At 69.6% G+C, this 54727-nt stretch carries 54 protein-coding genes and 2 tRNA genes (1 of these 56 cut by a window edge); 26 read left to right on the plus strand and 30 right to left on the minus strand.

The features are described 5' to 3' along the window. Positions 1-106: 106 nt before the first annotated feature. Together ACIBU0_RS38385 and ACIBU0_RS38390 are read right to left on the minus strand one after the other, a co-directional pair. On the minus strand, positions 107-838 hold the full coding sequence (locus tag ACIBU0_RS38385) for a decarboxylase (protein ID WP_398828006.1): 732 nt from the start codon (positions 836-838) through the stop codon (positions 107-109). Positions 839-887: 49 nt separating this feature from the next. Continuing rightward, on the minus strand, positions 888-1697 hold the full coding sequence (locus ACIBU0_RS38390; RefSeq protein ID WP_398828355.1) for a decarboxylase: 810 nt from the start codon (positions 1695-1697) through the stop codon (positions 888-890). A gap of 204 nt (positions 1698-1901) precedes the next feature. Between ACIBU0_RS38390 and ACIBU0_RS38395 the strand changes: the two genes are divergently transcribed. Continuing rightward, on the plus strand, positions 1902-2861 hold the full coding sequence (locus ACIBU0_RS38395) for a D-2-hydroxyacid dehydrogenase (RefSeq protein ID WP_398828008.1): 960 nt from the start codon (positions 1902-1904) through the stop codon (positions 2859-2861). A 23-nt stretch (positions 2862-2884) separates the two neighbouring features. Then, complete coding sequence (locus ACIBU0_RS38400; RefSeq protein WP_398828010.1) at positions 2885-4294, plus strand: amidase; 1410 nt, start codon at positions 2885-2887, stop codon at positions 4292-4294. Here ACIBU0_RS38400 and ACIBU0_RS38405 read toward each other — a convergent pair. Continuing rightward, positions 4275-4769, minus strand: a complete 495-nt coding sequence (locus ACIBU0_RS38405; protein ID WP_398828012.1) for a DUF3830 family protein — start codon at positions 4767-4769, stop codon at positions 4275-4277. The two genes, ACIBU0_RS38400 and ACIBU0_RS38405, sit on opposite strands and share 20 nt — an antisense overlap. A gap of 23 nt (positions 4770-4792) precedes the next feature. Between ACIBU0_RS38405 and ehuB the strand changes: the two genes are divergently transcribed. The 6 genes from ehuB (at position 4793) to ACIBU0_RS38435 (ending at position 9032) form a co-directional block, all read left to right on the plus strand. After that, positions 4793-5731, plus strand: a complete 939-nt coding sequence (ehuB, locus tag ACIBU0_RS38410) for an ectoine/hydroxyectoine ABC transporter substrate-binding protein EhuB (protein ID WP_398828014.1) — start codon at positions 4793-4795, stop codon at positions 5729-5731. Continuing rightward, complete coding sequence (gene ehuC, locus ACIBU0_RS38415; RefSeq protein ID WP_398828016.1) at positions 5731-6477, plus strand: ectoine/hydroxyectoine ABC transporter permease subunit EhuC; 747 nt, start codon at positions 5731-5733, stop codon at positions 6475-6477. The genes ehuB and ehuC overlap by 1 nt, the downstream gene beginning before the upstream one ends. Further along, positions 6477-7127 (plus strand): ectoine/hydroxyectoine ABC transporter permease subunit EhuD, encoded by a 651-nt coding sequence (ehuD, locus tag ACIBU0_RS38420; protein ID WP_398828018.1) that lies wholly within the window; start codon positions 6477-6479, stop codon positions 7125-7127. Before ehuC ends, ehuD begins: the two co-directional genes overlap by 1 nt. 10 nt (positions 7128-7137) lie before the next feature. Then, the gene (gene ehuA / locus ACIBU0_RS38425) at positions 7138-7914 is read left to right on the plus strand and encodes an ectoine/hydroxyectoine ABC transporter ATP-binding protein EhuA (RefSeq protein WP_398828020.1); all 777 of its coding nucleotides are present in this window, start codon (positions 7138-7140) and stop codon (positions 7912-7914) included. Positions 7915-8077: 163 nt separating this feature from the next. Beyond that, on the plus strand, positions 8078-8836 hold the full coding sequence (locus tag ACIBU0_RS38430; RefSeq protein ID WP_398828022.1) for an IclR family transcriptional regulator: 759 nt from the start codon (positions 8078-8080) through the stop codon (positions 8834-8836). 122 nt (positions 8837-8958) lie between these two features. Then, a tRNA-Lys gene (locus ACIBU0_RS38435) sits at positions 8959-9032 on the plus strand. A gap of 55 nt (positions 9033-9087) precedes the next feature. Here ACIBU0_RS38435 and ACIBU0_RS38440 read toward each other — a convergent pair. The 5 genes from ACIBU0_RS38440 to ACIBU0_RS38460 all read right to left on the minus strand — a co-directional run bounded on the left by ACIBU0_RS38440 (position 9088) and on the right by ACIBU0_RS38460 (position 14572). After that, a complete protein-coding gene (locus tag ACIBU0_RS38440) occupies positions 9088-10773 on the minus strand; it encodes an AMP-binding protein (protein ID WP_398828025.1) in 1686 nt (561 codons plus the stop codon). A 50-nt stretch (positions 10774-10823) separates the two neighbouring features. Beyond that, positions 10824-11291, minus strand: a complete 468-nt coding sequence (locus ACIBU0_RS38445) for a DUF3592 domain-containing protein (RefSeq protein WP_398828027.1) — start codon at positions 11289-11291, stop codon at positions 10824-10826. Between the two features lie 89 nt (positions 11292-11380). After that, complete coding sequence (locus ACIBU0_RS38450; protein ID WP_398828029.1) at positions 11381-11986, minus strand: lytic polysaccharide monooxygenase; 606 nt, start codon at positions 11984-11986, stop codon at positions 11381-11383. Positions 11987-12116: 130 nt separating this feature from the next. Then, positions 12117-13244 carry an SPFH domain-containing protein gene (locus ACIBU0_RS38455; protein WP_398828031.1) on the minus strand — a complete coding sequence of 376 codons (1128 nt, stop codon included), beginning with the start codon at positions 13242-13244 and terminating at the stop codon, positions 12117-12119. A gap of 35 nt (positions 13245-13279) precedes the next feature. Next, positions 13280-14572 (minus strand): peptidoglycan-binding protein, encoded by a 1293-nt coding sequence (locus tag ACIBU0_RS38460; protein ID WP_398828032.1) that lies wholly within the window; start codon positions 14570-14572, stop codon positions 13280-13282. A gap of 184 nt (positions 14573-14756) precedes the next feature. Here ACIBU0_RS38460 and ACIBU0_RS38465 point away from each other — a divergent pair. The 4 genes from ACIBU0_RS38465 (at position 14757) to ACIBU0_RS38480 (ending at position 19899) form a co-directional block, all read left to right on the plus strand. After that, positions 14757-14830 (plus strand) — tRNA-Lys (locus ACIBU0_RS38465). Between the two features lie 68 nt (positions 14831-14898). Continuing rightward, entirely contained in the window at positions 14899-15618 is a 720-nt protein-coding gene (locus ACIBU0_RS38470) for a FadR/GntR family transcriptional regulator (protein ID WP_398828034.1), read from the plus strand. A 334-nt stretch (positions 15619-15952) separates the two neighbouring features. After that, positions 15953-17965, plus strand: coding sequence for a glycosyltransferase family 2 protein (locus ACIBU0_RS38475; protein ID WP_398828036.1), 2013 nt, complete (start codon positions 15953-15955; stop codon positions 17963-17965). Continuing rightward, on the plus strand, positions 17962-19899 hold the full coding sequence (locus ACIBU0_RS38480; RefSeq protein WP_398828038.1) for a galactose oxidase-like domain-containing protein: 1938 nt from the start codon (positions 17962-17964) through the stop codon (positions 19897-19899). Before ACIBU0_RS38475 ends, ACIBU0_RS38480 begins: the two co-directional genes overlap by 4 nt. 75 nt (positions 19900-19974) lie before the next feature. Here ACIBU0_RS38480 and ACIBU0_RS38485 read toward each other — a convergent pair whose 3' ends face one another. Next, complete coding sequence (locus ACIBU0_RS38485) at positions 19975-21000, minus strand: glycoside hydrolase family 6 protein (RefSeq protein ID WP_398828040.1); 1026 nt, start codon at positions 20998-21000, stop codon at positions 19975-19977. 177 nt (positions 21001-21177) lie between these two features. Between ACIBU0_RS38485 and ACIBU0_RS38490 the strand changes: the two genes are divergently transcribed. Then, positions 21178-21954, plus strand: a complete 777-nt coding sequence (locus ACIBU0_RS38490; protein WP_398828043.1) for an ANTAR domain-containing protein — start codon at positions 21178-21180, stop codon at positions 21952-21954. 602 nt (positions 21955-22556) lie between these two features. Here ACIBU0_RS38490 and ACIBU0_RS38495 read toward each other — a convergent pair. From ACIBU0_RS38495 to ACIBU0_RS38515, 5 genes are all read right to left on the minus strand, one after another. Beyond that, positions 22557-23222: a class F sortase gene (locus ACIBU0_RS38495; protein WP_398828046.1), complete on the minus strand. Its 666-nt coding sequence runs from the start codon at positions 23220-23222 to the stop codon at positions 22557-22559. Between the two features lie 2 nt (positions 23223-23224). After that, positions 23225-23791: a hypothetical protein gene (locus ACIBU0_RS38500; RefSeq protein ID WP_398828049.1), complete on the minus strand. Its 567-nt coding sequence runs from the start codon at positions 23789-23791 to the stop codon at positions 23225-23227. A 103-nt stretch (positions 23792-23894) separates the two neighbouring features. Beyond that, positions 23895-24674, minus strand: coding sequence for an HAD-IIA family hydrolase (locus ACIBU0_RS38505; RefSeq protein WP_398828052.1), 780 nt, complete (start codon positions 24672-24674; stop codon positions 23895-23897). A 90-nt stretch (positions 24675-24764) separates the two neighbouring features. Further along, complete coding sequence (locus ACIBU0_RS38510; RefSeq protein WP_398828055.1) at positions 24765-25610, minus strand: LPXTG cell wall anchor domain-containing protein; 846 nt, start codon at positions 25608-25610, stop codon at positions 24765-24767. A gap of 144 nt (positions 25611-25754) precedes the next feature. Next, positions 25755-26918, minus strand: coding sequence for an ROK family protein (locus ACIBU0_RS38515; RefSeq protein ID WP_398828358.1), 1164 nt, complete (start codon positions 26916-26918; stop codon positions 25755-25757). Between the two features lie 144 nt (positions 26919-27062). On the opposite strand from ACIBU0_RS38515, the gene ACIBU0_RS38520 reads away from it, so the two are divergent. Beyond that, on the plus strand, positions 27063-28136 hold the full coding sequence (locus tag ACIBU0_RS38520) for a Gfo/Idh/MocA family oxidoreductase (RefSeq protein WP_398828057.1): 1074 nt from the start codon (positions 27063-27065) through the stop codon (positions 28134-28136). Then, positions 28133-28660 (plus strand): heme-degrading domain-containing protein, encoded by a 528-nt coding sequence (locus ACIBU0_RS38525; protein ID WP_398828059.1) that lies wholly within the window; start codon positions 28133-28135, stop codon positions 28658-28660. Before ACIBU0_RS38520 ends, ACIBU0_RS38525 begins: the two co-directional genes overlap by 4 nt. Positions 28661-28767: 107 nt before the next feature. Here ACIBU0_RS38525 and ACIBU0_RS38530 read toward each other — a convergent pair whose 3' ends face one another. The 5 genes from ACIBU0_RS38530 to ACIBU0_RS38550 all read right to left on the minus strand — a co-directional run bounded on the left by ACIBU0_RS38530 (position 28768) and on the right by ACIBU0_RS38550 (position 34539). Then, positions 28768-29625: a fumarylacetoacetate hydrolase family protein gene (locus ACIBU0_RS38530; RefSeq protein WP_398828061.1), complete on the minus strand. Its 858-nt coding sequence runs from the start codon at positions 29623-29625 to the stop codon at positions 28768-28770. Between the two features lie 121 nt (positions 29626-29746). Further along, on the minus strand, positions 29747-30469 hold the full coding sequence (locus ACIBU0_RS38535) for a YidC/Oxa1 family membrane protein insertase (protein ID WP_398828064.1): 723 nt from the start codon (positions 30467-30469) through the stop codon (positions 29747-29749). Between the two features lie 114 nt (positions 30470-30583). Then, entirely contained in the window at positions 30584-30895 is a 312-nt protein-coding gene (locus ACIBU0_RS38540; protein WP_398828066.1) for a DUF6412 domain-containing protein, read from the minus strand. A 32-nt stretch (positions 30896-30927) separates the two neighbouring features. After that, positions 30928-33687, minus strand: a complete 2760-nt coding sequence (locus ACIBU0_RS38545; RefSeq protein ID WP_398828069.1) for a P-loop NTPase fold protein — start codon at positions 33685-33687, stop codon at positions 30928-30930. A gap of 57 nt (positions 33688-33744) precedes the next feature. Beyond that, positions 33745-34539 (minus strand): class E sortase, encoded by a 795-nt coding sequence (locus tag ACIBU0_RS38550; RefSeq protein ID WP_398828070.1) that lies wholly within the window; start codon positions 34537-34539, stop codon positions 33745-33747. A 280-nt stretch (positions 34540-34819) separates the two neighbouring features. On the opposite strand from ACIBU0_RS38550, the gene ACIBU0_RS38555 reads away from it, so the two are divergent. From ACIBU0_RS38555 to ACIBU0_RS38565, 3 genes are all read left to right on the plus strand, one after another. Continuing rightward, entirely contained in the window at positions 34820-36292 is a 1473-nt protein-coding gene (locus ACIBU0_RS38555) for a beta-1,6-galactanase (RefSeq protein WP_398828071.1), read from the plus strand. A gap of 36 nt (positions 36293-36328) precedes the next feature. Then, a complete protein-coding gene (locus ACIBU0_RS38560; protein WP_398828074.1) occupies positions 36329-36739 on the plus strand; it encodes a hypothetical protein in 411 nt (136 codons plus the stop codon). Between the two features lie 142 nt (positions 36740-36881). Beyond that, the gene (locus ACIBU0_RS38565; protein WP_398828076.1) at positions 36882-37895 is read left to right on the plus strand and encodes an SEC-C metal-binding domain-containing protein; all 1014 of its coding nucleotides are present in this window, start codon (positions 36882-36884) and stop codon (positions 37893-37895) included. A 62-nt stretch (positions 37896-37957) separates the two neighbouring features. Here ACIBU0_RS38565 and ACIBU0_RS38570 read toward each other — a convergent pair whose 3' ends face one another. Beyond that, positions 37958-38758, minus strand: coding sequence for an SDR family NAD(P)-dependent oxidoreductase (locus tag ACIBU0_RS38570; RefSeq protein ID WP_398828078.1), 801 nt, complete (start codon positions 38756-38758; stop codon positions 37958-37960). Between the two features lie 852 nt (positions 38759-39610). Between ACIBU0_RS38570 and ACIBU0_RS38575 the strand changes: the two genes are divergently transcribed. Then, positions 39611-42757, plus strand: a complete 3147-nt coding sequence (locus ACIBU0_RS38575) for a DUF3427 domain-containing protein (protein ID WP_398828080.1) — start codon at positions 39611-39613, stop codon at positions 42755-42757. A gap of 56 nt (positions 42758-42813) precedes the next feature. On the opposite strand, the gene ACIBU0_RS38580 is transcribed toward ACIBU0_RS38575, so the two are convergent. After that, complete coding sequence (locus ACIBU0_RS38580; protein ID WP_398828360.1) at positions 42814-43464, minus strand: ATP-binding protein; 651 nt, start codon at positions 43462-43464, stop codon at positions 42814-42816. Positions 43465-43682: 218 nt separating this feature from the next. On the opposite strand from ACIBU0_RS38580, the gene ACIBU0_RS38585 reads away from it, so the two are divergent. Both ACIBU0_RS38585 and ACIBU0_RS38590 read left to right on the plus strand, forming a co-directional pair. Continuing rightward, the gene (locus tag ACIBU0_RS38585) at positions 43683-44528 is read left to right on the plus strand and encodes a helix-turn-helix domain-containing protein (protein WP_398828082.1); all 846 of its coding nucleotides are present in this window, start codon (positions 43683-43685) and stop codon (positions 44526-44528) included. Next, a complete protein-coding gene (locus ACIBU0_RS38590; RefSeq protein WP_398828084.1) occupies positions 44528-44731 on the plus strand; it encodes a DUF397 domain-containing protein in 204 nt (67 codons plus the stop codon). Before ACIBU0_RS38585 ends, ACIBU0_RS38590 begins: the two co-directional genes overlap by 1 nt. A gap of 187 nt (positions 44732-44918) precedes the next feature. On the opposite strand, the gene ACIBU0_RS38595 is transcribed toward ACIBU0_RS38590, so the two are convergent. From ACIBU0_RS38595 to ACIBU0_RS38610, 4 genes are read right to left on the minus strand one after another with little or no spacing between them, the layout of a single operon-like run. After that, positions 44919-45278, minus strand: coding sequence for a hypothetical protein (locus ACIBU0_RS38595; RefSeq protein ID WP_398828086.1), 360 nt, complete (start codon positions 45276-45278; stop codon positions 44919-44921). 49 nt (positions 45279-45327) lie between these two features. After that, positions 45328-46179, minus strand: coding sequence for a helix-turn-helix domain-containing protein (locus ACIBU0_RS38600; RefSeq protein ID WP_398828089.1), 852 nt, complete (start codon positions 46177-46179; stop codon positions 45328-45330). Between the two features lie 23 nt (positions 46180-46202). After that, a complete protein-coding gene (locus ACIBU0_RS38605) occupies positions 46203-46736 on the minus strand; it encodes a DUF6879 family protein (RefSeq protein ID WP_398828091.1) in 534 nt (177 codons plus the stop codon). After that, positions 46711-46968 (minus strand): hypothetical protein, encoded by a 258-nt coding sequence (locus tag ACIBU0_RS38610; RefSeq protein ID WP_398828093.1) that lies wholly within the window; start codon positions 46966-46968, stop codon positions 46711-46713. The genes ACIBU0_RS38605 and ACIBU0_RS38610 overlap by 26 nt, the downstream gene beginning before the upstream one ends. Before the next feature lie 440 nt (positions 46969-47408). Here ACIBU0_RS38610 and ACIBU0_RS38615 point away from each other — a divergent pair, with 440 nt between their 5' ends. Further along, the gene (locus ACIBU0_RS38615) at positions 47409-47696 is read left to right on the plus strand and encodes a hypothetical protein (RefSeq protein WP_398828095.1); all 288 of its coding nucleotides are present in this window, start codon (positions 47409-47411) and stop codon (positions 47694-47696) included. A 341-nt stretch (positions 47697-48037) separates the two neighbouring features. On the opposite strand, the gene ACIBU0_RS38620 is transcribed toward ACIBU0_RS38615, so the two are convergent. Beyond that, entirely contained in the window at positions 48038-48499 is a 462-nt protein-coding gene (locus ACIBU0_RS38620) for a hypothetical protein (protein ID WP_398828097.1), read from the minus strand. Next, complete coding sequence (locus ACIBU0_RS38625; RefSeq protein ID WP_398828099.1) at positions 48496-48783, minus strand: hypothetical protein; 288 nt, start codon at positions 48781-48783, stop codon at positions 48496-48498. Before ACIBU0_RS38625 ends, ACIBU0_RS38620 begins: the two co-directional genes overlap by 4 nt. 670 nt (positions 48784-49453) lie before the next feature. Here ACIBU0_RS38625 and ACIBU0_RS38630 point away from each other — a divergent pair. From ACIBU0_RS38630 to ACIBU0_RS38640, 3 genes are all read left to right on the plus strand, one after another. Continuing rightward, a complete protein-coding gene (locus ACIBU0_RS38630; protein ID WP_398828101.1) occupies positions 49454-49699 on the plus strand; it encodes a hypothetical protein in 246 nt (81 codons plus the stop codon). A 308-nt stretch (positions 49700-50007) separates the two neighbouring features. Continuing rightward, the gene (locus tag ACIBU0_RS38635; protein ID WP_398828103.1) at positions 50008-50664 is read left to right on the plus strand and encodes a hypothetical protein; all 657 of its coding nucleotides are present in this window, start codon (positions 50008-50010) and stop codon (positions 50662-50664) included. A gap of 180 nt (positions 50665-50844) precedes the next feature. Next, positions 50845-51057 (plus strand): hypothetical protein, encoded by a 213-nt coding sequence (locus ACIBU0_RS38640; RefSeq protein WP_398828104.1) that lies wholly within the window; start codon positions 50845-50847, stop codon positions 51055-51057. Positions 51058-51163: 106 nt separating this feature from the next. Here the strand turns inward: ACIBU0_RS38640 and ACIBU0_RS38645 are convergent, their stop codons facing one another. After that, positions 51164-52861, minus strand: coding sequence for a sigma-70 family RNA polymerase sigma factor (locus ACIBU0_RS38645; protein ID WP_398828107.1), 1698 nt, complete (start codon positions 52859-52861; stop codon positions 51164-51166). A gap of 188 nt (positions 52862-53049) precedes the next feature. On the opposite strand from ACIBU0_RS38645, the gene ACIBU0_RS38650 reads away from it, so the two are divergent. Further along, positions 53050-53463 carry an SsgA family sporulation/cell division regulator gene (locus ACIBU0_RS38650; protein WP_398828109.1) on the plus strand — a complete coding sequence of 138 codons (414 nt, stop codon included), beginning with the start codon at positions 53050-53052 and terminating at the stop codon, positions 53461-53463. Between the two features lie 99 nt (positions 53464-53562). Here the strand turns inward: ACIBU0_RS38650 and ACIBU0_RS38655 are convergent, their stop codons facing one another. Beyond that, positions 53563-54336, minus strand: a complete 774-nt coding sequence (locus tag ACIBU0_RS38655) for a cutinase family protein (protein ID WP_398828111.1) — start codon at positions 54334-54336, stop codon at positions 53563-53565. A gap of 80 nt (positions 54337-54416) precedes the next feature. After that, positions 54417-54727, minus strand: partial view of a helix-turn-helix domain-containing protein gene (locus ACIBU0_RS38660; RefSeq protein WP_398828114.1) — the final stretch only. The gene runs 2113 nt beyond the window's last position; 311 of the gene's 2424 nt are visible here — the last part of the coding sequence; the start codon falls outside the window, past its right edge; it ends in the stop codon at positions 54417-54419.

Here is a 54727-nt window from a genome sequence, read left to right on the forward strand (position 1 = left end):
TTTGAGGAGCGGGGGTCCAGGGGGCGGAGCCCCCTGGCGGGGTCGAAGGGGCGGAGCCCCTGGGGGATGGGAATGGGTAGGGGCGGCGGGGGCGAAAAAAGGCTCCCTACACCTGCACGATCGGCTCCTTCGTGAACAGTGACCCCAGTTCCGGTGCGTTCACCCGGCGGTCCGTCAGCCTCAGGGCCTCCCAGACCGTGACCTGGTTGGCGGTGAGGACCGGCTTGCCGGCGTGCTGTTCCAGGGCGGGGAGGCAGGAGGCCGTGTGGAGGGCCGTGTCGGGGAGCAGGATCGCCGCCGCGTCGGCGTGGTCCGCCTCCCTCGCGAGGGCGAACAGCTCCTTCTCGCCCCACGTCCCGACCTCCGCCGCCGTGATGATCCCCGAGCCGCGGACCGACACCACCTCCACGCCCGCGGCACGCAGGAAGTCCGCGAAGAGCTGCGCCACGTCGTCCGGGTACGTCGCCCCGATCGCCACCCGCCGCACCCCGAGCTCCCGCACGGCGTGCACGAAGGCGAAGGACGTCGACGACGCCGGCATACCCGCCGTCACGGCAAGGGTGCGCACCTGCTCGTGGGCGCCCTCCCAGCCGTAGACGAAGCTGCCGGACGTACACGCCCACACCACCGCCTCGGCGCCCGACAGCCGCAGCGCCTCCACGCCCGCCGCGAGGCGCTCGGCCGAGCCCATCCGGCGCAGGGCGTCCACCCGGTGCGCGTCCTCGCCGATGTCGGTGTGCACGAGGTCGACCCGGATGTCGCTGGCCAGCAGTTGCTCGATGCGTGGGTAGTCGTCCTCGGCGGAGTGGCCCGGGTAGAGAAATCCGAGTGCGGTCATGTCACCCTTTCCGCTGCTGCTGCTCCTACTGCTGCACTGCTTGCTGCCGCTATTGCTGTTCCTGCTCAGGAACGTCCGGTACGTCCGGAAGCACGGGCCCGCCTCCCGCCGCCGGATCGATCCGTGCCGCCGGATCGATCAGCGCCTGATACGGCCCCACCGCTCGGGTACCCAGTCGACGCAGCGCCGCCCACATCGTGACCTGGTTGGCCGAGAGCACCGGGATGCGCAGCTCGGCCTCCAGTTGCGGGATCACGTCGTAGGTGGGGAGGTTGGTGCAGCTGATGAACAACGCGTCGGTGGGCCCCCGCACCGCCCTGCGCGCCATGTCGGCCACATCGCGGTACGGCACCTTCCAGATGTGCCGGGTCAGCCCCATGAACGCGCACCCGGTGACCAGGACCCCCGCCTGCGCCACGTAGTCCTCCAGCGCCCGTGTCACCGACACGGTGTACGGCGTCACCAGTGCCACCCGCCGTACGCCCAGCTCGGCCAGCGCCTCCAGCAGCGCCCCGGAGGTGGTGACCGCGGGCACCGCCCCCGCCAGGGTCATCGCCGTGCACATCGCCCGCTCGCCCGCGATACCGCCGACGAAGCTGCCGGAGGTGCAGGCGTAGGCGACGACCTCCGGCGCGATCGCGGTGAGGGTGCGCACGCCGTCGCTGAGCGTCTCGTGCTCGCTGACCAGGCGGGCCAGATCGAGACTGACCTCGACCGGCACGTAGGGCGTTCGCGTCAGATGCAGCGAAACGTCGTCCGGCACCCATCGCCACAGTTCCCGGTCCAGCGCGAAGTCGAAGGGGGCGACGACTCCGACACCGCGCTGCGGGCGGGGGCCGCCGAGGAAGGAGATGTCCATGGCGTCCATGGCAGGCACCGCCCTCACTACGAGAAACAGGTGAGCAACGGACCGTACGTACGCCCGTGTTGACGAAGGTAGGTTCGGGTGCGAGCGTGGTCAAACCTCGCATGTCAGACGGCCGTCCCTTCCAGTAAAACTCCGAGGAACACCCCTCGCACACTCCCGAGAGACGACCCCCGCACCCCCGGAGAAGCGACCCGTATGACCTCTCCCGACCCCCCACCCACCCTCCTGGTCCTCGACGCCGACCCTCTCCCCCGCCTCGGGCGCCTCACCGGCCGCGCCCGTGTCGAGCACGCGGACGAGTCGAACCTGGCCGAGCGGCTGCCGCACGCCGACGTCCTGCTGGTCTGGGACTTCACCTCGCATGCCGTGCGCCACGCCTGGCCCGGCGAGGGCCCGCGCCCGCGGTGGGTGCACACGGCGAGCGCGGGGGTGGACCATCTGATGTGCCCGGAGCTCACCGCGTCCGACACCGTGGTCACCAACGCGCGCGGGATCTTCGACCAGCCGATCGCCGAGTACGTCGCCGCGCTGGTCCTGGCGATGGCGAAGGACCTGCCGAGGACCCTGGAGCTGCAGCGCTCGCGCGAGTGGCGGCACCGCGAGGGCCAGCGCGTCGCCGGCACGCGCGCGTGCGTGGTCGGGTCCGGTCCCATCGGCCGTACGATCGTCCGCACGCTCAAGGCCCTCGGCGTCACCACCGCGCTGGTCGGGCGGGTCCCGCGCACCGGCATCCACGGCCCCGACGACCTCGACCGGCTGATCGCCCGCGCCGACTGGGTGATCTCGGCGGCGCCGCTGACCGCGCAGACGCAGGGCATGTTCGACGCCCGCCGGTTCGGTGTCATGCAGCCGTCCGCCCGGTTCATCAACGTCGGGCGCGGGCAGCTGGTGGTGGAGGAGGCGCTGGCCGAGGCCCTCGGCAAGCGGTGGATCGCGGGTGCGGCGCTCGATGTCTTCGAGCACGAACCCCTCACCCCGGACAGCCCGTTGTGGGACGTCCCGAACCTGATCGTCTCCCCGCACATGAGCGGGGACACCGTCGGCTGGCGTGATGAACTCGGCCGTCAGTTCGTGGAGTTGTACGAGCGATGGGAGGCGGGCAGACCGCTGCTGAACGTGGTCGACAAACAGCGCGGGTACGTACCGGGACGCTGACATCCACGGCTGGAGGGCGACGCATGACGGATCTCACCGAACTGACCGCCGTACAACTCCTCGACGGCTACCGCAAAGGAGAGTTCAGCCCCCTCGACGCCGCCCGTGCCGCCCTGGAGCGGGCCGAGCGGATCCAGCCGGAGGTCAACGCCTTCGTACGTCTCACCGCCGAGGAGGCCCTCACGCAGGCGGGCGAGTCGGCCGACCGCTGGCGGCGCGGCGCACCGGCCGGTCTGCTCGACGGCGTTCCGGTCACGGTGAAGGACATCCTGCTGCTGCGCGGCGCACCGACGCTGCGCGGCTCGAAGACCGTCTCCGGGAAGAGAAACTGGGACGAGGACGCCCCCTCGGTGGCCCGCCTGCGCGCGCACGGCGCCGTCTTCCTCGGCAAGACGACCACCCCCGAGTTCGGCTGGAAGGGTGTCACCGACTCGCCCCTGTCCGGCGTCACCCGCAACCCGTACGACCCGGCCCGCACCGCGGGCGGCTCCAGCGGCGGCGCGGCGGCGGCCGTGGCGCTCGGCGCGGGGCCGCTCGCGCTCGGCACGGACGGCGGCGGCAGTGTCCGTATCCCGGCGGCGTTCTGCGGCATCTTCGCCCTGAAACCGACGTACGGCCGCGTCCCCCTCTACCCGGCCAGCGCCTTCGGCACCCTGGCGCACGTCGGCCCGATGACCCGTGACGCGGCCGACGCGGCCCTGCTCCTCGATGTCATCGGCGCCCCTGACTCCCGCGACTGGTCGGCGCTTCCGCCGCCGCCCGGCTCGTTCGCCTCGGCCCTGTCCGGCGGCGTGCGCGGGCTGCGCGTCGCCTACTCGCCCTCCTTCGGCGGCCAGGTGGCGGTGCGTCCCGGGGTCGCGGCGGCGGTCCGGCGGGCGGTGGAGCGGCTGGCGGCGCTGGGGGCGTACGTCGAGGAGACCGACCCCGACTTCACCGACCCGGTGGACGCCTTCCACACCCTGTGGTTCACGGGGGCCGCCCGGGTGACCCAGCATCTTGGACCGCACCAGCGGGAGTTGCTCGATCCGGGCCTGAGGGAGATCTGCGCCGCGGGCGCCCGCCTGAGCGCCCTCGACTACCTGGCCGCGGTGGACGTCCGCATGGAACTGGGCCGCCGCATGGGCCGCTTCCACGACACCTACGACCTCCTGGTCACCCCGACGCTCCCGATCACCGCCTTCGAAGCGGGCGCCGAGGTCCCCAAAGGCTCGGGGCATCGCCGGTGGACGGGCTGGACGCCGTTCACGTACCCCTTCAACCTGACCCAGCAGCCGGCGGCCACCGTCCCCGTCGGCACGGACGCCGAGGACGGTGCCGGCCTGCCGGTCGGCCTCCAGCTCGTGGCCGCCCGGCACCGGGACGATCTGGTGCTGCGGGCGGCGCACGCGCTCTACGAGGCCGGCATCGCCGGGCTCACACCCTCCGGAAGCTGAGCGACTCCCCCAGGGCACCCGACCGCCACAGGTCGTTGCAGCCCTGGGCCATCTCCTCCAGCCCCTCCACGACCTGGCCCCAGACGATGCCGGGCACCCAGCCCACATCGCCGTTCAGGAGCAGGTTGTTGCGCTCGTAGAACAGGGCCAGGTCGACCACCGTCGTGCCGGGGCGGACCTCGCGGTCGTAGCCGTAGGACTTGGTGCCCAGTTCCGTGCCGGCGAAGGCGAAGTAGCAGAGGTCTCCGGGGATGGGGGTGACGGTCGGGTTCTCCAGCGGCGGCTCCGTTTCCGCGAAGGGCGCGAAGAGGGCGTAGATCTCGTTGCGGGCGTATTTGGCGTGGTAGACGTCGCCGGTCAGGGGCAGGGCGTCCCAGACGGCCGCGCAGGTGAGCGGGGCGCGGTCGTCCAGGAGTTTGGCCGTGCAGTGGATTCCCCGCTTGACCAGCGACACCTCGATGAACCGATCAGTCATGCATTCCAGGGTGCATACATCGCATGGTCTCGGGTAGCCGCGCCGCCATGGCTCCACCTAATGGGAACGACAGAGACACACCTGGGCCCACGCGCCGGTCGCTGCTCGCGGGGGTGGCGGCGCTCGGTGCGCTGGGCGCGGCCGGCTGCACACGTGTGGCCACGGCATCGACCGAGGACGGCGGCGATCTGCTCGACCGGCTGCGGGCGGCGGGCGTGGTGCGACTGGGCATAGCCGGGGAGATCCCCTTCGGCTACATCGACAAGAACGGCGATCTGACCGGCGAGGCACCGGAGTTGGCCAAGGTCATCTTCAAACGCCTGGGCGTCGACCGGGTGCAACCGGTGCCGACCGAGTTCGGTTCGCTGATCCCCGGGCTCAACTCGCAGCAGTTCGACGTCGTCGCCGCCGGGATGTACGTCAATCCCGAGCGCTGTGAGCAGGTCATCTTCTCCGACCCCGACTACCAGATGCTCGACTCCTTCATCGTGCGCAAGGGGAACCCGAAGGGGCTGCACGACTACAAGGACATCGTCGAGAAGAAGGCCAAGTTCGCCACCGGGACCGGCTATGCGGAGATCCAGTACGCCGTCGAGGCGGGGTACAAGGAGAGCGACATCCTCATCGTGCCGGACCAGGTCGCGGGGCTGAACGCGGTCGAGGCGGGGCGCGTCGACGTCTTCGCCGGTACGGCGCTCACCACCCGTGAGGTCGTCAAGAAGTCGGCCAAGGCGGAGGCCACGAAGGCCTTCGCGCCCCTCGTCGGCGGCAAACCGCACGTCGACGGCGGCGCCTTCGCCTTCCGGCCGACCGAGACCAAGCTGCGGGACGCCTTCAACACCGAGCTGCACAAGCTCAAGAAGAGCGGCGAGCTGTTCCGCGTCCTCAAGCCCTTCGGCTTCACCAAGGCCGAGATGACCGATCTCACCGCGAAGGAGCTGTGCGCAGGGGGGACAGGCTGATGACCTCGGGACTCTGGGAACTCGTCCTGCAAGGAATCTGGATCACCGTCCAACTGCTGGTGCTGAGCTCACTGGTGGCGGCGGCGGTCGCCTTCGGGGTCGGCATGGCCCGCACTCACCGGCTGTGGATCGTCCGCTTCCTCGCGGGCTTCTACACCGAGGTGTTCCGCGGGACCTCCGCCCTGATCATGATCTTCTGGGTGTTCTTCGTCCTGCCGATCGCCTTCGGCTGGCAACTGGTCCCCCTGTGGGCCGGCACGCTCGCGCTCGGACTGACCTACGGGGCGTACGGCGCCGAGATCGTGCGCGGCGCCCTGAACTCCGTCGACCCGGCGCAGCGCGAGGGCGGGATCGCGCTCAGCTTCACACCGTGGCAGCGGATGCGGCTGATCCTGCTGCCGCAGGCGGTGCCGGAGATGATCCCCTCGTTCACCAACCTCCTCGTCGAGCTGCTGAAGGGCACGGCGCTGGTGTCCGTGATGGGCATGGGTGACCTGGCCTTCAGCGCCAACCTGGTGCGGCTGGCGCTGCAGGAGAGCGCGGAGATCTACACCTACGTCCTGCTGATCTACTTCGTCATCGCCTTCCTGCTCACGCGGGGGATGCGCGGACTGGAACGCAAGCTCAAGGCCGGGGTCGGCAAGCCGGTCGGGACCACACCCGACCAGGAGTTGCACCGTCCCGAGACGACGGGCGTGGGTGCGGCGGGTTCGCTCGGCGGCGTGGGCGCGGGAGGTGCTTCCTGATGACCTGGGACTGGGGCGCTGTCGCCGACTTCATGCCACGCTTCTGGGACGGGCTGCTGCTCACCCTGCAGATCCTGGCCCTCGGCTCGCTGATCTCGTTCGCGCTGGGTCTGGTGTGGGCGCTGCTGATGCGCACACCGACCCGCTGGGTGCGCTGGCCGGTCGGAGTGGTCACGGAGTTCATCCGCAACACTCCGCTGCTGGTGCAGCTGTTCTTCCTCTTCTACGTGCTGCCCGAGTGGGGCTTCACCTTCTCGGCGCTGACCACCGGCGTCTTCGCCATCGGGCTGCACTACTCGACGTACACGATGCAGGTCTACCGCGCCGGCATCGAGGCGGTGCCGGCCGGCCAGTGGGAGGCCGCGACGGCGCTGAACCTGCCGGTCGCCAGGACCTGGCGGGTGGTGATCCTGCCGCAGGCGATCCGCCGGGTCGTGCCGGCGCTCGGCAACTACGTCATCGCGATGCTCAAGGACACCCCGATCCTGATGACGATCACGGTCATGGAGATGCTCGGCGAGGCGCGGCTGTTCGCGCAGGAGAACTTCCAGTTCACCGAGCCCCTGACGGTCATCGGAGTGGCCTTCGTCTTCATCGCCTACCCGGCCTCCCTTCTCGTACGAGCCCTGGAGCGACGCCTTGTCAGCTGACACCCCTCTGATGAAAGAACCCGACGCGAGCGCCAACCCGCCGGTGGACGGCGGCGAACTGATCCGCTTCGACAACGTCACCAAGCGCTTCGGATCCAACACGGTGCTGGACCGGCTCGACTTCTCCGTCGCGTCCGGCAAGCACGTCACCCTGATCGGCCCGTCCGGCTCCGGCAAGACGACGATCCTGCGCATGCTGATGACCCTGCTCAAGCCCGACGAGGGCACGATCACGGTGGCCGGGGAGCGGCTCTTCCCGGCCCCGGAGAAGCAGGTCCGCGAGGTCCGCAAGAAGATCGGGATGGTATTCCAGCAGTTCAACCTGTTCCCGAACATGACCGTGCTGCGGAACATCACCGAGGCCCCGGTCACCGTCCTCGGCCTGTCCAAGGACGAGGCGGAGGCGCGCGCCCGGGAGCTGCTGGAGATGGTGGGCCTCGCCGACAAGTGCGACGCCCGTCCGACCCAGCTGTCCGGCGGCCAACAGCAGCGGGTGGCGATCGCGCGGGCGCTGGCGATGCGGCCGCAGGTGCTGCTGCTCGACGAGGTGACCTCGGCCCTGGACCCCGAGCTGGTCGCGGGCGTCCTGGACGTGCTGCGGGACATCGCCCGCAGCACCGACATCACCATGCTCTGTGTGACCCACGAGATGAACTTCGCCCGGGACATCTCGGACCAGGTGCTGATGTTCGACTCCGGCCGGGTCATCGAGGCCGGCTCGCCGGAGAAGATCTTCAACGACCCCGAGAACGACCGGACGCGGGAGTTTCTCAGCGCGGTGCTGTGAGCACCCGTCGGCGAGCATGCTTCTGGCATATGCCAGAGTGCTAGAACCGCAGCTGAGGGCATCGCAATCTCGTCAACAAGCGCTCACTACAAGCCTCTTGCCGGTTATGGTGAAGGGGATTGGCTGACTGCAATCCGGCACTGGAGCGACCGCAGGGGGAACCGTGGCGCTGAAGCACGAGCCGACCGCGCCGTACCACTCGGCCCAGGACGCCCTGCGCGTCCTGGAGACCGTGGTGCGGCACAGCACCGGAATCACCGACGCCGAGCTCGCCCGGCACACCCGCATCGGCCCGGAGCGCCTGACCAGCCTCCTGCGGATGCTGCGCCGCGAGGGCTACGTCGAGCAGGTCGCCGACGGGGCGTACGTCACCGGCGACACCCTCAACCGACTCGGTTCCGCGCAGGGCCGCGAGCAGGCCCTGCGCGAGAACCTCCAGCGCACCCTGGACCGGCTGCGCGACTCGGTCGGCGCCGCCGTCTACATCAGCCGGTACGTCGACGGAGAGGTCAGGATCGACCAGTACGCGGCCGGCCCGGCCACGCCCGTGGTCAACGAGTGGGTCGACTTCCGCTCCTCCGCCCACGCCACCGCGATCGGCAAGAGCCTGCTCGGCCAGCTCGACCACAACGGGCGGCGCGATCATCTCTCCCGCCACAAAATGGCCCGCCTCACCTCACGCACGATCACCAGCGACCGGGTCCTGCTCTCCCGCCTGGAGTCCCAGCCGCCGACCGTCCCCCACCTCGACCTCCAGGAGTACGCGGTGGGCACGGTGTGCGCGGCGGTCCCGATCACGGCCGGATCCTCGGTGGGCTGCCTGGCCCTGTCACTCCCGGTCGAGCACGCCCACCGGCTGCGCCAGGCGGCGGACACCCTGAACCGGAACGCGGCGCCGGTGCTGCTGTCGCTGGCGATCTAGGTCCCCGATCACTGTGCTTCTGATCACCGGGCGACGGTGGTCAGAAGCACCCCTCCGGACCAGGTACTATTTTCTCTGTCGCCAGCCGCGGGAGCACAGTGAACGCGGTCGGCGGGAGTCATGCGCCGCTAGCTCAGTTGGTTAGAGCAGCTGACTCTTAATCAGCGGGTCCGGGGTTCGAGTCCCTGGCGGCGCACGATGGCGATGGCGAGGCATGTTCGCAGAAAGCGCGAACCACCTCGCCATCTCTGTTATTGCGCGGCTTCGCCGCGCGTTGTGGGGGCTCCGCCACCCACACCCCCTGCGGAAGGGCCTCTCGTGGGAGCGAGGGGCCCTTCGGCATGTGCCAGGACGTCCGCCCCGGTCAGCCTCCGGTACGCCCGCTCCCCCGGTGGCCGCCACCACACCGGATCGGCGCACCGCAGTCCCTCCCGCCGGAGCCCCGCCCGATGGATCTTGTTCGTGGCGGTCACCGGCATCCGCTCCACCACCCGCACGAACCGGGGCGCCATCTTGGTCCCCAGGTCGGGCTGGGCGGCCAGAAACCCGGCGAAGGCCTCCGGGTCGAAGCTCCCCGCGATCGTCGCCATGACCTGGTCCCCGGTCACCGGATCCGGCACCGCGTACACGGCGACGGCGGCCGCACCGCCGTACCGGGCGAGGATGTTCTCGATCATCGCGGCGGACAGGTTCTCGCCGTCCACCCGGAGCCGGTCGTCGCCGCGCCCGGCGAAGTACAGATAGCCGTCGGCGTCCCGGCAGAACAGGTCCCCCGTCCAATACCAGCCCTCCCGCCGCCGCTCCGCCTCCGCCTCGGGGTTGCGCCAGTACCCCTCGAAGGGGTTCGGCCCCCGGTTGACCAGCTCCCCGATGGCCTCGTCCCCGTTGACCAGCCGCCCGGCCGTATCGAAGTCAGCGGGCGGGCACTCCTCACACGTCTCCGGATCGAGGACGACGAGCCCGGGCACAGCCCTCCCCACGGCCCCCGGCGGCGTCCCCGGCGACCACTGCACGGCGGCCCCGCCCTCCGACGACCCGTACCCCTCCACCAGCCGCACCCCGAACCGCCGCTCGAACGCGGCCGCGTCCACGGCGCCCGCCTCGGTGCCGAAGCCGAGCCGCAGCGTGTGGTCCCGGTCGTCGGGGCGCGGCTCGGTGGCGAGGATGTACTGGATCGCGCGGCCGACGTAGGTGAAGTACGTCGCCCGGTACCGCCGCACGTCCGCCAGGAACCCAGACGCCGAGAACCGCCGCCGCAGCGCCACGCCCGCACCGGCCGCGAGGGCTGGCGCCCAGTCGGCGATGACCGCGTTGCCGTGGAACATCGGCATGCAGACGTAGTGCACGTCGTCGGGGCGGACACCGAACTGGCCGGCCAGGGAGCGCCCGGCTGCCGCCAGCCGGCCCTGGGTGCAGATCGCGGCCTTGGGGGCGCCGGTCGAGCCGGAGGTGAAGTAGAGCAGGAGGCGGTCGTGCGGGGCGGCGCGGGAGGCGTCGGGCACCGCGTCCGCGTACGGCGCGAGCAGGGTGTCGTACTCCCGTGTGCCGGTCGGCAGCAGCCGCACTCCGGGCAGGTCCAGGCCGTCGAGCAAGGGCAGGTGGGCCCGTTCGATGACGAGGATCCGGCACTCGGTGTGCAGGATGTCGCGGGTGAGTTCGGCGCCCCGGCGGGTGGGGTTGATACCGGCGACGGCGGCCCCCGCGAGGGCGGCCGCGCTCAACCACAACGGGTACTCGGGGGTGTTGTCGAGGAGCACGCCGATGTGGGGCTCGGCGCCGGACGGCAGCAGGTCGGCCAGCAGCGCCGCCCGGGCGGCGGCCCCGGCCGCCACCTCGTGCTGCGTGAGCGTCCGCCCCTCGAACCACAGCCCCGGCCGGTGGTCGCCCCACCGCGCCGCGACGAGCTCCGCGACCGTACGCCCCGTAGTGGACTCCATGGGGGCGCACGGTAATTGACATAGCGTCAGATGTGGAGACGTGGAGCGCGCTACGGCTGCATGAAGTCGTCCACCGTGGAGAACATCGCGTGCGTCACCACCATGAAGGCGATGGCACCGAGGATGAACACGCCGAGGAAGGCCAGCACGCAGCCCGTGCCCGCCGCGAGCTTCCCCGGCGCCGGGGGCTTGGCCGTGGCCGTCTCCGGGTCGTCCGCCACGTAGTGCACGGTGACGATGTCACCCTCGACGATCGTCCCCGGCCCGCCCCCTTCCTCGAACCGGACGCCGCGGCCGTCGCGCGTGGTGAACTCGTAGACGTGGTACAGGGTCGTGCGCACCGAGCTGTCGCCACCGCCGCCGCTGGTCCTGGTGTACGTCCGCAGACAGCGCGCCTCGGCGGTCAGACCGCTCTCCCAGGCGCGGCTGACCCGCAGGGAGCGGCGGATCACCGTGACCGCGGCCAGGACGGCGATCGCGATCATGATGACGGGCACGATGATGAAGAAGGCTTCCATGAGGTCCCCCGAAGGCCGTGCACGGCCTTCGTTCGGCCGGCGTGGGAGGAACGTACCCACGCCGGCCGGGGCACTGACTCAAGGGAACCTCAGAACGTGACGTCCGAGCAGGCGTAGAACGCGTTGCCCGTGTCCGCGATGGTCCACACGGCGAGGATCACGTGGTGGCCGCTCAGCCCGGACGGCAGGGTGCCGCTGTGGGAGAGGGTGGCCGGTGGCCGCTGACCGTTGTACGGGACGGTCAGGAACGGGGTGAGGTTGAGGTCGGAGCGGGCCAGGTTGTGGTTCTGGTTCCAGCCCGGCTTGGTGACGTAGTACTTGAAGTCGGTCGTGGCGTGCATGGCCGTGAACTGCCAGCGGAACGTGTAGCTCTGACCGCCCGTCACCCGGGTGGTGGGCCAGGCCGCGCCGGACGGCGTCCTGGGGGCGCTGAGCTGGGCGAACTGGCCCAGTCCCGCGTTGCATATCTGCCCGTCGGCCGGGCCGGAGCCGGGGAAGCCCTTCGGGCCCTCGACGCTCTGCGGCTCCCACTGGATGGGGCCGCAGTTGGTGACGGTGCCGTTCTGACAGAGCTTCTGCCGGCTGATGGGGAGGTCGGTGTAGCCGTGGCTGCTCGCGCCTGAGGCGGAGAGCACGAGGGTGCCGGCGGTGGCGAGTCCGAGTGCGGCGGCGTACCACTTGGTCCTTCTGCGCATGCTGCTGCTCCTGGGAACGTGGGGGAGGTTCAGTGAGCTTGCAGGTCTAGACCAAGTCTCAGATTATTGCTGACTGTTGAACATGTCCATACCAATCACGGAACCTGTTCGACGGCCCGTCACATGCCCGTCAGGCGCCCGCCTCCCCCCGCCCCACACAGAACGCCACCGTCAAGTCCTTCACCAGCGCCTTGCGTTCGTAGTCGTCGAGCTCGACCAGCCCCCGCACGGTCAGCCGCGTCACCGTGTCCTCCACCGAGTCCACGACCGAGGTGAGCACGGTGGCCCGCTGCTGCGCGTCCAGCGCCGCGATACGGCGGCGGTGCATGGCGGCGGCGAACTCGGGGGCGTACTCCACCCGCGCCGGCCGCACCGAGAACACCTCCAGCCCGACCGCCTCCGCGTCCCGCACCACCAGCCGCGTCAGGGTCTCCCCGACCGCCTCGACGGACCCCCGCGGGCCGCCCGGCATCTCCACCGGCACCCGGGCCAGCGCCGCCTCGACACACTCGCGCAGATACGTCTCGTGGTCCTCCACCCCGAGCAGCGCCCTCGCGGTGTCCCGCACCCGCCACACCACGAGCACCACCACCCGCAGCGCGACCCCGTTCCCGTCGGCCGCCGGCAGCGGCTCGCTCCGCCAGTGCCGCAGCCGTACGTCCACACGGCGGCGCAGCACCAGGGGGTTGACCCACAGCAGGCCGGTGCGCCGCACCGTCCCCCGGTAGCGGCCGAACAGCCCGAGCACCCAGGCCCGCCCGGTCCGCCCCCGCGCCAGCCCGCCGAGCCCGAACAGCCCGAGGGCCCCGGCCCCCGTGTACGCCGCCCACTGCGCCGGCCCGAGCCCCGCCCCCGAGGACGCCGGCAGCGCCAGGGCCTCCACGGCCGGCGGCGGCAGCACCCCCGCCCACCACGAGGTGGCCAGGCACCCGGCCGCCCCGCAGGCCCCGGCGAGCACACCCGCCGCCCCGGGCAGCACCCGCGCGGGCCGCTCCACCAGGTCGGGATCCGTCTCCGGCACGGGGCGCGGCGCCGGCTGCACCGGCTGTCGCAGGCGCGGCTGCTCGCCCGTGCCCTGCCGGCGCGCCACGACCGTCGGCCTCAGCGGCACGGAGACCGGGTCGGGGCCATCGCGGAACAGCAGGTGGACGGGGATCTCGGTGGTCGCCTCGTTCTGGATCAGCCGCGGGGCGCGAGGCGCCGCCCCTGCGTCCGGGACGCCCTCCGACTCGGGCGGGTGAGAAGTGGTCGTGGTCAAGGGGTGCCTCCAGCCTCCGTACCGGGAGTACGGGGTTACGAGAAGAGCCGCCGCCAGGTCTCCGGCCCCGGACAGCCGTCCGCCGCGCCACCCCGCCAGCCCTGGGCGCGCTGGAAGGCCTCGACGCCGCGCCGGTCGGCCTCGCCCCAGCGCGGTCCGGGGCCGGTCCGGTAGTGCTTGCCGTATCCCTTCTTCACCAGCTGTCTGCCGAGCTGGGTGACGTACTCGTTGTCGGCGCCCGGCCGGAACATCGCCCGCCCCGGATACCCCGGCACTCCGTGCGACGACGGCTTCCCGGTGGCGCCGGACCCGGCCGCCTTCACGTCGTTGCCCTTGCCCGTCACCAGCAGCTCCCACGTCTGCGGTCCCGGCAGCCCGTCCGCGTCCCGGCCCCGCCAGCCCTGCGCCAGTTGGAACGCACGCGTGGCCCTGCGGTCCGCGTCCGTCCAGCGCGGGCCCGGGCCGGAGGAGTAGTGCCGGCCGGCGCCGCGCCCGACGAGCATCCGGCCGAGCCGGGTGACGTACTTGTTGTTGGCCCCGGGGCCGAAATACGCCCGTCCCGGGTACGGCGTCCCGGTGCCCGGTTTCGGACCCGTCGCGCCGCTCACCAGCCCCTTGTAGCGGTAGGCGAGGTAGTCGTCGGAGTGGGTCCGGTAGGCATACGGGGTGACCATCCGGCGGGCGTGCGGGCGGATGGACTCGTAGGCGACGTAGTGGGTGTGGGTGTGGTCCGTCCAGCCGCCGAAAATGACGACGTGCGAGCCATTCTGGGGGTCCGCCGGATTGTGGAACAGCAGAATGTCGCCGGGCTGCAGATCTTCCTTGGCGATGCGCACGCCGTACTGGTCGAGGCTTCCGGTCCATTCGTTTCCGGGCAGGCTCCAGGCCATCGAGACGAAGCCCGAGCAGTCCTGCCGGTATCCGTCCGACCGGTACCTGGACATGCTGTACGGCACCTTCTCGGCGACCCATTTCCTGGCTCGCCCGATGATCTCCGCGCGGGTCGTCGTGGGCGTCTTGAGCGTGCCCGATGCGGTCTGCGGGCCGCCCGGGCCGTGCAGCGGGGCCTTGGGGCCCTGGGGTGACGCCGGCTCGTCACCTGCGGGGATGCCGGGTCGATCGGGGGGATGCGGGGCGGCGAGGGCCGGGGCCGTGTGTCCGGCGGCGAGGGTGGCGGAGGCGGCTGCGGCGACGATCAGTGACCGGTGCAGGGCGGGGTGGCGGCCGGTCGTGGAATGCGGCAGGACGCGACGCCAGTGGACGCACCCGGGGCAGTCGCAGTCACTCTCCGGATCGAATTCCTCGAATACCGGAGTCCGAGTCTCCATGCGATTCCCCTCACACTCCAGACGAAAATGCCCGCTGCTGCACACACCGTCAGTTTCACAACTGTCGTCCGCACTCGCATGTTGACGGTCCGAATGGTTTACGGCACCGAGGGGGACCCCCGGCTGCCCCCTGCAGGTGGTCAAGGGCACCCTCGAAGGTCATGTAGACTTACGACGTCAGCAGGCGCCGCTAGCTCAGTTGGTTAGAGCAGCTGACTCTTAATCAGCGGGTCCGGGGTTCGAGTCCCTGGCGGCGCACCGACAGTCCGGAAGCCCCTCGTGCATGCGAGGGGCTTCCGGTGTGTTTGGCCGGATACCCTCTGGCCATGGCAGCGCGTGACCTTCAGGAGCGGATCAAGAGGCTCATCATCGACCGCCGGCTGCCCTCCGGGGCCCCGCTGCCGACGGAGCCCGAGCTGATGGCGCATCTCGGGGCCAGCCGGAACTCCGTGCGCGAGGCGCTCAAGGGGCTGCAGGCGATGGGCATCGTGGAGATCCGGCACGGGTTCGGGACGTACGTCGGCACGATGTCGCTGGCGCCGATGATCGAGGGCCTCGCCTTCCGCACGGTCGCCGGGCACCACCGCGGCGAGGACACCCTGCTCCAGCTGCTGCAGCTGCGGGAGGCCGTGGAGACGGGCCTGGTGTCACGGCTCGCGGGGCGGATCCCGGGCGCCGACCTCGTTGAGCTGGACGCGCTCGTGGACCGTATGGAAGAGCAGGCGGCGCAGGGCGGCGACGGCATCGCCGAGACCGACAGGGCGTTTCACGCCACCCTCTACCGGGGGCTGGACAACGCGCTGCTGGGCGAGGTCATGGAGGCGTTCTGGGACGCCTTCCACCGCGTCCACACCGACCTCGGCGGCGCCCCGCAGGATCCGCTGGTCACCTGCCGGCAGCACCGGGAGATCGTGGACGCGGTGCGGTCGGGCGATGCGCTACGGGCGGAGGAGGCCATAAGCGAGCACTTCGGCAACATCCGCGCCCGCGTGTCCACCCCTCGTGTCCACAACGGGTACACAACACCCCCACAGGTGCCACAATGAGCGCGTATGACCGGTAAACACCTCGTTTCGCATCTTGCGATCATGTGAAACGACGTAGAACCTGGTGATTGGTTTTTCAAGAAGCTGCGGATTCGCGGCAGTTGGGGGGCAAGGAGCCGGTTGCCGGTTTTCGGCGGGGAGTAGGGGGCCCCGTTCATGACCGCATGCCGAGGGGGGCATGATGCAACCGGAAGGTCGCTGTTCCATGTCTATGGTGGAGAAGATGTGGTGACTGCGGCCCGCCACTGATACGCCTGTGCTGGTCGAGGGGGATCGGCACAGTCGTAAATGGAACCGAGAGACACGCGGTGACCTGCGTGTGGGGGGATGACTCATGACGTCGACGCCGACGGGCGCCCGGCAGAACTTCGACCCGTCTCAGACCACCCAGCTCAGGGTGCCTACGCATCGGACGGGAACGTTCCGCCGGATCAAGAAGACGCTGCCGAAGTACGACTACGAGCACTACAGCCGGCTGGCCGGTCCCCTCACCCAGCCCGACCCGAACAAGCCGTACCGGGTCCAGTACCGCTCGCTGATCTCGCAGGAGCCGCACCGGATCAGAGTCGCGCTGATGCTGGCCGCGGCCCCGGTGCTCTCCCTGGTCCTGCTGTTCTGGCTGCTGCAGCCCGAGCACTGGACCGAACGGGACTATCCCGCCTACGACTTCCTGCCGGCGCTCGACATAGTCATGCTCGTCTCGATCGGTCTGATCGAGTTCTTCCGCTGCATGAACGTGCTGTCCAACGCGCACGCCACGCTGGTCGCCCGCGACCCGATCCCGGTGGTGCCGGAGACCGGCACGAGAGTGGCCTTCCTCACCTCCTTCGTGCCCGGCAAGGAGCCGCTGGAGATGGTGACGAAGACCCTGGAGGCGGCCGTCAAGCTGCGCCACCGGGGCCTGCTGCACGTCTGGCTGCTCGACGAGGGCGACGACCCCGAGGTCAAGGAGGTCTGCAAGCGGCTCGGCGTGCACCACTTCTCCCGCAAGGGCGTCGCGAAGTGGAACCAGCCCAAGGGCCCGCACCGCGCCAAGACCAAGCACGGCAACTACAACGCCTGGCTCGACGCCCACGGCGACGACTACGACTTCTTCGCCTCCGTCGACACCGACCACGTGCCGCTGCCCAACTACCTGGAGCGGATGCTCGGCTTCTTCCGCGACCCGAACGTCGGCTTCGTCATCGGCCCGCAGGTCTACGGCAACTACGACAACTTCGTCACCAAGGCCGCCGAGTCGCAGCAGTTCCTCTTCCACGCCCTCATCCAGCGCGCCGGCAACAAGTACGGCGCCCCGATGTTCGTGGGTACGTCGAACGCCGTACGCATCAAGGCGCTCAAGCAGATCGGCGGCCTGTACGACTCGATCACCGAGGACATGGCGACCGGCTTCGAGATCCACCGCCACAAGAACCCGGCGACGGGCAAGAAGTGGCGCTCGGTCTACACGCCGGACGTGCTCGCCGTCGGTGAGGGGCCGAGCGCCTGGACCGACTTCTTCACCCAGCAGATGCGCTGGTCGCGAGGGACGTACGAGACGATCCTCAAGCAGTACTGGAAGGGCTGGTACTCGCTGCCGCCGAGCAAGCTCTTCAACTACACGATGATGATCATCTTCTACCCGATGTCCGCCCTCAACTGGATCCTGGCCGCGCTGAGCTGTGCGCTGTTCCTGGGTCTGGGCGCCTCGGGTGTGAACATCGACCCGACGATCTGGCTGATGCTCTACGGCAACGCCTCCGCGCTCCAGATCGGCCTGTACGTCTGGAACCGCCGCCACAACGTCTCGCCGCACGAGCCCGAGGGCTCCGGCGGTGTGGCCGGCATGGTGATGTCCGCGCTGTCGGCGCCGTTGTACGCGAAGGCGCTGATGGACTCGGTGCTGCGGCGCAAGAGCAAGTTCGTGGTGACCCCCAAGGGCGACTCCGCGAGCCCCGACCGCTGGTGGGCGACCTTCCGGTACCACTGGTACTTCATCGCGATCTTCGGCGCCTCGATCGTCGCCGGGTTCGTGTACGGCCACTCGCACCCCGCGATGATCACCTGGGCGACGTTCGCCATGCTGATCACCGCGACGCCGATCTTCGCCTGGCGCTACATGCTGCGGCAGGAGAAGAAGCGGCCCGCGGCGCCCGTGCCGGCGCAGACGGGGCCGCAGGACGCGGCGGCGACCGGCGGATCCGCGGTCCCGTACCAGCCGCAGCCGCTGCCCGCACAGCACGCGTCCCATGCCCCGCATGCGGCGCACGCCCCGCAGCACAAGCCGAGTTGGGCCGCGTCGGGCAACGGTGGTAACGATCAGACGATGCAGATCGCCCTTGGTGGACTTGGGGGACGTAAGGAATGAACGACCGTGCAGGCCGCCGCCGCGCCCGTCGACTCGCGATAGGTACGGCGGTGGTACTCGCGCTGGCCGGGATGAACGGGCCGTGGCTGTACCGCTTCGGGACCGAGAAATACCACCAGTACCAAATCAACAAGCCCGAGTACAAAGCGGAGAACGGCCACTGGGAGATCGTCGAGTTCCCCGAGGAGTACCGCCAGAACACGATCCACGCGGCGCTGCTGCACACCGGCAAGGTGCTGCTGATCGCGGGTTCGGGCAACAATCAGGACAACTTCGACGCGAAGAAGTACGACACCCGGATCTGGGACCCGGTCAAGGGCACGATCAAGAAGGTGCCGACGCCGAACGACCTGTTCTGCACCGGCCACACCCAGCTGGCCAACGGCAACCTGCTGATCGCGGGCGGTACGAGGCGGTACGAGAAGCTCAAGGGTGACGTCACCAAGGCCGGCGGCCTGATGATCGTCCACAACGAGAACCCGGACAAGCCGATCACGCTGCCCGCGGGCACCAAGTTCACCGGCAAGGAGAACGGCAAGACGTTCGTCTCCAAGGACCCGGTGCTGGTGCCGCGTGCGAAGAAGGTCTTCGACAAGGCGACCGGCGAGTTCCTGCGCAACGACCCCGGTCTCGGCCGGATCTACGTTGAGGCGCAGCGGAAGGGCGCCAAGTACGAGACCGGCACCCAGGACAACTACCGCATCCAGGGCCTGACCGGCACCGACGCGCGCAACACCTACGGCATCGCGCAGAAGCTCGCCCTGGACAAGAAGGACTTCCAGGGCATCCGGGACGCCTATGAGTTCGACCCGGTCGCCGAGAAGTACATCAAGGTCGACCCGATGCACGAGGCCCGCTGGTACCCGACGCTCACCACCCTGGGCGACGGCAAGGTCCTCAGCGTCTCCGGCCTCGACGACATCGGCCAGCTGGTTCCGGGCAAGAACGAGCTGTACGACCCGAAGACCAAGAAGTGGACGTACACGGCGAAGGTGCGGCAGTTCCCGACCTACCCCGCGCTCTTCCCGCTGCAGAACGGCAAGGTCTTCTACTCGGGTTCGAACGCGGGCTACGGCCCTGACGACGTGGGCCGCGACCCGGGCATCTGGGACGTGGAGACCAACAAGTTCACCAAGCTGCCGGGGCTCAGCGACGCCAAGCTGATGGAGACCTCGGGCACGGTGCTGCTGCCGCCGGCGCAGGACGAGAAGTACATGGTGATCGGCGGCGGTGGCGTCGGCGAGTCCAAGGAGTCCAGCAACAAGACGCGGCTCATCGACCTCAAGGCGGACAACCCGAAGTTCGTGGACGGGCCGTCGCTGGAGAAGGGCACGCGCTATCCGCAGTCCTCGGTCCTGCCGGACGACACCGTGCTGGTGTCCGGTGGTTCCGAGGACTACCGGGGCCGCGGCGACTCCAACATCCTCCAGGCGCGGATCTACCACCCGGACAGCAACACCCTCGACCGGGTCGCCGACCCGCTGGTGGGCCGCAACTACCACTCCGGGTCGATTCTGCTGCCCGACGGCCGGGTGATGTTCTTCGGCTCCGACTCGCTGTACGCCGACGCGGCCAACACCAAGCCGGGCAAGTTCGAGCAGCGGATCGAGATCTACACCCCGCCGTATCTGTACCGGGACGCGCAGCCGTCGCTGTCCGGTGGCCCGCAGACCATCAGGCGCGGCGGGACGGGCACGTTCACCTCGCAGCACGCCTCGACCATCGAGAACGTACGGCTGATTCGGCCGAGCGCGTCCACGCACGTCACGGACGTCGACCAGCGGTCGGTCGCGCTGGACTTCAAGAAGTCCGGGGACAAGCTCACGGTGACCGTGCCGGCGAACCGGGACCTGGTTCCGTCGGGCTGGTACATGCTGTTCGTGACCGACGACCAGGGGACGCCGAGCAAGGCGCAGTGGGTCAAGGTCCCGTAGGTCGAGGTCCCGTGGCCGTAAGCGACTTGGGGGCGCCCTCCGTGACGGAGGGCGCCCCCAAGCACGTACAGGAAGCTATTCGCTGGCCTTGGCGAGCTTCAGGGCGTACTCCGCCCACCACTCGCCCGCCTTCGGACCGCCCTTGCACTCGCCGTCCGACTCCCCCGGGCGCTTGACCCACACATACGCGTCCACCAGCGGGTCCGCCGTCTTCGTCGTCGGTGTCTCGCCCAGCGCGCGGCCCGGCGGGTTGCACCAGCGCTCGTCGGGGTTGCCCTCGGTGTAGGGGCCGTTGCCGTTGCGGCTGGTGTCGATCACGAAGGGCTTGTTGCCCACCTTGGCGGAGAGCTGCTTGCCGTACGCGATCGAGTCCTTGGTCGTGTAGAAGTTGGAGACGTTGACCGAGAAGCCGTCGGCCTGGTCGATGCCCGCCCACTTCAGGGGCTCGAAGATCTGGTCGGGGTGGCCCCAGCCGGCGTTGCCCGCGTCCAGGTAGACCTTGGTGTTCTTCAGTGACTTGAGCTTGCCGACGGCGCCCTTGAGGAGGTCGTAGCGCTCCTCGTGGTACTCGTCCGGCGTGCAGCCGTCGACCAGGTGCAGGAGCGCGTCCGGCTCCAGGATCACCGTCGCGGAGCGGTCGCCGATGCCCTTGGCCACCCCGTCGATCCAGGCCCGGTAGGCGTTGCCGTCGGCGGCGCCGCCCTGGGAGTACTGGCCGCAGTCCCGGTGCGGGATGTTGTAGAGGACCAGCAGCGCCGTACGGCCCGCCTTGTCGGCGGCCTCGGTGAAACCGCGCGCCTCGTCCTCCGGGCTCTCCGGGCTGATCCACTCGCCGGTCGGCTGCTGCGCGATCTTGCGGATCTGCTCCGCGTCCTCCTTCTTGCCGTCCTTCTGGTAGGTCACGACCTGCTGCGCCGCGTTCCCGTCCGGGTTCACCCAGAACGGGTCGGTGTCCTTGGGCTGCTGGCTGATCCCGGCGTCGGCCCCCGGCTCCTCGCCGTCCCCCGAGGACGAACATCCCGCGATCAGCAGTGCCGCCCCCAGCACCGTCGCGGACGTCCGCACGCAGGCACCCCTCAAGGCCCCCCTCTTCAGGTACATCCAACTCCCCCCTGGGTGCACTGTTCCAAGCCTCAATCCTGGCATACGTGGCGTGAGGCCCACGAGGCCGCCCGGGGCTTGTCGGAGAGCTGTTACAGCCACTGTCGCGACGCCGATGACCTGGGTAGGCGCACGCCCGCAAGGGGGCGGGCGGCAGGGGAAGGGGAGTGCGCGGTCATGCACCCATCCACCCGGGAGATCCGGCTGGCGCAGGCACTGGTGGAGGCGGCGGACACCCTCACCGACGGATTCGAGTCGGCGCACCACTTACGCCGGGTCGCCGACCACTGTGTGCACTTACTGTCCGCGCGGGCCGCCGGGATCATGTTGATCGAGAACGGCCGGACGGTGTCGCTGACCGGGAGCAGCGCGCACGAGGAGACAGCGACCGAACTGCTTCAGGCCCAGCGCGGCGGCGGGCCCTGCCTGGACAGCTACAGCTCCGGCCGGCCGGTGCCGCAGGTCTCGATCCGCGCGGCCCGCGCGGCCGCCCGCTGGCCGGAGTTCACCGAGCGGGCGCTGGCCCACGGCATCGAGGCCACCTTCGCCGTCCCCTTACGCCGCGACCAGCGGCTGCTCGGCGCGCTCACCGTCTTCTCCCCCGCGCTCCCCGACGACTCCCCCGGCAACGCCGCCGAGCTGCGCCTCGTCCAGCTCATCGCCGACTGCGCGGCCCTCGGACTGCACAACAACACGACGTACGTCCAATGCCGCACCCTCGCCGGTCAGTTGCAGCAGGCCCTGTCCAGCAGGGTGCGTATCGAGCAGGCCAAGGGCATGCTCGCCGAGCGCTGGGGCACCGCCGCCGACCACGCCTTCGTCGCCCTGCGCCAGTACGCGCGCCGCCACCGGATGCCCCTGGACGGGGTCGCGCAGGCGGTCATCGACGGGGTCGCGGACGACGCCGGGCTGCGCCGCGAGGCCGGGCGGGCGGACGACGAGGGACACGCGTGACGCCCCGCCGCTCCGCCTGCGCACCCCGGGCCATCCGGCCCTAGGCCGCGGCCGTCATCCGCTCTAGAGTCGTCCCCGTACGACCCCAGCCCCCGGTCGGACAGTCCCCCGCTGGTCACCCAGACCTCCCGCGCCGGTCGCCGGGTTACTCCCGCAGCCCGTGCGCGCGCGGTTGAGGACCGGCCCGGTCGGCGGCTCCGGGGGAGCGGTCGTCGACCGGGCCAGGTGGCAGCATGCCCCCCCCCGGGGGTGGGCCCCGGCGGTGGTCCGGGGGTGGGTCCCGGGGTGGGTCCCGGGGTGGGTCCCGGGGTGGGTCCCGGGGTGGGTCCCGGGGTGGGTCCCGGGGTGGGCATGGGGATGAGCATGCGCTGCACGGCCTCCCGGCAGCCCGTGCCCGTGCGCTGCGCGCCGACGCGACCACAGCCACCGTGGACGCGACCACAGCCACCGTGCGGGCCCAGGCGGCAGCACACCCGCGCGAGCATGCACCGCGCCGACTCTCCGCAACCCACGCCCCTGCAACTCGCGCCGACGCGAGCGCAGCCCTCGGTATGCCTGGGGCCCGTGCGATCGGCGCCGGCGAGCGGGCAGGTGGCAGCCGCTTACAGGCCTGTCCCCGTGAGATACGCCGACACGATCACGTTCGCCGTGTAGCTGCGGGTCGTCCGGTCGAAGGTGCCGCCGCAGGTGATCAGGCGCAGTTCGGCGCGGCCCGAGCGGTGGGCTCCGTAGGCCTGCCGGGCGTCGAAGCGGTCGCGGGTGACGACGTGCACGTCCTCCACGGTGAACTCGGCGACCTTGCCGTCGTCGCGGAGCACCCGTACCGTCGCGCCGGGCCGCAGCGCGCGCAGCCGGTGGAAGACGGCGGGCCGGGTCGCGGTGTCGGCATGCCCCACCATCAGCGCGGCCCCGGCGGCCCCCGGCTTCACCCCGGCCGCGTACCAGCCCACGACGCCGGCCTGTTCGTAGGGCGGCGGATCGACCGCGCCCTGCCGGTCGAGCCCCCGGGCGACGACCGGTGCCTGCACGCCGAGCCCCGGAATGTCGAGGCGCTGCGGCAACGCGTCCCCCAACGGCCGTACGGAGGACGGCAGTTGTACTCTCTGCGGCCGCCCCACCGCGGCGACGTCACCCGACACCGGCGCGGACATGGCCTGCCGTACATCGGTGACCTCCCGCCCCCACAGCCACAGCCCGAGCAGCAGCACGGCCCAGGCCACGCCCATGAGGAGGCGGCCGCCGTGAGGGGAGCGTTCGTGGTCCGCCATGGTCAGCGCTGCCGTCGGCTCCGGCGGCTGCTCCGCAGCGCCACCGCGGTCGCGGCCACGCCGGCGAGGACCAGCCCGGTCACGGTGTGCGCCGTGCCGGGAACGGCCGCGCGGGCCTCCACGACGGCGAGCCGGGCGGTGCCCCCGCCGCCGGCCGGGACCGGGGCCACCGGGGAGGCGGGACCCGACGGCTCCGCCCCGTGCACCACGGACCGGTCCGCGCCCTGCCGTACGACGGTGACGGCGCCCGCGCCGGCCGCCTCTCCGCAGGTGACCTTCACGTCGTACGTCCCCGCCCGGAGCGTGGAGCGGACGCGGCTCTCGCCGACGAGGGCACCGTCGGCCCCGACGGTGAGGCGGGCGTCGCTGACGAACGCCGGGGAGACGGCCCTGGCGGTCTTCTCCGGGCAGCCGCTCACCCGCAGCGTGATGTCGCTGCCGGGGTGGGCGGACGACGGGCTGACCGAGACACCCCCGTCCGCCGCGTCCGCCGCGTGTGCCGCCGACGGTGTGACGGCCACCGTCCCGAGGGCGGCGATCGCACAGAGAGTGACTCGCAGTGATCCCATCGTGAACCTCCAGTTATCTGGAGGCTCCCCCCACAGGACCGGCCCCGCATCCTCAACGGGGCCGGACTGCTCCGTACGGGTCGTGTTGCGGGTGTACGGGGTTTCAGATCCGCTCGACGAGGTCCGCGATCGAGTCGACGACCTTCGACGGCCGGTACGGGAAGTTCTCCACCTGCTCGGGCCGGGTCAGACCGGTGAGCACCAGGAACGTCTGCATGCCCGCCTCCATGCCGGCCAGCACGTCGGTGTCCATGCGGTCGCCGATCATGGCGCTGGTCTCGGAGTGGGCGCCGATGGCGTTCAGGCCGGTGCGCATCATCAGCGGGTTCGGCTTGCCCGCGAAGTACGGCTGCTTGCCCGTCGCCTTGGTGATCAGCGCGGCGACGGCGCCGGTCGCGGGCAGCGGGCCCTCGGTCGACGGACCCGTCTCGTCGGGGTTGGTGCAGATGAAACGGGCGCCGTCGTTGATGAGCCGGACCGCCTTGGTCATCGCCTCGAAGGAATAGGTGCGCGTCTCGCCGAGGACGACGTAGTCCGGCTCGTGGTCGGTGAGGATGTAGCCGATGTCGTGCAGCGCGGTCGTCAGGCCCGCCTCGCCGATGACGTACGCCGAACCGCCGGGCCGCTGGTCGTCCAGGAACTGCGCGGTGGCCAGCGCCGACGTCCAGATGTTCTCGATCGGCACGTCCAGGCCCATGCGGTTCAGCCGGGCGTGCAGGTCGCGCGGGGTGTAGATCGAGTTGTTGGTGAGGACGAGGAAGGGCTTGCCGGACTCCCGCAGCTTCTTGATGAAGGCGTCGGCGCCGGGGATCGGCACGCCCTCGTGGATGAGCACACCGTCCATGTCGGTGAGCCATGACTCGATGGGCTTGCGGTCTGCCATGTGCGCGATCTCCTGCCGCCGTGCGTGGTGCGTGCTGCGTCGCGCCCAGCGTAAACACAGGCCCGATCTTCAGGGAACGGTCGTGCGACCTCAGCGCCGCCGCCGGGCGAACAACAGCCCCGCGCCGCCCAGCAGGAGGACCGCGGTCGCCGCGAAGGCGGCGTGGGGGGAGGAGACGAAGCCGGTGCGGGCGAGCTCGTCGGCGAGGGTGAGCTGGTTGCGGGGCGCGCCGGGGGTGGGCGAGGCGCTGGGGCCGGAGGGGCGGGCGGAGGCGGCCTGGTCGGCGGGGTGGGTCGGGGCGGCGGTGTCGGCGTCGACGTCAGCGTCGGCGTCGACGGTGAAGCGGTAGTCGTTGGACTGGCCGACCCAGTCGCCGTCGCCGTCATGGCGTTGGACTACGGCCGCGTTGGCGGTGACCTCGTTCGGCACGGCGTCGGAGGTGAGGGCGAGCCGGACCTTCACGGTGAGGGTCGCGCGGGGGCCGACGGTGAAGCCGGGGAAGCCGTCGAAGGCGCCGACGAGTTCGTCCTCGTCGGTGGTCTCGAAGCGGACGGGGCGGGGGCGGGTGGGGTCCGGGGGGCCGTTCGGGGTCGCGGTGGGGGTGCCGTTCGGGGTCGCGACGGGTGTGCCGTAGAACTCCAGGCGGGGCTGGGACGGCTTGAGGGCGCGTTTGCCGTCGACGAGGACGACGACGGGGTGGATGCCGGTGCACGTCCGCCCGGTGCTGTTGGTGAGGTCCAGGTACCAGGTGCCGAATCCACCGCCGGCCGTGTAGGAGTCCGGGCCGCCGCGGAGGCGGGTGGTGAGCGGGAACTCCCGGTCGTCGGTGGCGCAGCCGGGCAGCTCGGCGGGGGATTCGGCGTGCGCCGGGGGCGCTGCGGCGAGGAGGGCGGCGGCTGCTGCGAGGCAGAGCGAGGCGGGTGTGTGCAGTCGCATAATCACATGACCATGCCGGGTGGGGGCGGCTTCCGGACGGTGCCATTCCGTACGGCTGCTCCGTACGGCTCCGTAAGTCCCCTCGATCAGCGCACGCCGGTCACCGCACGCCGGTCGCCGCATGCCGGTCAGCGCCCGCCGGCCTCACCCGTCGGCCCGCCCGAACAACGGCGCCAGCAGCAACTGGGCCGCCCCTTCGGCGACCTCGCGATCCCGACGCTCCCCGCGCTCCCCGCGCTCCCCGCGCTCCCCGCCGGAGGCGACCCGCACCGGAACCGCGCCCCCGCCCGCCCGCCGGGCGCGTTCCTCCAGGACGGCGGCGACCCCGCGGACGAAGGTCTCCGGCGCCCCGGCGACCGTGCGGCCGCCCAGCAGGACGAGGTCGACGTCGAGCAGCGCGACCAGGTTGCCGGCCGCGGTGCCGAGCACCCGGGCCGCCTCCGCCAGGTCACCCCGCGCCACGGCGGCCAGGCACAGCGCCTCGACGCAGCCCCGGTTCCCGCACCCGCAGGGCGGACCGTCCAGCTGGACGACCTGGTGCCCGAACTCCCCGGCCGCCGTACGGGAACCCCGGTGCACCGCTCCCCCGATCACGAGCCCCCCGCCCAGCCCCGCGCCGAAGTGCAGGTAGGCGAAGGACGTGCCGGACGCGGCCGCGCCTCCGACGGCGAGCCCGAGGGCGGCGGCGTTGGTGTCCTTGTCGACCACGACCGGCAGCGAGAGCCGCCGCGCGAGCACGTCCCGCAGCGGGAAGCCGTTCCACTCGGGGAACCCGGTGATCCGGTGCAGCACACCGCGCCGGTGGTCGAGCGGCCCGGGCAGCGCAACCCCGACCCCGAGCACGGCACCCGTCCGGCCGCCCCCGGCCACCAGCTCTCCCACCTCCCGCACGGCCCGCTCGACGACCGTCTCCGCACCGGCCCCCAGATCCAGCGGGGCCCGGCGCTGAGCGACCACGGTTCCGGTCAGATCACAGAGCACGGCCGTCAGCTCGTCCCGGTCCAGGTGCACACCCACCGCATGCCCGGCCTCCGGCACGAGCCGCAGCACCGTACGCGGCTTGCCCCCCGTCGATGCCCGGCGCCCCGCCTCCGCCACGAGCCCGTCCTCGCGCAGCCGGGCGGTGATCTTGCTGACCGCCTGCGGGGTGAGGCCGGTGCGCTCGGCGAGTTCGAGCCGGCTGATGCCCTCGGGTCCGGCCGTGCGCAGCAGATCGAGCACGAGCGCGCTGTTGTGACTGCGCAGGGCACCCAGCCGCATCGAATTGCGGGTCCTCGGCGCGGCGCCACCGACCGCGCCGCCGACCATGCCGGCCACCGAGGTGCCCGCCTCCGCCGTGTCGGCCTCCATGGTGCCCGCGTCCGCGCCGTCGGCCCCGCCCTGCGTTCTGTTCACGCCACCCATTGTCCCCGGCGCTTGCACTTTGGCAACAGCGTTGCGAAAGTGGGTCCCATGAGTGCTACTCCCCTCCGTGTGGGCCTCGTCGGCTATGGCCTGGCCGGCTCCGTCTTCCACGCCCCGCTGATCGCCACCACCGAGGGCCTCGCCCTGGACACGGTGGTCACGTCGAACCGAGAGCGCCAGGAGCAGGCACGCGCCGAGTACCCGGGCGTCCGCGTCGCCGCCACGCCCGACGAGCTGCTCGCCCGCGCCTCCGACCTCGACCTGGTGGTCATCGCGTCCCCGAACAAGACGCACGTCCCGCTCGCGAGCGCCGCCCTTAAGGCGGGCCTCCCGGTCGTCGTGGACAAGCCGATCGCCGGTACGGCGGCCGAGGCGCGCGAGCTGGCGGCGCTGGCCGAGGAGCACGGACTGCTCCTGTCCGTCTTCCAGAACCGCCGCTGGGACAACGACTTCCTGACGCTCCGGCGACTCCTGGCCGAGGGCGAGCTGGGCGACGTATGGCGCTTCGAGTCCCGCTTCGAACGGTGGCGCCCGCAGACCAAGGGCGGCTGGCGGGAGTCCGGCGACCCGGCAGAGATCGGAGGTCTGCTGTACGACCTCGGCAGCCATGTCGTCGACCAGGCGCTGGTCCTCTTCGGCCCGGTCACCCGGGTGTACGCCGAGTCCGACATCCGCCGCCCCGGCGCCGAGACGGACGACGACACCTTCATCGCCCTCACGCACGCGAGCGGCGTCCGCTCCCACCTCTACGTCTCCGCGACGACCGCTCAGCTCGGCCCCCGTTTCCGGGTGCTGGGCTCGAAGGCGGGCTACGTCAAGTACGGCCTGGACCCGCAGGAGGCGGCGCTGCGGGAGGGGCAGCGCCCGGACACGGCCGCCGAGTGGGGCACGGAACCCGAGTCGATGTGGGGCCGAGTGGGCTCCGGGGAGTCCCCCCTGACGGGCGGCGGCCGCGTCGAACCCACCCTCCCCGGCGACTACCCCGCCTACTATGCGGCCGTGGCAAAGGCTCTGCTGGACGGCGGCCCCAACCCGGTGACGGCCCTGGAGGCGGCATCCGCCCTCGACGTCCTGGAGGCGGCCCGCCGTTCGGCCCGTGACGGAGTGGCGGTGGCACTGTGACGCACAACCAGTCGCATCAGACGCACAACCCGGAGATCACCCCGAGGTTCCACCCGGAGCTCACCCCACCCCTGGAGGAGCTGGAGGCGCAGGAACGCCGCCTGGTCTTCCGCCGGTTCACGTACGACGACGCCTGGGCCCTCGGCTCGCTGCTGGTGGGGATGGCCCGCGAGCGCCAGGCCCCGGTCGCCATCGACATCCACCGCGCCGGCCAGCAGCTCTTCCACGCGGCCCTCCCCGGCTCCACCCCCGACAACGACGCCTGGATCACCCGCAAACGCCGGGTGGTGGAACGTTACGGCGCCTCGTCCTACGTCGTCGGCGCCCGCTTCCGCGCCAAGGGCACGACGTTCGAGGACTCCTCCCGCCTGGACCCCGACACCTACGCGGCGCACGGGGGCTCGTTCCCGATCAACGTCGAGGGGGTCGGAGTCATCGGGTCGGTGACGGTGAGCGGGTTGCCACAGCTGGAGGACCACAGGTTCGTGGTGGAGGCGCTGGAGCAGTTCCTGAGCAAGCAGTAAGGGCAAACGCCCTTGTCTTTCAGGGGCGCGGGGAACTGCGCGACCAGCCACACACCACCCGCGGCTGACGAACCACCCGCAGTTCCCCGGCTCTCCCAGTGGAGCGCCTACGCGTCCTTGAACTCCTGCCGCTGACGACCGAGCCCCTCGATCTCGAGCTCGACCACATCACCCGCCCGCAGGAACGGCTTCGGCTCAGGCTCCCCCAGAGCCACCCCCGCCGGCGTCCCGGTGTTGATGACGTCACCGGGATACAGCGTCATGAACTGGCTGACGTACCGCACGACCTCCGCCACCGAGAAGATCTGCTCAGCCGTGGTCCCGTCCTGCTTCAGCTCACCGTTGACCCACAGCTTCAGCGACAGGTCCTGCGGATCCGGCACCTCGTCCGCCGTCACGAGCCAGGGCCCGAGCGGATTGAACGTCTCGCAGTTCTTCCCCTTGTCCCAGGTCCCGCCGCGCTCGATCTGGAACTCCCGCTCGGACACGTCGTGCGCCACCGCGTACCCGGCGACATGCGCGAGCGCCTCCTCGGCCGAGTCCAGATACCGGGCCGTACGCCCGATGACGACCGCGAGCTCGACCTCCCAGTCGGTCTTCGTCGATTTACGGGGGACCAGCACCGTGTCGTACGGGCCGACGACCGTGTCCGCGGCCTTGAAGAAGATGACCGGCTCGGCGGGCGGCTCGGCACCGGTCTCGCGGGCGTGGTCGTGGTAGTTCAGCCCGATGCAGACGATCTTGCCGATCCGTGCGAGCGGCGGCCCGACCCGGAGCCCCGCGGCGTCCAGGGCGGGCAGTTCCCCGGCGTCCGCGGCCGTACGGATCCGCTCCAGTGCGGCATCATCGGCAAGCAGCGCCCCGTCGATGTCCGGCACGACACCGGACAGGTCCCGCAGAACCCCCTCGGCGTCGAGCAGCGCAGGCGTCTCCGCTCCCGCCGTACCGACTCGCAGCAGCTTCATGATCACAATCTCCCTCGATCGCGGGCGCCCGCCGACGTGTGCAGCCATCGGAGGACTGGTCGATCCTCCAAGGTCCACGGCCGGTCCGCAATACCCGGTTCACGTACTGGACCGTAAGCACCTAGCGGTAGAGCACGGCCCGCTCCACCGCACTCCAGGTCGTGCTGGTCACCACGTACAGCGCGGCCGCCAGGGGCACCACCGCCACGGTGAAGAGCGTGAAGAAGGACATGAACGGCACGACCTTGTTCACGGCCCCCATGGCTCCCATCCCCGGCACCGCCCCCTGGTCGGTCACCGGCACCGCCGGATTCGCGGCCATCATCCGCTTCGTACGGCGGTAGTTGAACGCGGCGACCCCGGCGACGACCACGAACAACCCGACGTACACGAGCCCCGCGCCCCCGAAGACGCCCCCGTCGCCGAGGGCGTCCGCCCAGCGGTCGCCGAGAGGTGCGGCGAACAGCTGGTGGGTGAGCAGTTCGTTGGCCTCGCCGCCGATCGTCGTGTTCGAGAACAGGTGGTAGAGCAGGAAGAACGCGGGCAGCTGGAACAGGCTGGGCAGACACCCGGACAGCGGCGACACCTTTTCCTCGGCGTGCAGCTCCAGTACGGCCCGCTGGAGCTTCTCGGGGTTCTCGCCGTGCTTCTTCCTCAGCTCGGCGATCCTCGGCTGAAGCTCGGCCCGCGCCTTCTGCCCGCGCGCGGCCGCCCGGGACAGCGGATGCACGAGCAGCCGTACGAACGCGGTGAACAGGACGATCGCGGCGGCGGCCGCACCGGCGCCGAACAGCGGGTGGAGCAGGTCGGCGAGCTGCTGAACGAGGTCAGCGAAAACGGACATGGATGTGAGCCCTCCGAGGGTCTCGTCGTGCCGGAGTGGGACATGTCGGAAACAGACATGGCGGCATGACGAACCGGGCGAGGGCAGGCCGACCCCTGGTGCGGTGCGGGTGCCCTACGCGACGGTCGCCGGGAGGGCGCGACCGGGTGCCCTGGGCCGTGGCCGGCCCGAGGCGTCGGGGTCGCGTTGGGGCAGGAAGGCCGTACGGCGGGCCCGGTCACGGATGGCCGTACGCACCCTGGTGGGTGCCACGGCGGGCGCGGCGCGCGAGGCGAGCAGGGAGCAGACGGCGAACGCGGAACCCGCGGCGGCGGTCGCGGCGAGCGCGACGGCCGCGGAGAGGCTGCCGGTGTCGAGCAGCACGATTTCGAGGAAGAGCACCACCATCACGGCAGCGGGACGCAGACTCGCCCAGCTCCGGATCATCGGCGCCCCTCCCTCATCTGCGTGTCTGCATGTCACAACGTACCCGACCCGCGCACGGGTTCCTCGACCCGAGTGCTCGTCCCGTCGCCCCATGCGCCGGTGTGGAAACTGAACCGCGCGACCAGGGGGACCCATGACTGGAAGCTCTTGGCCGAGACCGTCAGCCCCCTGCGCAGCGCGATCTGATCCAGCACCGCAACGGTCCTTCGGCATGAGTCCGCCACCACACCCGTGCCCTCGCTCTCCAGGAGGGAACTCAACACGGCTCGTACGTCCGCATCTCCGGCCGCATCGGCCAGGGCGGTGAAGATCTGCTGCGAGGCGGCGGGCGAGCCGACGAGCACCGCCAAGAGAATCTGCAGAGCCTGATGCTCGGTGGCCACAAAGGCATCGCGGTCGCCGTCGGAGATGCTGATCCTGGCCAGTCGGTAGAGGTTCACCAGCTTCTTCGCGGCGCGCGGTGTGGGCAGAAGCGTGCCGAGGGAGGCCATGAACTCCGTCTCGGTCCGGTGGAGCCGAAGGGTGTCGGGGCGAAGGTCCCGCAGTTCCGGGAGGAACACCGTGGGCCGCTCCTCCGCGGCAGGCGGTTCGACCGACGGGGCGAAAACGTGCCCGGCCGTCCCTCCTGGGGTGCCTTGGGGGGCAGCGGTCTCTTCGGCGCGGGCCGCCGGTTCGGTGTCGGTGCCGTGGCTGGTCGGCCCCAGGAGGGAGCGGAGATAGCGGGCGGTGGCGGCCTCGCCGGGGCGGGACAGGGTGAAGGGCACCTGGAAGATCTTGTCGAGGTAGTCGAGCGGGCCCGTGCCCTCACTCACGGCCGCCTCCCCCCGTGCACCGGGTCCGAAGAATTCCTGATGGTGCACGCGCAGGGCCTTGATCAGCCATTTCGGATCCACCGCGACGACCACCACGAACAGTTCCAGAGCGAGGATCAGATGCACGGCCGCCAGGACGTCCACCACGCGCTGCGGCGAGCACCGGTCAAGATCGTCGATGTAGAGGATGACCCGTTGGAGCGGGGGCGGCGTCCCCGTGCCGGGCTCCGTACGCTCCAGCCATTCCTGATGTGCCTGACCGAGATCGGCTTCCAGCTGCTCCAGATCACGGCGCACCTGACTCAGCAGGCTGCGATACGGCTCATACGGGGAGGGTTCTTCGTTGCGCCGCCGAAGAAACTCGGACAGTCGTACGGCGGCATCGGTCTGGGCGAGCCGATCGGCCGTCGCGGCCACGCGGTCATTGGCCTCTTGCAGATCCCGGTCGAGTCGCTTCCCGGCCGACTCAGCCATCTGCTGAAGCGCCGTGTACGCGCTCCGTGCCCTGCGCAGGAACGGCTGGACGGCGGCACCGGCTCCCAGAGCCAACGGAACGGCAGCCGCGATCCAGGAACCCGCCACGCCCCAGACGACGACCGCAGAGACGAGCACTGCGATCCAAACCAGAACCACACGACGGTTCGACCATGCGGAACGCAGGAGAGTGCCCGCCTCGGTCCACAGCAGCCGTGGCCCTCTCATCGGATCGCCCACGGCCGCCGCCCGCCCGCTCGGTACCGCCTCCTCGGCCGCGTCCACGGCTGCCTGCAGACGTTCGGCGTCCGATCGCGCCTGCTCCAGCTCGCGCCGCAGCCGGTCACGACGCCGGTGCACGTCCGCCATCGGCACCGTGGGCGGCTGCTCCTCGGCCGGATCCGTCGCGAGCTCTCGAAAGAGGTGGTCGACGAGGCCGGTCCACAGGTGGTCCTCGGCATAGTGCCAGGCGTTGAAACGCACCTGGCGTACGTTGACCGCGAACGCCGACTGCAACTCCTTCTGGCGGCGCACGCGTTCGGTCATCGCCGCCACGTGGGCCCGCATCTGTTCCATGGTGCTCGACTTGCCTGACCCCCACTCCCCCAGCAACGCGATGGCCAGGGGTGGCGTGGTGGTCAACGCGGTGACGAGCATGGCGAGCATCTCCACCTCGCCCTCGTTACCCAGCAGATCGACCTTGCTGGGCCGGTCACTGCCCAGCCCGGCCAGAGTGCGTCGCCCGGGGCCGGCGGAGGTCGCGGAGCCGTAGGACCGCCATCCTCGTGTTCTCGCCGCCGACGCGGGTCCGGCGAGCCGGTTCAGGTGGTAGGCGTCATGTTTCTCCCAGATCTCCTGGAAGAGGGAGGCGGCTTGCTCGTCCACAGTGTCGCGCAGGACCGTGAGGGGCACCGCGAGCCCGCCGTCTCTGGCGCCTGCCCCGGTGCGCGACTTCAAGACAGCGCACACGCCGGCGCCCGCGGGATCCACGAGGGGTCCTCCGGACGAGCCCATCGGTATCGCGTCACCACCGATGCGTAGAGCGTCGCCGATCCTTCCCTGATACGTGAGGGTTCCGGTCCAGGCCCGGGCCTCGTTCTCGAACACCGTGAATCCGTACCCCCACAGGGAGTCGCCCGGCTCCGGCGGACGCTCGGAAAGCCGGGCACAGGCATGGTCGACCGTGTCGGTGACACGGACAACCGCCAGGTCGGGGAGGGGCCAGAGCCCCACCTGCTGTCCTGACGGGCCTCGCGGACTGGCCCATTCCACGACACCGACCGCCTCACCCCCGCGGAAGGACAGCCGCACTCGACCACCTGCCGGATCGCCGTCCGGAGAACGACTCGCTACCACGTGGGCACATGTGATCAGCAGGCCGGGAGCCACGAAGAAGCCGCTGCCGAGCATCTTGGTGGACGCGGATCCATCCGGTTCGGGAGCCCCGACGAGCACCAGCGCGTCCTCGACCACCCCGTGAAGATCCGCCCCAAGACGCTGCGCCACACGTGCCTCCCCCATGGATTCCGGGCAAGAAGTGTCCAGGCAGACCGCACTCGCACGCTAGGTCCGGGGCCGCATCGAAGCCAGCTTGGCCCACACCACCAGCCGGTACCTCGACGTGTACTCCGGCGTGCAGGTGGTGAGGGTGAGGTAGTAGCCGGGGTCCGTGTAGCCGTAGCCCCGCTTGACGGAGGAACGCGGGATCGGCCTGATGACGCTCCCGTCATGCGCGGCGGTCTGCGGCAGTGTCCGGTCGACGGCGTACGTGTACGTCGCGCGCCGCGTCTCGACCCGGACGGTGTCCCCGGGCGCGAGCCGGTTGATGTACCGGAAGGGCTCGCCGTGGGTGTTGCGGTGCCCGGCGAGGGCGAAGTTGCCTGCCTGGCCCGGCTGTTGGGTGCCCGGGTAGTGGCCGGCGTAGCCCTTGTCGAGGACGCCGCTCTTGCTGACGCCCTCGGCGACGGGGACACGGAGGTGGAGGCGGGGGATGGTGAGGATGGCGTAGGCCCGGGACCAGTCGGGTGAGGGGGCGGCGGCCGGCTCGCGCCGGGTGCCGTCGGACCGCTCGGGTTCCGGTGAGCCGTCGGACGCGGACGCGGGCGCGGGCGGGGCCGACGCCGCCGGTACGGCCGTACGGGAGTCGCCGCCCGAGCCGTCCCACGCCCGCTCCAGCGCCCGGACCTCCCGCTCGGCGCCCTCCCTGGCCTCCCGGTTGGTCCACCACACCTGATGAACCACCAGCAGCAGAAGCACGACCCCCAGGGTGACGAGCACCTCCCCGCCACCCCACAGCACCCGCCGCCGCAGGGCACGCCGCCGGAGACCGCCGTGCTGCACGACGCGAACCCGCACCATCCGTGAGCCTCCTTCGCCGGGGCCGCCCGCACGATAGGGGCCGCCGCGCGAGGTCTCCAGACCCATGCGCGCCCGCTGCGTGACCCGTGGGCGTCCGGTACCCCGAACACTTCCTCCACAGGTTTGAGAAAGGGATGTCGGAACTCTCGACAACCTCATACGCCACACCCGATGCTTCCTGTCGGCATGAACGGGACAGGGCCACGACGCCGGTTCGACGATCGACCGTTGGCCGGCCGTTGACCGGCCGTTGATCAAAGATGATCGAAGCGGAGAAGTCATGATCCGACGCAGAACTCTGCTGGCGGCAACGGGCGGCGCACTCTTCGGCAGCGCCCTGGCGACGGGCACCGCACACGCGGACGCGACGATCGCCGTCAACCCCGGCACGTCGTACGGCACCTGGGAGGGCTGGGGCACCTCCCTCGCCTGGTGGGCCAACGTGTTCGGCGCCCGGGACGACTTCGCCGACCTCTTCTTCACCACCAAGTCGGTGACCTACAACGGCACGACCCTGCCCGGCCTCGGCCTCAACATCGCCCGCTACAACCTCGGCGCCTGCAGCTGGAACGCGGTGAACGGCGAGTCGATGGTCAAGTCGCCCAACATCCCCGCCTTCAAGCAGATCGAGGGCTTCTGGCAGGACTGGAACAACGAGGACCCCGCCTCCTCGGCCTGGAAATGGACGGCGGACGCCAACCAGCGCGCGATGCTGGTGAAGGCGACGCAGCGGGGCGCGACGACGGAGCTGTTCGCCAACTCCCCGATGTGGTGGATGTGCAACAACCACAACCCGTCCGGCGCGGCGGACGGCGGCAACAACCTCCAGACCTGGAACTACCGCCAGCACGCCTCCCACCTGGCGGCCACGGCCCTCTACGCCAAGAACAACTGGGGCGTGAACTTCGCGACGGTCGACCCCTTCAACGAGCCGGCCTCCACCTGGTGGACCGCCACCGGCACCCAGGAGGGCTGCCACATGGACCCGGCGGTCCAGGCGGCCGTACTCCCGTACATGCGCAGCGAGTTGGACAAGCGCGGCCTGACGGGCATCCGTATCTCGGCGTCGGACGAGACGAACTACGACACGGCCCGCTCGACCTGGTCGTCCTTCAACTCCTCCACCAAGGCCCTGGTCAGCCAGGTGAACGTGCACGGATACCAGGGCTCGGGCGGCCGCCGCGACCTCCTCTACACGGACGTGGTCACGACCTCCGGCAAGAAGCTCTGGAACTCCGAGACGGGCGACGGCGACGGCACGGGCCTCACCCTGGCCTCCAACCTCTGCTACGACTTCCGCTGGCTGCATCCGACGGCCTGGTGCTACTGGCAGGTCATGGACCCGACGACGGGCTGGGCGATGATCGCCTACGACGCGAACACCCTCCAGCCGACGACCGTGCAGACCAAGCACTACGTCCTGGCGCAGTTCAGCCGCCACATCCGCCCGGGCATGCGGATCCTCGACACCGGCGTCAGCTACGCGGCGGCGGCCTACGACGCGTCGGCCCGCCGCCTGGTGATCGTCGCCGTGAACACGAGTACCTCCGCCCAGACCTTCACCTTCGACCTGTCCCGCTTCACGACGGTGTCCGGCGGCTCCGGCGGCCTGGTCCCGCGCTGGAACACGGTGACGACGGGCGGGGACAAGTACAAGGCGTACTCGGACCGGTTCCTGAGCGGGAAGTCGGTGGCGGTGCCGTTCGCGGCGAAGGCGGTGCAGACGCTGCAGATCGACGGAGTGGTGATCTGACGCAACCGGGGGCAGACCGGGAACGTCCTCGGGCACATGGCGGAATCAGCCGGACAGGCGGAAGTACAGGAAGTACAAGCGGAAGAGGATGAGCGCGGGCGCCGGCCCGGCCTGCTGGCGCCCGCGCTGGCGAACCTGGCCCTCGGGGTGCCCGCGATCATCCCGCTCTACCTGACGTACTGGCTGCTGACCGACTACCTGCCCTCGGACTGCGACGCCTTCGCAGCCCGACCGGAACTGTCGAACTGCGACTACCACACGCTCGATCACGCGCCCGTGATGATGTTCCTGCTGGCAGTGACCGGGGCGATGCTGCTGGCCGCGCTGATGGCGGTGGATGTCCTGCGCCCCCTCCGCCGCCCCGACGACGGCCCCCGCAGGTGGCTGGCGACGGCGACACTGATCCCGGTCCCCTTTCTCGTGCTGCTGTGCCTGGCAAGGACGTGAGGACACCGCCGGCGCGCCTTGATGACGCCCTCGACCAGGCAATATCTGCGCCAATATCCGCGCCGATATGTGCGCCAAAATCCGCGCCCTCTTCTCCCCACTGCTCTCTCCTCGGTCAGCCGTGGGCAGTACGGTGTCCCCCATGCGCCCCGACACGCCTGCCGAAAACGTCGACCACACCGCCGAGGCGGCACGCCTGGAGCGAACCGCCGGCCTCTACCCCGAGGACGCCGAGGCCCTGTTCCTGAGGGCCGCGGCCCACCTGGAACTGTCCGGCGACCGCCCCGCCGCGACCGCCCTCTACGACCGCCTGCTCTCCTCCTCCGCCACCTTGGACAACCCGTACCTGGTACGAGCCCTCAAGGCGTCGAACCTGTGGGAGTACGGCCACGAGGCGGAGGCCAGAGCCATCATCGACGGCGTCCGCGCCGCCGCCCCGAGGGACCCGGCCCCCTGGGTGATCGTCGCGGAGGCCCTGGAGGCACACGACGAGCTGGAGCAGGCGCAGGAGACCTTCACGGAGGGAGCCCGGCTCCTGCTGACGGACGTCCCTGAGCCGCCGTACTCCACCCACCCGCTGCTCTTCGGCCGCCACAGGGTCCGGCGCATGCTGGGCGCACCCCACGACGAGTGGGACGCCCTGGCCGACACCCTCCACTCGATGCCGGTCTCCCTGGACGAACTCCACGACCCCAAGCGCGTGTGGTCGCTGGGCTCGGACAACCCGGCGGAACTCGAGGCGGAGATCTCGAGGCTGCGGGCGGAACTGGGCGCGTATCGAGAGGCCCTGTCCCGCCCCTTCCCGGTGGCGGTACTGCACTGGACGACGACCGAGCTGACGGAACTGGTAGCCGCGTATCCGTCCCTCGCGCTGGAGTACCCCTCCCACGACCAGCACCTGGCGACAATAGAGGGCTCCCTACGGGAGCTGTCCGCCTCCGGCACCCCGAACCTGGGCATCGTGACGGGCACGGTCCCGTCGTACGAGGCCTTCGCGGCATCGGAGGGGGCGTCCCCGGAGGACGCGACCCTGCTGCCGCAGTACGCGACGACGCTGGCGGCACGGGGACGGGCTGTGGCTTGGCCGCCGCAGCGGGGGGCAGGTTGTTGGTGCGGTTCGGGGCGGGCTTACGGAGAGTGCCACGGGGTGCAGTAGGGCGGCGGGGTGGGGGCGCGGGACGGAGCAGCCCGCCGCAGCCCCCTTCCTCCCCTCCCCCCTCACTCCATGTCCGACATACCGGACACGACGGGCGCACTCGGCCTCACCGCATCCGAGATGGACTTCACGCCGCCGTGCGCGGTGAGGCCTCCGTCCACGGGAATCTCCGCTCCCGTGATGAAGGAGGAGGCGTCGGAGAGGAGAAAGACGACCAGCGGCGCGATGTCGTCGACGGTGCCGCTACGGCCCAGAGGGGTCTCACGGATGGTCGTCTCCCTGAAGGCTGGGCTGGCAGCGGCGGTCATCTCCGTCTCGATGTATCCGGGGTGAACGGTGTTGACACGAACACCCCGCGGCCCCAGCTCCATCGCCGCGATCTTGGACACCCCGCGCAGGGCCCACTTGCTGGCGGTGTACGCCACGGGGTAGTAGCCGGTGAGCGCGGCGGACGACCCGACATTGACGATGGCCGACCCGGGCGGCATCAGCGGGGAGAGGTACTGGATCCCGAGCAGCGGCCCGGTCGCGTTCACCGCGTGGACGTGAGCGAAGTCCTCGGGGCGGACCTCGCCGAGGCGGTCGCGCTGGATGACGCCGGCGTTGTTGACCAGGCCGTGGATGTGGCCGTACGTCTCACGCAGCTCGACGGCGAGGGCGGCCCAGTCCGTTTCGCTGGCCACGTCCAGGCGACGGCAGTTGCCGCCGTCCGGCCGTACGTCGGTGGCGACGACTTCGGCCCCGGCCTGTTCCAACGCCCGGGCCTCGGCGGCGCCTTGACCTCGGGCGGCGCCGGTCACGACGACGACCTTGCCGGTCAGCGGTTGGGTGGGCTGGTCGTCACCATCGATGATCTGCGTCATGGCGCACAACATAGCTTCGCCGGGTGATGAGGAGTTGGCCGCGCCGGGGAGGGCTCGTGGCCTACGACCACGCGAGGCCACGCACGACCGACGCCCGCCGCCGGCACGCCCCTGACCGGGCGGCTGAGCAGGGTGATGAGTCATGAGCCGGTGATGTCGGCGGCACAGCGACGCACCATGGCCGCTCGGTCTCAGCGGTCGGCCGATAGACGGTGGGATCGGTCTTGCACCTCGCCAGACCACTGCCGAACCCCACCGCCCCACCCTCAACGGTCGGCCGGCCGCCCAACCCCACCCGGCGTGCCCCCACCCCTCGCCGGCGCCCACCCATCCACCGCACGCCGCTTAACCGACTCGGCGTGCCCCCGAGACGCGAGCGCGCCCTCAACCCCGCCCAACCACCCAGCCGACCCACCCCCACCAACCTGAGCCACCCGCCTCTCCGGGCCGCCCGCTCGCTTCTCCCCCGTGCTGGAGCGGGCCGGGTCAAGGGTGGCCCGAAGGGCCATCGGCGCAGCCGACGCGGAACGCAGCGCAGCGGAGTGAAGCGCCCTTGACGCGGCTCGCGGAAGCACGACACTGCCAAAGAAGCGGGCGGCCCCAACAGTGCTAATGAATGCCGCCCACACGACCAAGCCGGTCAACGACTTGAGCGCACAGGGACTCACCCCTTCCCACCCACACGCCAACGCCGGAAGGGCCAGCGAACAAGGACCGCCTGAAAGTGATCACTTTGGGTTGTAAACACTTCGGATGTCAGTGGCGACTGTTAGAACTGATCCAATCGGCGCGAAGGATCATCGGCCGCGATGATTCGTGCCTCACAACGCATGAGGGATCGAAGGAGCAGTCGTGGCGGAGTTGGGGGACTTGGAGCAGCCCGTCGCAGGCGTCTACGAGCGACTCATCACGGAGGACCTGCGCGATCGTATAGGCGAACTCGAAAGCGCAGGCTGGAAGGCCATCGACGCCGAGGTCAGCGAGGAGTCCACTCCGCACGTGCTTGCCCGGCACATCGGCGAAGCCGTCTGGCGACGACTGAGTCAACTGCCTCACAAAAAACAGGTGGCCGTCGCCAACGAGATCATGCGTTCACTGGCCGCCAACGCGCCCAACCCGGATGCGGACGATCTCAGCTCAGCCGTCGCCGACGGTCCGCGGCAACTGCTCGCCCTCGCAGAGCAGGAGGCACCCGGCGTCTACGCCATTCGCCCTCTTACGCCCCTTTCCGAAACTGCGCTGATCACCAACGCCCCGGATGATCCCAGTCTTGGTGCGGAGTTGAGGGCGGAGCTCGCCACGGCAGACCGCATCGACCTGTTGTGCGCGTTTGTGAAGTGGTACGGCATACGGGTCCTCGAGGACTCCCTGCGCGCTGCAAAGCAGCGAGGCGTTCCGATCCGCGTCATCACGACGACCTACATCGGCGCCACAGATCGGCACGCCCTGGATCGGCTGGTTCGCGAGTTCGGTGCCGAGGTGAAGGTCAACTATGAGATCCGGTCGACACGCCTGCATGCCAAGGCCTGGCTGTTCAGACGTAAAACCGGCTTCGACACGGCGTACGTGGGCAGCTCCAACCTGTCGAAGGCCGCTCTACTTGACGGCCTGGAATGGAATGTGCGGCTGTCGTCAGTTGCCACCCCCAGCGTGCTCGACAAGTTCGAGGCGACCTTCGATGCTTACTGGGCCGACGCGGCGTTCGAGACGTACGATCCCGACCTCGACGGGGAGCGGCTCGCCGCGGCGTTGGCTCAGGCGGGCGGCACCGGAACAGGTGGCGAGCTCAAGATCAGTCTCTCCGGGCTCGAAGTGCACCCGCTTCCGCATCAGAAGGACATGCTGGAGCGTCTCCGTGTCGAGCGTGAAATCCGAGGCCGCCGCAGGAACCTCCTGGTCGCGGCGACCGGCACCGGCAAAACGGTCATGGCGGCTCTGGACTACCGGACCATGCGCGACGAGCGCAGCGGACAGCTCCCACGGCTGCTGTTCGTCGCGCATCGTAAGGAGATCCTCAAGCAGTCCATGCGGACCTACCGCGAGGTGCTGGACGACGCCTCCTTTGGCGAACTGCTCCACAGCGGTCAGGAACCCGGCGAGTGGACGCACGTCTTCGCCAGCGTCCAGTCCCTGAACCTCCAGCGGCTGGAGCAGCTCGATCCCGGGCACTTCGACGTCATCGTCATCGACGAGTTCCACCACGCCACCGCCGACACGTACCGGCGGGTCATCGACCACTTCACTCCTACCGAGCTACTCGGCCTCACCGCGACCCCTGAGCGGATGGACGGGCGCAATGTGCAGGACGAGTTCTTCGACGGCCGGATTGCCGCCGAGCTTCGGCTTTGGGAAGCCCTGGAAAACGATCTGCTGTGCCCCTTCCACTACTTCGGCGTTCCGGACGGCACGGACCTCACCGTCTTGAATTGGCGTTCGGGCACCTACGACCGTGACCAGCTTGGCAACCTCTACACAGGCGACCACGCACGGGCCCGCATCGTCATCAAGCAGGTCCGAGACAAGCTCTCCAACCCGGCCGCGATGCGCGCTCTTGGCTTCTGCGTGACCAAGAAGCATGCGCACTTCATGGCCGAGTGCTTCCGTGAGGCGGGGTTTCAGGCAGCGGCACTCGACAGCGACTCTCCTCCTGCGGTGCGTGAGCGCACGCTGGAGGATCTCAAGGCCGGCAGGGTCCAAGTGGTCTTCTCAGTCGACCTGTTCAACGAGGGCTTGGACATCCCCGATGTCGACACCCTGTTGCTTCTGCGGCCAACGAACAGCGCGATGGTCTTCCTCCAACAGCTGGGGCGTGGGCTGCGCCGTACGCCGAACAAGCCGGTCCTGACGGTTCTCGACTTCATCGGGCAGCACCGGGCGGAGTTCCGCTTCGAGGAGCAGTTCCGGGCCCTGACCAATCTCTCCCGCAACCGCCTGGTCGACAACATCGAGCGCGGCTTTCCCCAGCTCCCCTCCGGGTGCCAGATCATCCTTGAGGGCAAATCCAAGGACCTCGTTCTCGACAACATCCGCACGCAGCTCAAGGCCACGATCACGACGCTGTCGAAGGAAGTCAGGGACTACAGCACGCCCAAGTTGGCGGACTATCTACGCGAGAGCGGCCGAGACATCAGAGAGCTCTACAAGAGCGACAACTCCTGGACCAAGGTCCTCCGCAAAGCATGGATCCTCGACGAGGCAGCACCGCCCCGCGAAACAGATCTCCTCAAGCGAGTCCACGCTTTCCTGCACGTCGATGACCCGGAGCGAGCCCAGGCGTATCTGCGGCTCCTCGCAGACGACGCCCCCAGCTACGACGACCTGTCCCCGACCGAGCAGGCGTACGCCCGCATGCTCTTCTTCAACCTGTGGGACAACGCCGGCGGCTTCGCCGGGTACCGCAACGGCTTGGCATCACTTCGCACACAGCGAGCGTTCCGCGATGAGTTGCAGCAGGTCCTGACGTACGTCCTTGACCGAGCCGACCACTTCCCCCTCCCCTTGGAAGGCCCGCTCAGCCACATCCCCTTGAAGATCCACAGCGCCTACAACCGCTCCGAGATACTTTCCGCTCTCGGAGTGGCCCAACTAGGTGGTCAGATGCCCAGGGACTTTGGCCAGGGCGTGCGGTGGGTGGAGGAGATCAAGACCGATGCCCTGCTGATCACCCTAGAGAAGAGCGAGCGGGACTTCTCCCCCACCGTCCGTTACAAGGACTACGCGCTCAGCCCCACCCGCTTCCACTGGGAGTCGCAGAACGCGACCGGCGAGAACTCCGCTACAGGCCTGCGCTATCGGCGGCACGCGCGTGAAGGCAGTCATGTCCTATTGTTCCTGCGCCGCTACAAGCGCAACAGCATCGGCAAGTCCGAACCGTGGATGCTTCTAGGCCCAGCCACGTACCGAGGGCACACGGGCAGCAAGCCGATGGCGATCACTTGGGAGCTTCAGCACGAACTCCCCGCAGATGTGTGGGCGTACTCGGCGATCACCGCTGGCTAGGTGAACAACGGTGATCGCCCATGTTCGGCGTGGCTGGACGCCCCCGCCAGACTCGTCTACGAGAGCGGAACATCCTTGTTCTCTGACGTCTCCACCTCAAAGTGCATCTGCGCACGGTCGAGTGCCTCGTCGACATCGCATCCATGTGCTCTCAGCCAATGGAGCACGTCACCGATCAGGTCGATCGCAGCTTCCTCAGCAACCGCCGTGGTGAGTGGACTCTGCCGGGCCAACTGCGGGAAAGGGGCCGTTCCGTACAGCCCCAGCATCGCCTCGGCTCGAGCTACCCGCGCGCCTCCGACGTGGTCGTTCGGGGAGGTCAGCCCCGTCGCCAGCTCGCACCAGGTCACCTTCCGGTCGGCATGAGACTGGACGCCCCAGCGATCGGCGACAGCACTGACCAGCGCCATTCCCCGGCCGGCCTCAGCCTCCATCGAGGCCTCGACGAGGGTCGGCAGAGCACGGCTGTCGGGGTCGTGGACCTCAATCCGTACGCGATTTCCGTTCATGGAGACGGCGAGCGTGCCGGGGGTTCCCGCGCCCACATGGTTGATGACGTTGGACGCGAGCTCGCTGACGCACAGTTCGGCGGCGTCGATGACGTCATGAAGCCCCCAAAGTCCCAAGTGAAGACGCATGATCCGCCGTAGGGCCGCCAACCCCTCCGGCTCCGCCACGAAGGGAAGGTCCCAGGGCTTCCTTGTCATGCCTGCGAAGCAGTTCACCTACGACTCCTCTGCTGCGAGATGGGGGCGATCTGCGATGACTCGCACACAGAGAGTTGCATTGAAACTCTCAAAATGAAACTCTCAGATGGCGCCGGAAGAGGCGCAGCCCCACACCGCGCGCCCCCGGCGCACACCACCTTGCAGACGCGTGCAAGGACGCAAGACGATCTGGCTGTCCGCCACGAAAGGTCCCGACCATGCCAATTGGTCCCACCACCCGCAGGCGCCAGTTGGGCGCCGATCTACGCCGCCTACGTGAGCTCAAAGGGCTGACCCTTGAAGAAGCAGGCGCACGGGTCGGCATCTCGAAGGCAACGCTGAGCCGCTACGAGACCAAGGAAGGGGCGGTCAAGTGGCCGGCCGTGGACGCCCTTTGTCGCGAGTACGACGCATCCGACGAGGAGCGCCTCGCACTGGTCGAGCTAGCCAAGGGGGCGAAAATTCAAGGCTGGTGGCGGTCACTCGCCGACCCCATCCCCGAGTCCATGAACCTCATGCTCACCCTTGAGGACGAGGTCGTCCGCGAAGACCACTACGCATGCATGTATGTCCCAGGGCTACTCCAAACCCGGGCCTACGCCGAGGCTGTTCACCGAGCCTCGGAGGTCCAATGCCAGGAGCGGGAAGTGCAGCACATGGTCAACATCCGCATGAAGCGACAAGAGCTCCTCGGGCGAGACGAGCCGCCGCACATTTGGTGCGTGATCGATGAGGCGGCACTCCGCCGAAGAGTAGGGGGTCGCGACGTGATGCAGGACCAACTCCGACACCTGCACACCATGGCTCAACTACCGCACATCACTGTCCAGGTGCTGCCGTTCTCAAAGGGCGCCCACGCTGCCGCAGTTGGTAGCTTCGCCGTTCTGCGCGGTCCAGCGCCCGAACTAGACGTTGTATACGTGGACTTGCTGGGTGGCGGACTCTTCATGGAGAAGCGCCGAGAGCTGGAGCGTTATAGGTTGGCGTTCGAGTACCTCAGCGCACAAGCACTCGACCTCGAGTCCTCGGCGGAGTTTGTCCACCGCATAAGTGAGGAGCACTGATGACGGGACCTTCGACGCACCATTGGTTCAAGTCTTCCTACAGCGGCGGGAGTGGGACTGAATGTGTGGAGTGCACCTGCATAGAGGGCGGCATCCTGGTGCGTGACTCAAAGCGGGAAGGTGGAGCTGTCTTGGTAGTCAAAAGTCCAGCATGGCGGAACTTCATAGACGCTGTAACTCAGCGAGGCTTGAGAGGTCGCTAGCCACTGGGATGTCGGGCCGTTTGGCGCGCAGCAGCTCATGTCCGCGGCCGCAAGGGGATCTTGGTCCAGTCCGCCGGCATGGAGCGCCAGGACCGGCTATCGGCGGTCTCCACCAGGATGATCCCGCTCGACCAGGAGCGTGGCCCGTTCCTCCAGGCCATCACGCAGCAACTCATCGTGGATCTGCCTACCCACCCGTGCCTCGGACCTTCTCGATGACCATGAGCTCCGAGAGCGCGAAGGTGCGTGTTCCTGTCTCTGTGCTGCTGCCGTCGGGCACGGGAGTGCGAAGGCCGTTCCACCATCGTGTCGTCGGCTGGAGCGTGCAGCCGTACGCACAGCCGACAGAAGTGTCGTCGACGTAGGCGACGATCGCTGCAAACCCGGGTACTTCAGTGTTCCAGCCGATCCGCTCGTCAAATCTCTCGACGCTATGGAAATCCTCGCTCGATCGACTCCTGTAGATCTCGGCGTAGACGTCGAGTAGCTCCTGTCGGATATCGCGCTGGCCGACCGCGTCCCTGCCTTCCAGCCGGAGTCTTTCCATTTCACGCTCCCACCAGTTACCGAATGTGCATGGGCACCGATGGCTGATATCACTGCAGCGCCTCGATCGCCTTAACGATCAGCGCCCGCGCCTCAGCCCCGTACACAGCCATGCTGCGCAGTTGCTCGAACGCCTTGATGTACAGGGCGATCTCAGAGGGCTGCGTGATGTTGACTTCCGCGGACATCAGCTCGATGGATACGAGCGTGTCGTCGTGCACGTCAAACGTCTCCTGTGGCCACAGTGCGCGCTCGCGTGTCGCCATTGGGATGATGCCGAAGGAAACCGCCGGCAGTGCCCCAGCGGTCAGCAGATAGCCCAGCTGGGCGGCCATCGCGTCCGAGTCACCGAGCTGGTAGTAGAGCACCGCTTCTTCGATGAGCATGACGAAGCGGTGCCCGGGCTCGTGGATGACCTGCGAGCGCTGCACGCGCGCCGCCGCAGCCTCGGCCGCGTCGTCGGGAACGCCGAGGAAGCGGGCGTTGGTGCTCAGCAATGCCCGTGCGTATCCCTCTGTCTGCAGCAGCCCGGGTACCAGGACTGGGGAGTACACGCGCAATAGCCTCGTCGACCTGTACAGCTCCACGTAGCTGTCTTGCAGCTTCCGCAGACCTGTGCGCACGCGCTGTCGCCACTCGCGGTAGAGCGACTCTGCGTGTTGGGAGGCCGCAATCAGGTCGAGGGCTTGGTCAGGGACGCCAGTAGCGCGGCACCATAGACGGATGTCTGTGGGCGACGGTGGCGTCCTCGCGTTCTCGATACGGGATGTCTTGGCGTGATGCCATCCGCAGTGAGTGGCCAGCTCGGTGACCGTCAGCCCGGCATTTTTCCTCAGATCACGTAGCTGCCGAGCCACACTCTCGCGGGCGGCCTGAGCTGAGGAAGACGGGGATATAGACATGAGCTGGCCAGCGGTGCTTTCTGTCAGTGGATTTCGTACTCATTGTGCGGGACGGCGCGCTCCCAGATTGCCTCAAAGGCGTCCGAGCACTGCTTGATGATGCCCGGCTCAGTTCGCAGTTCCATGTCTGGATCGGCCCAATCTCCGTCGCCGGTGAAGTGGTTGAAGAGGACCTGCGCCCCGTCGAAGATCCAGAGGTCGGCGCCCGGCAGCATGAGGTCGACGGCTCGCTGACGGGGCAGCCATCGCACCTGTTCGCCGGCGTGCACATTCACAACGGTTCCGGCGTGCTCATACCGGATGTAGTCAGTGACTGGCTCGGAGACGATGCGAGCACGACGTACGGCAACCCCGCGGGCAACCGCACGAGAGATCATGTCGACCCAGGGCGCCCAGTACTCCGAGGCGGGATCGGTGTCCCTCTGACCGGTGCGGAGCCAGGTGTGGTAGTCGTCCGCCTCGTCACCCACTGCGTACTGGTCGCGCATCTCGAGGTGCACTGCGGAGCGCTGCGCTGCCTCCATCAGCTCGTCAAAGCTGGGCACGCTCTGCAACATCACATGCCTCCCTCAGCATCGGAATCAGGCGTGCGGGGATGCGGATCACCGTCTCATGGTCGGGAATTCCCTGGGTGTGGCCTGGCGCTGTGTTCTCCACGCACTGGGCGCGTGTCTCGTCGTCGGCCGTGAAGCTCTGGATCACGATGTCCGCGCTCTCCAGGTCTACCCACGCTGTTGGTGATCCGTTCTTACCTGTCTCCGGGTCGATCCCGACGAACTTCAGATGCATGGCAACCTTCCATCACCGTTGCTGTGCGTTGATGTGCACCAACCTCGCTGTTAGACGATGCATCGTCAAGAGCACTAAGCAGCCAGGTAGCTGTTCAAAAGAACATGCGCACATTGGTGCACATCGCTGGCTGGGCTGCACATCGCGGCCCTAGCGTCGTTGCCCGAGACAGCTGGCCCCACGGTCTCGCACGAGCTGCACAGGGACCTGAGGAGCGACCCCCATGGAAGCCAGGAGAGATGGACGGACAAGCACTCAACAGGCTGATCTCCGAGTGGCTGGCTCGGGCGCATCCGGCTCCGCAACAGGCACACTCGGAGTGGTCAGAGCAAGGCGTTGCTTTACTCCCGCTTGGCAAGTTGTTCGCTGCCATTCGCATGCCCGGTGAGCTCGTGTACGCCGCCGTCGGCAGCGAGAACTCAGAGCAGGTTGCCTCCATCATGAGGATTTGGCTGCGGGGGCCCGTCATCCACGACCACCGCAGCGTCGGCCCGACGTATTACGCCCTCATCCAGTGGCATGCCGGCCTTGTCTGGGACTACGGCGAGGCCGCGCCGTGTCTGCACGACGACACGTATCTAGGAGTCCCGCGCACCGATCGTCGGGAGCCGCCGGGCACCTACTGGGTGGTTCCCCCGCGCTATGAGGGCGATCTGTGTAGGCCCCAGACGGTACGCGAGCTGATCGACGCGGGCCGCCGGCAGCTCACCTTGCCTGCGTCGGCTTAACGCCGATTCCTGTGGTTCCCAGCGGGCACAGGTCGTCGTTCGTCGCCCAGCGGGCTGCGAACTACCTCTCCCTAGTGCCCAATTGCGAGGTGACCTCATGCTCCACACACCCCCGTCCGGAAATTCCACACCACCTACCGGCACTGATTCTCTACGGCGCGAGGGCGCAGGAGGACATGTGACAACCACCCGCCGTAAGCGTACGTCCGTCGTCGCCTCGAACTCGATGCACTGTTCGCCAACCACGACGTTCTGATGACCGGCCGGATTACCCTGTCGCGCCTTCGGGCACTGTCGGCTGGGGCTCGAAACAGTGCTCCAGGCCACTGCGGGCAGTTGCGTCACTGCGGCGCTGCAGTACGCCCCAGCAGCAAGTCGCACAAGACCCCCGGCGAGCTGGAATAGACGCACAACTTCACGCGGCCGTCGGCGCGGACGACGGGCATGGAGGTGTCCGGGTTCATGTCCGACGGAGCGTGATCCGGCGTGAGGATCACTGAGGTTCCGCGGTCGTCGAGTGACCACTTTCCCGCGCCGGTCAGCCTTGCGCTCGGTGCGGTATCTAGGGGCAGTCCGACTGCTGAGAAGCGTCCGTTGGCGGCCAACTCGACCTGGCCGCCGTAGGGGTCCTCCACCTTCCATGTCCCGAGGACCGAGGAGCGGGCGTTGCCGGTCGTGACCTGGGGCATTGCGTCACGTATGGCCTTGAGACGCCAGACGGCTCCGGCGAGGAGGACGGCCGCAACGGCTATGAGCGCCGCGCGGCGGCGCCACCTCGTCGGTGACTTGGTTCTGCCGCTCACCGCGCCACCTTGTTGATCTGCCACGCCACCATGCCCGTTGCCCCCGGCTCGGCCCGGACACCAAGGCGGAGTGGTTCTTTTGTCCTCGGTGCCAGCAGTCGTTCGACCACTGCTGACTGGTCGCAGGGCACCGGGCTTTTCGGCCCCGCATCAGCCGGGGTGAACTCGATCTCCGCGGCGCCGGTGCCTGCGCACACCACGATCAGCTTGTAACTGGCGCCCGGGGAGAGGGTGGGTCGGGTGTGGATGCCGTCCGATACGCGTTCCACGCCTGACTCGACCATGGAACTTCCCTCGCTGGAGAAGGCTTTGAGTGCCGACTCGACTTGGGCCGTGAGTTTCTTCTCGGTCTGGGCGTCGGTGGTTCGGCGCGAGGGTGGTGGGGTGGTGGGGGTGGGGCCGATCGGGCTGGGGGCGTGGGTCGGTGCGCAGGCCGTCAGGAGGAGGAGTGGGGCGGCCAGGGCGTGGGCCAGGAGGGATGCAGGGGTGGCGTACCGCTGTTGATGGGGGTTCCGCCGTTGCATTCGTCCTCCTGTGCCGGTGTCCGTGCCAAGACTCGCTGGGGCCCGGGAATCGTATGGCAGGTGGCAGTCACGCCTTCCCGGGGTGGGGGGAGGGGGATCGGGGCGTCTGGTTCTCGCGTCTTGTTCGCCCTTGGTCGGGGCTCCGGCCACGGTCCCGGGCGTGGGCCCGAACCCGGCCTTGGCTTTGTTCCTGGCCCTGGCTTTGTTCCTGGCCCTGGCTTTGTTCCTGGCCCCGGCTTTGTTCCTGGCCCCGGCTTTGTTCTGGTCCGGGCCTTGTTCTGGTCCGGGAGGGTGCCGGCGGCAGCTGATGAGGCCTCATGGCCCGGATGGCGGCCCCGAAGAGCGGCGCGGGAGATATCGACATAACCTCCGAAATGAGCGCGAAGTGGATCTTTGGTGGTGCGCGCTCTACTCAAATCAAGGAGGAGAAATGCGCAAGCTTCAGAAGGCCGCTGTTGCGGCCGCCATGGTCGGGACCCTCAGCCTCATAGCCAGCGGCACCGCCACCGCTCAGCCCTCGTACGGCCACGGCCACGAAGGCGGTCACTGCAAGTCTCACGACTTCAACATCGACATCCTCGGCGAGGTCGGCATCCTCAACGGCCTTTTGGGCAACGCGCTCAACGGCGAGGGCAATGCCGGTGGGCAGGTCACCGATTTCGGCGGCACCTGCTGAGATTGATCAACAGGAGTTGTGTGACATAGCTCGCCGATATGGGTCTCGGCGCCCGGGTCTCCGACTCGGGCGCCGAGCTCTGTCTTCGTTCGGGGGCGGACAACCAAAGTTGCAGGTGCCGTAGACCAACGGATGATGACCGGGTTTGGGGCTTGGCGTCAGACTCGGCACCGGCAGCAGACCGGCGAAGGAATGCCGGGTCACGGTGCTCGGTGACGGGCGTAGGTGTGGGGGACATGAAGGGTTCGGGGGATCTTTTCGAGAAGGGCAGTGCGCCGGTCGGGGCCCGGGAGGGTGATGGGGCCACCTTGATCGCCGAATCTGCCTGGGTTCTGGTGTTCTTCTGGGTGGGGTGCGGGGCCGTGGTCGGCGGGCTGGCTCCGCTGCTCGCGGACTGGCTCGTGACCCTGCCCTGGGCGCCGTTGAAGGGGCCGGCCGAGCTGGTGAGCTCCATTCCGGAGCCGGGGCGGACCATCGGCGCCGTCGGGGTGGGGGTGGTGCTGGGGTTGCTCGTCGGGTTTCTCGCCGTGCACGAGTCGCTGGCGGTCAGTGTCTCGGCCGACCGCGTCGTCCTCACTGTCAGGGATACGCCGCAGGAGTTCGGGCGCGCCGAGATCGGCCTCGTGGTGCGGGACGGCAAGCAGCTCGTACTGCTCCGTCCGGACGGCATGGAGATCGCGCGGGAGGACTGTCATCTGACGTGGCAGCGGCTTTCCGACGCCTTCGCCGAGCATGGGTACCGGTGGGCGGACGAGGATCCGTACCGGGAGGAGTTCCGGCGCTGGGTTCCCGGTGTGCCCGGTCTGCCCGTCGGGGCGGACGCCCTGCTCAGCGCTCGCGCGGCGGCGCGGAAGGACGCCAACTCCGAGGATGCCCGGGAACTGCGCGGGGAGCTGCTGAGGCTCGGCGTCGTGGTACGGGACGAGAAGAAGCGGCAGTACTGGCGGATGCCCCAGCGTCCCTGAGCATCACCGATGGTCCTGGGCCGAGCGGGCGTCTCTCACCGGTTCGGTCGAGCAGGTTGCCGACGGACCTGGCACGGAAGTCCGGATGTGGTTCGAGGGTCTGGTTCCAGGATCTGGTTCGAGGGCCTGTTCCGGTGGCTGAGAGGATTGCGCCGACCGTGAAGGAAGAGGGGGACGAGCATGTTCGAGCTTGTCGTGCTGTCCGGCGTTCTTGCGCTCGTCGTCGGCGGGTGCATCTGCGTCGTGTGGGCGGAGCGGGGCGGGCCGCGCTGGGTGCGGGGGGTGGCCGCTGTGACCCTGGGGCTGAGCCAGTTGGTGAGGTGGCTGGCGCGTTCGAGTCGGACATCGAGGTCGGGGTCGGGGTCGAGTTCCGGCTCGGACGGGGACGACTGACAACCCCGGGGAGGGGGAAAGGATCGGGGGCGGGGGCAGGGAACTGACGAGTCAGCGGGATCTTCGCGTAGGCCGTGCGGGCGATCTGCCCGCACGGCTTTCTGCTTCAGTCTCCGCTTCCGCAGCCACCTCCGGGGGGCTCGGGTGCCGGCTGCGGAGCGGGGGCGGGAGCAGGACCGGGGGCGGGAGCAGGATCGGGGGCGGGAGCAGGTGCGGGTGCGGGTGCGGGTGCGGGAGCAGGTGTCGGGTCCGTCGTCTCCGGAGGCGTAGGGCTGTCCGGGGGTTCCGGGAGCTCTGGGGCATCCGGGGCGCCCGGCGGCTCCGGCGCCTCCGGTTGCTGCGGGTCTTCCTCAACCGGGGGCGGCGCTACGGGAGTCAGGGTCGGCGGCTCCGGCGTCGGTGAAGGTTCCGGTGTTGCCGGAGCCTCGGTCTCCGGGGTGTGCGGCTCAGGTTCCTGCGGCTCTCCCCCTGGAGCGGTCGGGTACGGCTGCTCGCCCTGACCCGGTACCTCCTGACCTGGTCCCTCCTCCCCCGGCGGCTCAGCCACAGCAACCGGCTCCGCAGCAGCAACCGGCTCCCCCGCTGCCACCACTCCCCTCACCGCCGTATCCGTACCGGCGACATCGACGCCCGAAGCCCCGGCAGATCCACTGGACCCAACCGATCCAGGGGAGCCGGTGGACCCACTGGATTCAGTGGAGCCGGCGGACCCAGGTGGCCCCTCCGACGGCCGCGAGGCCGCCGGTGCCTCCGCCAACGGCACCCGCGGTGAAGGGGGCGCGGGCGAGAGGTCGTTCGCGCCGAGGGCGATCATCATCGCGAGGGCCGCGCCCGCGACCGTCGCCCCGGCGGCGATCGCCGCCGGCACCTTCGCGCCGCCGGTGCCGCCCGCGCCGCCGGTCACCGCCTGGCGGGCGGCGTGCAGTGCGTTGCCGAGCTGGCCGCTCAGCGCGGATGTGGCGCCGACGGATCCCGCCACCCACGGCAGCAGGAACTTGCCCGCGCCGCCGACGGCGAGGACCAGCAGGGCCGGGCCGACGAGTGCGGGCAGGCGGTCGTTGGCGCGCATGAGGACCGCGAGCCGGCCGCGGCAGTCGTCGCAGGCGTCCACATGGGCGAGCAGGCGTGCCGACTGACGGTGCGTCGCGTTTCCGCGGACGTACGCCGGCATGCGCACCCAGTGGACCTCGCACGCGGGGTCGTCGGGGGCGCCGGTCTGGGAGCGCAGGAAGGCCTGGCGCATGCCCTCGCGGGCACGGTGCAGGAGTACGGCCGTCGCGCCCTGCTTGGCGCCGATGCGCTGCCCGACCGTCTCCAGTGGCTGGCCCTCCGCCTCCGCGAGCCACAGGGCCCGCACCCAGCGTTCGGGCAGCTGGCCCAGCACCCGCACCAACAGGTCCACTTCCGAGACCTGTTCGGCCGGGTCCGCAGAGTCCTCCGCGTGCACGGCGATCTCTGCCCGTTCGGCGGTCTGCGGGTCGTGCGGGGTCTCGCGCGCCTCGCCCGCGGCCGTCGCGGCCAGGTGCCGCACCGTCGTCATCAGGTAGGCCGGGACGTTCTCGATCTCGTGGCCCGACGACAGCCGCCGCCAGACCCGGAAGTGCGCCTCGGCCACCAGGTCCTCGGCGGCCCAGGAGTTGTTCCGGGTGAGCGAGCGCGCGTAGGCGACCAGGCGCGGTTGCTGCTCCTCGTAGATGCGGGCGTACGCGGCGGTGGTGGACGCGGTGGTGGACGCACCGCCGGCCGCGGTGGCGGACGCGAGAGGTGACGCCTGGGCAGGCACCTTGGGAGAACCGTCGGACATGGCAGCAACGCTCCAGTTGCCTGCTGAACTGATGGGGCGGACGAGTTTGTCACCGTAGATGACTTAAGACTCAACTAAATGGTTCGCGTGAGCTAGATCACAGCTTCGGAGCTCCCGTTTTCCGTAATCGACAGGCCCGTCACGGAGTCGACAAGGCGCACAGCAACCGACAACGGAGCAGACCGACCATGCGCCTCGCCCTCGAACAGCCCGTCCGCGCCCGCCTCGTCACCCCCGGCTACCCGGAGCTGCCGATCCGCCCCATCCTGCGCTACGTCGCCGCCGAACCCTTCGCCGTGCACGTCGACTTCCCGGCCTGGCTGTCGGCCGACGACAGCGGCGTCACCTGGACGTTCGCCCGCTCGCTGCTGGAGGAGGGGCTGGGGGCGGCAGCCGGGATCGGGGACGTGCGCATACGGCCGTGGGAGCGGTCCCGTACGGTCATCGAGTTCCACGCGGCGCACGGCATGGCCGCCATCAGATTCAGTACGGCTTCTCTGCGGCGGTTTCTGCAGCGGTCGTACGCCGTCGTCGAACCGGGGAGAGAGGATCTGGGGCCGGAACTGGACCACGGGCTCATGTCGCTGCTCGACGGGGTGTGAGACCGGCGAAAGCCCAGGTCGGAATCCGTTCCGACCTGGGCTTCCTCATGTTCCGGCGAGGTCAGGACTCGTACCGGAGGTCAGGACTCGTACCGGATGTCAGGACTCATACCAATAGACCCCGTTGAGGCCCTCCTGGGCGATGGTCTTGGTCATGACGTTGCCGTCCTGTACGTAGCGCCCGTGCACATCGGTGAGGAAGAAGTCGAAGGCGGCCACGGGCGTCGTGGCGTCGCAGGCCAGGTCGCCGCGGATGCAGAAGCGGGCGACGGGGACGCCCGGGAACTCCGTGGGGCCGGGGCCCGCGGAGGTGAAGCCGAGGGCGCCCAGGCCCTTGGGGACCTTGGCCCACAGGCCGGTGCCGGGCTGCTTGGGGTCGGCGTACAGCTTGCCGTCGACCAGTTCGCGCGGGATGCCGGTGCCGCCGTTCGCGATCGTCTCCAGTACGGCGTCGGCGGCCTGGGCGCCCTGCGAGTAGCCGACGATCGTGAGGCGTGCGGCGGGGTCCTTGCGGTGGGTCTCCTCGGCGGCGGCCAGGAGGTTCTGGTAGCCCTGCGCGACGCTGCTGTCGTAGCTCTGCGCGGTGAGGTCCGGCCCCTGGTTCTGGCCGTTGAGCCACGGGCCGGCGCTGGCCGGATAGCAGACGGGGACGACCTCGGCGCCCGGCTCCAGGTGCTGGTTGGCGTAGCCGAACGTCCGGGTGCAGTCGGGCGCGGGCAGCGCGGAACCGGTGCCGCCGAGCTCGATGTAGTAGTGGCGAGGGGCGTCGTCGGCCTGCGCGACGGTGGGTGTGAGGGCGGCGGCGGCCGCCATGGCCGCCGTGAGGGCGACGGTCTTGGCGCGGCGCACGAAGGATCGGTTGGTCGTCGGCATGGGTGTTCCCCGTTCCGTAGGTCAGTTGGGCCTGGGGCGCTGTTGGTCCTGTGGCGCTGTTGGTCCTGTGGCGCGAGACGCTAGGGAGGGGCGATGAAATCGCCGTGAAGGCCGTGCCCGGCAGCTCCGGAGCGGCGGTGGCGCTCGGCGAGGTGGTGTTGCAGGCGGGCGTGGCGGAACTGGTAGACCGCGCCGGCCTGGCGGAGCACACCCCGCTGGTAGGCGTCCTCCAGGAACGTGACCACGGCCCAGGGCAGGCGTCCCGTCAACGGCAGCCAGATCCGGGTGAGGACGAGCCACTGGCCCCAGGCGGTGAGGGTGAGGGCATAGCCGAGGGCGCCGCCGAGGCCGCTGATGACGCCCATCAGGACGCCGGCCTCGGAGGGCCAGG

The sequence above is a fragment of the Streptomyces sp. NPDC049627 genome, from assembly GCF_044465645.1.
Taxonomy (GTDB): domain Bacteria; phylum Actinomycetota; class Actinomycetes; order Streptomycetales; family Streptomycetaceae; genus Streptomyces.

Bases quoted from the DNA above. Each gene is read 5' to 3' on its own strand.
- ACIBU0_RS38475 (WP_398828036.1), top strand. From the start codon at position 15,953: ATGACGTCGACGCCGACGGGCGCCCGGCAGAACTTCGACCCGTCTCAG.
- ACIBU0_RS38450 (WP_398828029.1), bottom strand. From the start codon at position 11,986: ATGCGCAGAAGGACCAAGTGGTACGCCGCCGCACTCGGACTCGCCACC.
- ACIBU0_RS38520 (WP_398828057.1), top strand. From the start codon at position 27,063: ATGAGTGCTACTCCCCTCCGTGTGGGCCTCGTCGGCTATGGCCTGGCC.
- ACIBU0_RS38585 (WP_398828082.1), top strand. From the start codon at position 43,683: ATGCCAATTGGTCCCACCACCCGCAGGCGCCAGTTGGGCGCCGATCTA.
- ACIBU0_RS38480 (WP_398828038.1), top strand. From the start codon at position 17,962: ATGAACGACCGTGCAGGCCGCCGCCGCGCCCGTCGACTCGCGATAGGT.
- ehuC (WP_398828016.1), top strand. From the start codon at position 5,731: ATGACCTCGGGACTCTGGGAACTCGTCCTGCAAGGAATCTGGATCACC.
- ACIBU0_RS38590 (WP_398828084.1), top strand. From the start codon at position 44,528: ATGACGGGACCTTCGACGCACCATTGGTTCAAGTCTTCCTACAGCGGC.
- ACIBU0_RS38610 (WP_398828093.1), bottom strand. From the start codon at position 46,968: ATGCATCTGAAGTTCGTCGGGATCGACCCGGAGACAGGTAAGAACGGA.
- ACIBU0_RS38605 (WP_398828091.1), bottom strand. From the start codon at position 46,736: ATGTTGCAGAGCGTGCCCAGCTTTGACGAGCTGATGGAGGCAGCGCAG.
- ACIBU0_RS38490 (WP_398828043.1), top strand. From the start codon at position 21,178: ATGCACCCATCCACCCGGGAGATCCGGCTGGCGCAGGCACTGGTGGAG.
- ACIBU0_RS38655 (WP_398828111.1), bottom strand. From the start codon at position 54,336: ATGCCGACGACCAACCGATCCTTCGTGCGCCGCGCCAAGACCGTCGCC.
- ACIBU0_RS38535 (WP_398828064.1), bottom strand. From the start codon at position 30,469: ATGTCCGTTTTCGCTGACCTCGTTCAGCAGCTCGCCGACCTGCTCCAC.
- ACIBU0_RS38495 (WP_398828046.1), bottom strand. From the start codon at position 23,222: ATGGCGGACCACGAACGCTCCCCTCACGGCGGCCGCCTCCTCATGGGC.
- ACIBU0_RS38625 (WP_398828099.1), bottom strand. From the start codon at position 48,783: ATGGTCGAGTCAGGCGTGGAACGCGTATCGGACGGCATCCACACCCGA.
- ACIBU0_RS38470 (WP_398828034.1), top strand. From the start codon at position 14,899: ATGGCAGCGCGTGACCTTCAGGAGCGGATCAAGAGGCTCATCATCGAC.
- ACIBU0_RS38560 (WP_398828074.1), top strand. From the start codon at position 36,329: ATGGCGGAATCAGCCGGACAGGCGGAAGTACAGGAAGTACAAGCGGAA.
- ACIBU0_RS38500 (WP_398828049.1), bottom strand. From the start codon at position 23,791: ATGGGATCACTGCGAGTCACTCTCTGTGCGATCGCCGCCCTCGGGACG.
- ACIBU0_RS38400 (WP_398828010.1), top strand. From the start codon at position 2,885: ATGACGGATCTCACCGAACTGACCGCCGTACAACTCCTCGACGGCTAC.
- ehuA (WP_398828020.1), top strand. From the start codon at position 7,138: ATGAAAGAACCCGACGCGAGCGCCAACCCGCCGGTGGACGGCGGCGAA.
- ACIBU0_RS38445 (WP_398828027.1), bottom strand. From the start codon at position 11,291: ATGGAAGCCTTCTTCATCATCGTGCCCGTCATCATGATCGCGATCGCC.
- ehuB (WP_398828014.1), top strand. From the start codon at position 4,793: ATGGTCTCGGGTAGCCGCGCCGCCATGGCTCCACCTAATGGGAACGAC.
- ACIBU0_RS38485 (WP_398828040.1), bottom strand. From the start codon at position 21,000: ATGTACCTGAAGAGGGGGGCCTTGAGGGGTGCCTGCGTGCGGACGTCC.
- ACIBU0_RS38640 (WP_398828104.1), top strand. From the start codon at position 50,845: ATGTTCGAGCTTGTCGTGCTGTCCGGCGTTCTTGCGCTCGTCGTCGGC.
- ACIBU0_RS38630 (WP_398828101.1), top strand. From the start codon at position 49,454: ATGCGCAAGCTTCAGAAGGCCGCTGTTGCGGCCGCCATGGTCGGGACC.
- ACIBU0_RS38530 (WP_398828061.1), bottom strand. From the start codon at position 29,625: ATGAAGCTGCTGCGAGTCGGTACGGCGGGAGCGGAGACGCCTGCGCTG.
- ACIBU0_RS38390 (WP_398828355.1), bottom strand. From the start codon at position 1,697: ATGGACATCTCCTTCCTCGGCGGCCCCCGCCCGCAGCGCGGTGTCGGA.
- ACIBU0_RS38645 (WP_398828107.1), bottom strand. From the start codon at position 52,861: ATGTCCGACGGTTCTCCCAAGGTGCCTGCCCAGGCGTCACCTCTCGCG.
- ACIBU0_RS38550 (WP_398828070.1), bottom strand. From the start codon at position 34,539: ATGGTGCGGGTTCGCGTCGTGCAGCACGGCGGTCTCCGGCGGCGTGCC.
- ACIBU0_RS38570 (WP_398828078.1), bottom strand. From the start codon at position 38,758: ATGACGCAGATCATCGATGGTGACGACCAGCCCACCCAACCGCTGACC.
- ACIBU0_RS38515 (WP_398828358.1), bottom strand. From the start codon at position 26,918: ATGGTCGGCGGCGCGGTCGGTGGCGCCGCGCCGAGGACCCGCAATTCG.
- ACIBU0_RS38650 (WP_398828109.1), top strand. From the start codon at position 53,050: ATGCGCCTCGCCCTCGAACAGCCCGTCCGCGCCCGCCTCGTCACCCCC.
- ACIBU0_RS38505 (WP_398828052.1), bottom strand. From the start codon at position 24,674: ATGGCAGACCGCAAGCCCATCGAGTCATGGCTCACCGACATGGACGGT.
- ehuD (WP_398828018.1), top strand. From the start codon at position 6,477: ATGACCTGGGACTGGGGCGCTGTCGCCGACTTCATGCCACGCTTCTGG.
- ACIBU0_RS38565 (WP_398828076.1), top strand. From the start codon at position 36,882: ATGCGCCCCGACACGCCTGCCGAAAACGTCGACCACACCGCCGAGGCG.
- ACIBU0_RS38395 (WP_398828008.1), top strand. From the start codon at position 1,902: ATGACCTCTCCCGACCCCCCACCCACCCTCCTGGTCCTCGACGCCGAC.
- ACIBU0_RS38595 (WP_398828086.1), bottom strand. From the start codon at position 45,278: ATGGAAAGACTCCGGCTGGAAGGCAGGGACGCGGTCGGCCAGCGCGAT.
- ACIBU0_RS38405 (WP_398828012.1), bottom strand. From the start codon at position 4,769: ATGACTGATCGGTTCATCGAGGTGTCGCTGGTCAAGCGGGGAATCCAC.
- ACIBU0_RS38460 (WP_398828032.1), bottom strand. From the start codon at position 14,572: ATGGAGACTCGGACTCCGGTATTCGAGGAATTCGATCCGGAGAGTGAC.
- ACIBU0_RS38440 (WP_398828025.1), bottom strand. From the start codon at position 10,773: ATGGAGTCCACTACGGGGCGTACGGTCGCGGAGCTCGTCGCGGCGCGG.
- ACIBU0_RS38385 (WP_398828006.1), bottom strand. From the start codon at position 838: ATGACCGCACTCGGATTTCTCTACCCGGGCCACTCCGCCGAGGACGAC.
- ACIBU0_RS38540 (WP_398828066.1), bottom strand. From the start codon at position 30,895: ATGATCCGGAGCTGGGCGAGTCTGCGTCCCGCTGCCGTGATGGTGGTG.
- ACIBU0_RS38510 (WP_398828055.1), bottom strand. From the start codon at position 25,610: ATGCGACTGCACACACCCGCCTCGCTCTGCCTCGCAGCAGCCGCCGCC.
- ACIBU0_RS38580 (WP_398828360.1), bottom strand. From the start codon at position 43,464: ATGACAAGGAAGCCCTGGGACCTTCCCTTCGTGGCGGAGCCGGAGGGG.
- ACIBU0_RS38615 (WP_398828095.1), top strand. From the start codon at position 47,409: ATGAGGATTTGGCTGCGGGGGCCCGTCATCCACGACCACCGCAGCGTC.
- ACIBU0_RS38600 (WP_398828089.1), bottom strand. From the start codon at position 46,179: ATGTCTATATCCCCGTCTTCCTCAGCTCAGGCCGCCCGCGAGAGTGTG.
- ACIBU0_RS38555 (WP_398828071.1), top strand. From the start codon at position 34,820: ATGATCCGACGCAGAACTCTGCTGGCGGCAACGGGCGGCGCACTCTTC.